Below are 57671 nucleotides of genomic sequence, written 5' to 3'. Positions count from 1 at the left end.
AAGGCCGGCACATCGATGCGGTTGTACAAGGTCTGGATGCGAGTGGACGGCCATTTCGGCAGGCAGCGCCGCATGTCGTCGCGCACGGCATCGGAGACACCGAGCAGGCTCAGACGCTTGCGGAAAATATGCGCGAACAGCTTGCGCGTGCCGCGTTTGTAATCGTCAAACGCGTGGTGCACGCCAATCACCGGCAGCGACGTGCCGAGCAAGGCGATGTAGATCGGCTTGAAGCGATGGGCGATGCAAAAACTGAAATTGCGTGAAGCGGCGATCTTGCGCAGATCACCGATGGCGCCCAGCTTCAGGCCACGAATGGCCTTGGAGCTGTATTCCATGAACAACACTTCATCGGAAGCACACGCTGCAGCCACCTCGCTATCGGCGGCCCCGGTCAGAAAGACCGTGGTCACCCGATAACCGGTGCCCGCGAACAGGCTGGCGTACTGCCGTGCGCAGTCGAGGAACGGCCCGTCATAGCCGTGACAGAACTGCAGCACATGGCGTTCAGCCGAGCGAGTCATAAGCGTTTGCGCCCTCTTTGACCACCAGAATGTCTTCCATGATCAGGTACTGCAGATCGGAGCCGAAGAACATGTTCAGGGCGTCGGTCGGCGAGCAGATCATCGGTTCACCACGACGGTTCAGCGAAGTGTTCAGCGACACGCCGTTGCCGGTGAGGTTTTCCAGCGCCTTCATCATGTCGTAGTAGCGCGGGTTGTATTCGCGCTTGAGGACCTGGGCACGGGAAGTGCCGTCTTCGTGGACGACTTCCGGCACGCGGGTCTTCCACTCTTCCGCCACTTCGAAAGTGAAGGTCATGAACGGCGCCGGGTGATCGATCTTGATCATCTGCGGTGCAACGGTGTCGAGCATCGACGGGCAGAAAGGCCTCCAGCGCTCGCGGAACTTGATCTGGTGGTTGATCCGGTCAGCCACACCGGCCACGCTCGGGCAACCGATGATCGAACGACCACCGAGCGCACGCGGACCGAATTCCATGCGGCCCTGGAACCAGGCCACCGGGTTACCATCGACCATGATTTTGGCGATCTGCTCCGGCATGTTGTCGAGCTTGCGCCAGGTCGGCTTGTTCTCGTGACGGGCGCACGCGGCGATCACGTCTTCGTTGCTGTACGACGGGCCGAGGTAGACGTGTTCCATCTTCTCGACCGGCACGCCACGGGCGTGAGACACATAGGCCGCTGCGCCCACCGCGGTGCCGGCATCGCCGGACGCCGGTTGCACGAACAGTTCCTTGATGTCATCGCGGGCGATGATTTTCTGGTTCAGCTTGACGTTCAACGCGCAGCCACCGGCGAAGGCCAGCTTGCCGGTTTCCTTGAGCACGTCGCCCAGGTAGTAGTCGATCATCTGCAACGCCAGTTTCTCGAACAGCGCTTGCATGCTCGCGGCGTAGTGGATGTACGGCTCGTCGGCGATGTCGCCCTCACGCTTCGGACCCAGCCACTCGATCAGCTTCGGCGAGAAGTAGAAGCCTTTACCCTTCTCTTTGTAGCGACGCAGGCCGATCACGTTGGCGTAGTCGGTGTTGATCACCAGCTCGCCGTTCTCGAACGAGGCCAGGCGCGAGAAGTCATATTTGCTGGCGTCGCCGTACGGCGCCATGCCCATGACCTTGAACTCACCGTCGAGCATCTCGAAACCGAGGAACTCGGTGATCGCGCCGTACAGGCCGCCGAGGGAGTCCGGATCGAAGAATTCCTTGATCTTGTGGATCTTGCCGTTTTCGCCATAACCGAAGAAGGTCGTGGCGTACTCGCCCTTGCCGTCGATGCCGAGGATCGCGGTTTTCTCTTTGAAACCCGAGCAGTGGTAGGCGCTGGAGGCGTGAGCGAGGTGGTGCTCGACCGGCTCGATCTTGATCTTCTTCGGATCAAAACCCAGCTGCTCCAGGCACCAGACGATCTTGTTGCGATAGCGCTTGTAGCGACGGTTGCCCATCAGGATCGCATCGAGGGCGCGATCCGGTGCGTACCAGTAACGCTTGGCATAGTGCCAGCGGGCCTTGCCGAACAGGCTGATCGGGGCGAACGGAATCGCCACCACGTCAACGTCGGACGGCTTGATACCGGCCTGTTCCAGGCAGAACTTCGCCGATTCGTAGGGCATGCGGTTCTTTGCATGCTTATCGCGGACGAAGCGCTCTTCTTCAGCCGCCGCCACCAGCTTGCCGTCGATGTACAAGGCGGCTGAAGGGTCATGGCTAAGGGCGCCGGACAGGCCAAGAATCGTCAATGCCACAGGGTCTAGCCTCTTTAGTCTGCATTCAGGCGCGATGCGCCTTGAAAATTGATGTGCCCTCGCACCGGGCGAGAGACAGCTAAAGGGCGGGATTATAGCGTAAAAGCGCCGACAAGCCTCTAGCGGAACTGGCCGGCCTTTGCGTTGACACTCCCGAGCCTCTCAACATAGACTTCCGTGCAAATGGGCTGGGGGATCCCGGTCGGCGCTAATGCCTCGGTGAGATCACCGGGGCTTTTCGCTTTCTGGGGGAGGGAAAACCTTCAACCCCCAATTCTCGAAACCTTTCCCAACTTTATTCCGCCCACCGCTGCAATAGAACTTGCGCCTGAGCACATCAAACGCGCGATTTTCCTGACCCACCCTCAAAACACTCATGCCGATGGGCCTTGCAACAAGATCAGCCAGCTGCAATCCGGTGGAATTGACTTGTTTTGTGGCGAAGACGATGTCAAACGGCAGTTGAACCCCCAATCGGTTAGACCCGCCACAAACCCTGCGAAACTCCAGCTCAAGCTCGTTATCCTCCCGCTTGCCTCGCCGCTCGAAAATCACATGTGTCAACGCCTTATGTTGAAGCTTTTCCTGCAAAAACTCATGCAGCGTTTCCAGACAGAAGCCGAGAGCCAAGTGGTAGGGGTTGTCCGCAGATGCCTGCTTTGCGCGCAGCAAGGCCTTGTCGATAACGCAACTGATCAGGACAAAATTGATGGCCTCGATAATGCCGGTCAATTCGTCGAGAAAGGCATGCTTGTGCACTCTCGAAGTGAACAGGCTGGAGAACGCTCCTTTTTCTTTTCGAATCTCCAGCTCATGCAGCACGATCAGATCGTGCCCCATATGGTTGAACTTGAATTTCTGGACAGTCGGAATGACCTTTTCGCAGTAATGCCTTTTGTGAAAGACGCAAAAAGCAAGCACGAATATCGGGTAATAGGGATCCAGCTTCTGCATCCCTTGATCACCGCTTTCATCAACATAGACGATGTAGTCGCTGTATCTCCCGGACGGATACAAGAGCGCTGCCGCTTCAACAATTGCTTGCGACTCGCTCTGGTTTTCAAACAGAGAAAATTGCAAAAAAAGTTACCCGCGATCTGTTCGCCAATAGATGCCGATATTGCCATCCACGACCTGTTGATAAATCGTATACGGCAACACCACCGTATCCAGCACCCCGGACAACGGCAGGTCCAGCAGCACAAATGGCAGCAGCACACCGGTAGGGTCAGGCGGGGCATTCAGTACGCAGAAATCGAACGCCAGCCCGCTGTAGATCCGTGGAATCGATTGGCAGTAGGTTTTCTGTTTGCGCATGTCGCGGGCGACGTCAGCGTCCATTTGCAGAACCGAGGCGGCGGTGCCGCAGCCGGATAAAAGCCATGCGCAGGTGCTGAGTGTTAAAGCGTTTTTGATGGTCAAGTCTTGCCCTCCGAAGTGGTCAGGGCAAGCTAGCATCGGGGCTGGAGCGGGCACAGTTCATGGCTTCTGGAGAAGCTGTAGGACAAGTCAGTGGTGTTTGTCCGCTATTGCTCAACGGGAGTTTTCTGGGGCTTTAAAGCCCTGTTGCGAGCAGGCTCACTCCTACAGGGGAATGCTATCCCATGTGGGAGTGAGCTTGCTGGCGAAGGCGGCTCAGGCCGCGCTGGAGATGTCCTTGGGCAATCGCTGATCGATCACCTGATACAGCGCGCTGCTCTCGGGCCAGTTGCGCATGAACCGTGCCCGATCCCGCGCATAAGCCGCTGCGAAACTTCCGACAGAGCTGTGCTGACACATCGAATCCAGATCGATCAACGCCCAGCGATCTTCCTGCCAGAACAGGTTATGCCCCTTGAAATCGCCATGGCTGATGCGCTCGGCGATCAACCGTGCGAACAGTCGATCCAGCGCCTGCAACTCGGATTCCGGCGCCGCACCGCTTTCAACATACGGCGCAAAGTGTTCGATGATGTCCGGCCCCGACAGGAACTCAGTCACCAGATAGGCGCGGCTGCGCAGCCACAAAAAACGCTTTTCCAGCACCGCCAGCGGTTTCGGCGTGGCGATGCCGAGGAACGCCAGGCGATTGCCTTCACGCCACGAATGCCACGCGCGGCTCGGGCGCCAGAAGCGCTTGAGCCAGTGCGCAAAGCCTTTGATGTTGTAGCGCTTGATCACCAACGTACGCCCGGCCACTTCGACCTTGCCGACGCTCGCCGCGCCGCCGGTCTTGTACAGATGGCCCTGATCGAGCAATGCATCGGCCCGATCCAGCACCGGGAGCATCGCCGCTTCTTCCTCGCGACGGATCGCCCGCAGACCGAACGCACCGCGCTGCACACTGAACAACGTGCACTCGCGGCCCACCTTGATCAGATAATCCTTCAGGCGCCAGGCGCGGACCTTGGCGATCTGCTTCTGCAAGGCTTCCAGCGGCAACGCGTGCTCGCTGTTGCTCAGCAGGTAATACACCAGCAATTCTTCGGTGAACGGCTCCAGTGACTTGGGCAACTGGGCGAAAAACACCCCGAGGTTTTCCAGCACTTTCTGCCGCGACAGCGGCTGGCCAGCGGTCTCGGCACAAATCCCGGCACCATCGATCAGGTACAGCTGACCGCCTTGGCGCAGCAGGTTGTCGAGGTGCAGATCTTCCTGCCACAGGCCTTTGCCATGCAGTTGACCGATAGCGCCCAGCGCCTCGGCGAGTACCGCCGATTGCTCGTCCGCCAGTGCCGGCAGCGATTCGACTTTCTGCCAGGCATCACCGAGGCTTTCGGCACCTTCGAGGAACTCGAACAGCAGCCAGCCGCCCTCGCCATCCTTCAGGCCATCAGCCAACAACAGCGGCGTGGTCAGACCTTGTTCGGCGAGCAACTTGACGCCCGCCAGTTCGCGCTGAAAATGCCGCGCAGCCTTGCTGCCCACCAGCAATTTGGCCAGCACCGGCCGGCCGCGCCACACCCCTGCACCGACATAGCGCTGCCCCGGCAACACCCGCAGCAGACTGAGCAACTGCAGATCCGCAGGACCGGCCGCATCAGCGAGGCTGATCGTCAGCGGCAGACTCGGCGTACGTCCGGCGTTTTTCAGTTCGGACAACTGCATCAACGGGTCTCCTTGCGACTGCGCCGTGCAGTCAGGCGCGTCACCCAGCTGTCGACCAGCGAACTGTCGACTGGCTGATCGAGATAGGCCGCGAGCAACTCGCGCAATTGCGCTTCGCTCCATTCCGGGGCGCGACGCAGTAGCGGCTCCAGATCCTTGACCCGGTCGCGCATGCCGAACAGCAAGGGCCGGGTCTTTTCCAGGTCGATCAGTTGCGCCCGATAGGCGTCGCCATCAGCCTGCAAAAAGATGTGTTTTGGATAAAAGCAGCCGTGCACCTGACGCACGCCGTGCAGCTGGCGCGCCAGTTGTCCACAGGCCTGGAGAATGGCCGATTGCTGCGCGGCGGTCAGGTCGGACCAGCGTTGCAACAGCGAATCAAGGTCGTCCCAGCCGTCGAGGGCACGGGTCAGCAGGATCGCCTGGACTTCGCCCTTGACCTTGCGCTCACCGAAGAACGCAGCCTGTAGCGCCGGAATCCCCAGCTTGTTGTAGCGGCTAATGTTACGAAACTCGCGGGCGAAACTCGGCTCGCCGAACGGCGCGTGCAGGGTGCGGGTCAGGTAGTTGCTCTGGCGCTTGAGGTAGTAGGCCTGCCCTTCCAGCTCCAGGCGAAACACGCTGCTCCAGCCACCGCCATCGGTGTTCGGTTCGTCCACGGCTTCGAGCTGTTTGGCCCAGAGCGCGTCGAAAGTGCCGAGGCCATGACGCTCAAGCAGCGCCCGGTCTTCAGCGGCCAGGAAATCAGTCATTCGCGTCCCTCGAAAAATCTCACCACATGGCGAATCCGTTTCTTGTCGGCGGCATTCAGCCGATCACGTCCGCGGTATTGCAGGTAGAAGCGCAGGCGCTGGGTGTTCGACAGGTGATACTTGGCCACCTTGTCGAGACAGGCCAGATCCTTGGTGATCCGGTATTTGAGCCAGAAGCCGCGCCAGAAATCGCCGTTCGGGCAGTCGATCAGAAACAGCTGCGCCTGATCGTCGATCAGCAGGTTGCGCCATTTCAGATCGTTATGGGTAAAGCGGTGGTCGTGCATGGTTCGGGTGTAGCCGGCCAGTTGCCGGCTGATGCCATCGACCCACAGACGATCCTTGAGTTTCGGATCGTTGCGTTCGGCCAGCGCCGACAGGTCTTCGGTGCGCGGCAGCTCGCGGGTGATCATGGCGCCACGGGCATAGGCCGCGCCACGTCGCTCCAGACCCCAGGCCACCACTTCGGCGGTGGGAATGCCCCATTTGGCGAAGCGTTTGAGGTTCTGCCACTCCATCTTCACCCGTGGCTTACCCAGGTAACGGCGCAAGCCTTTACCGGCGCCGACGTAGCGTTTGACGTAGTAATTCACGCCGTTGCGCTGCACGCGAATGACTTCGGACAGCGGATCACGGGTCAGACGTTCGCCCTGCAGGGCAAACACCGCTTCGAGGCTGCCGAAATCTTCGGCCAGTTCGCTGTATTGCGGTTCAAGCGTCCAACCCGCCATCAGAGCGCATCCCCGTAACGCTGTTTGCGCGCATAGAGCTTGTTGGCCTTGCCCTCGAGCCAGCTCAGCAACGGCGCTTCTTCGGCGAGGATCTGCCGTAGCGGCTGCTGGAAGTAGCCTTTGAGGAAACGCAGCTTGTCGCGTCGGGTCAGGCCGATGTCCAGTGCCGAGAAATACAGCGCGGCCAGATCCTTGTTGCGCCAGCGTTGAGTGATCCGAGGACGGGTCTGGGCGCGGTGCAGGTCGATCACCGAGAGTTTGAAATCGTCCGGGGTGATCGGCTTGTCGGTGTGCAGCAGAAAGTGGCAGATGTAGCAGTCGCGGTGGTTGACCCCGGCGCGGTGCATCATGCCGGTCATGCGCGCCACTTCAGCGATCAGCGCGCGCTTGAGTTTCGGCTGCGGCGGGTTCTTGACCCAATCGATGCTGAAGTCTTCGAGGCTGATGGTCGGCGCCAGCTCTTCGGTGACGATGAACGAATGCTGATCCGCCGGGTTGCTGCCCTTCTCGCCATAAGCCACGGCGGTCATGGTCGGCACACCGACTTCCTGCAGACGCTGGATTGCCTTCCACTCCTGACCTGCGCCAAGCACCGGCAGCTTGGCGGTCAGCAGGTTCTTGAAAATCTCGCCCCAGCCGATGCCCCGGTGGATCTTGACGAAAAATCCGTTGCCGTCGACTTCCGTGCGCAGAGTCCGTCGAGCTTCCAGCTCGCGGTAGACCTCGCCCTGCAAGCCTTCGACTTCGGCGAACGGGTCGCGCCCGGCCCAAAGGCTCTTGAACGGTTCAGCCAGCATCAACTTCATTTAAGCGTGCTCCGCCAGAATCACATCGGCCGCGTGCTGCGGCATGCTGTAGAGGTCGGCCGTCTCGGCAAAGGCCAGACCATTGCGGCTCCAGGCCGCGCGTGCAGCGTCGTCATTCAACATGTCAGTCAGGTACTGCGTCAGTTGCGCCTGATCGAACGGCTCGTCCAGCACTCGCCCGGCGTCCGCCTCGGCGATGTAATGGGCGTAACCGCAGACCGCGCTGACCAGCACCGGCAACCCGGCGACCAGCGCTTCGAGCAATACGGTGCCGGTGTTTTCGTTGTACGCCGGGTGGATCAACAGGTCGGCGCCAAGCAGGAAGCGCGGGATATCGCTGCGACCCTTGAGGAAGGTCACGTTGTCGCCCAGGCCCAAAGTCGTACTCTGCATCTGGAACAATTTGGGGTCATCCTGGCCGATTACAAACAGCCGGGTGCGTTTCTTCAGCTCGGCGGGCAATGCGGCCAGTGCCTTGAGGCTGCGATCGACGCCCTTGGTCTTGAACCCGGAACCGATCTGCACCAGCAGCAGTTCATCGTCCTTGAGGCTGAATTCGGCGCGGAAACCGGCGCGAATCTGGTCGGCATCCACCGGCCGGCGACGATCCTGGGCGATACCCGGCGGCAGCAGGTGGAAGCGCTCCAGCGGCGTGTCGTAGTGTTTGATGAACAGCGGCTGCTGCACTTCGGAAATCATCAGCACTTCGGTTTTCGCGTCTTTGGCGAACACCGCGCGCTCGTACTCGGCGAAGTGGCGGTAGCGGCCCCAGCGGCGGTACAGCGAATGGCGCAGGTTCTGCGCCTTGTCTTCGAAGCAGCCATCGGCGGCGTAGTAGACGTCCAGCCCCGGCATCTTGTTGAAGCCGATCAGGCGGTCCACCGGACGCTTTGCCAGATCCGCCTCCATCCACGCGCTGAGCTTCTCGTTGCGCCGATGGTTGAAGAACGCCTTGACCGGCGCCACCAGCACTTCGAAACCGGGCGGCACGTCGCCTTCCCAGATCAGCGTATAGACACGGATCTGATGGCCGCGCTTCTGGCATTCGAGGGCGATGCGCATGAAGTCGCGCTGCAAGCCACCGAACGGGAAATATTTGTACAGAACAAAAGCCAATTGCATCAGCGCAGCTCCTCAGCCATTAACAACGTGCTCAGTCGGCTGGCGACACGCTCGGGATTCAGACGCGTGAAGCACAGGGGCTGCTCGCGTTTCAGGTCAAACTGACGGGCATCCTGCGCGGTCGGTTGGTAAGTGCATTTCTTTTGCAGGCAAGGGGCGCAGGGGAAATCACTGGCCATGTGAATCTGCACCTTGCCGTAGGCGCCGGTCAGGCCCGGGTTGGTCGGGCCGAACAGGGAAATCGTCGGCACATCCAGCGCGGCTGCGAGGTGACCGAGACCGGTGTCCACCGCGACGCAAGCCTGGGCGCCGGCCAGCACTTTGCCGACCCCGGCCAGATTCAGCCTCGGTAGCACTTCGGCGTGCTTGAAACCGGCGGCAATCCGTTCGGCACGGGCCTTCTCCAGCGGGTTGCCCCACGGCAGCTTGACCCCGACACCCAGATAGCCGACGCGTTCGGTCAGCTCGCGCCAGTAGGCTTCCGGCCAGTGCTTGGTGTCCCACGTGGTGCCGTGCAGGAACACCACGAACGCGCTCTTGCGCGGCAATTCCACCAGACGCTCGACGTTGAGGCCGTAGTCGCCCAACCCTTTGGGCAGGTCATAACCAAGGGCGATGGCGAACAGCTGACGCACCCGTTCGACCGCATGCTGCCCACGGGCCACCGCCAGTTTGCGGTCATAGAAACGTGCAGCGATCGGCTCACGCGCCGAGCCTTTGTCGAGGCCGGCCACCGGGGCCTTGACGTAGCGCGTCAGCCAGGCGCTTTTCAGCAGGCCCTGAGCGTCGATCACCAGATCGTATTTGCTGGCACGCACGCTTTGCTTGAAGCGCTTCCACTCGCCACTCTTGATGGTCTGCCAGAGGTTCTTGCGCCAGCGACGGATCGCCACGGGAATCACCTTGCCGACGGCCGGGTGCCAGGTCGGGATCTCGGCGAAGCCTTCTTCCACCACCCAGTCGAACTTGATCCCGGGGATGGCCCGGGCCGCGTCGGTCAGCGCCGGCAACGCGTGAATCACGTCGCCCAGCGATGAAGTCTTGATCAGCAATACCCGCAACTTAATGAACCTCGACCACGGAGCCCTGCAGTTTCTGCAAGGCATCGTTGACCGCGTCCGGCATCAACTGGCGCAGGCAGTTGTAATGGCCGAACCGGCAGGTACGGTCAAAGCACGGACTGCAATCGAGACCCAACCGAACAATTTCGACGTGCTCGGCCAGCGGCGGGGTGAAGCCCGGCGACGTCGAGCCGTAGACCGCCACCAACGGGCGGTTCAGCGCCGCAGCGACATGCATCAGGCCGGAATCGTTGGACACCACCGAGTCGGCACAGGACAGCAGGTCGATGGCCTCGGCCAGCGAGGTACCGCCGCTGAGGTTGACTGATTCCTCACGCAGGCCGGGAATCAGCCGCGCGCGAATGTCTTCGCCTACCGCGTGGTCGTTTTTCGAGCCGAACAGCCACACCTGCCAGCCTTCGCGAATCCGCGCTTCGGCGACCTTGGCGTAGTGCTCGGACGGCCAGCGCTTGGATTCGCCGAACTCGGCGCCGGGGCACAGGGCCAACACCGGACGGTCCAGAGTCAGGCCGAACTTGGCCAGCGCCGCTTCGCGGGTCACCGGATCGATTTGCAGGCTCGGACGCGGATAAGGCTTTGGCAGCTCGGCGATCGGCTCGTAAGCCAGGGCCATGAAGCGCTCGATCATCAGCGGATAACGTTCTTTATCCAGCGTGCGCACGTCATTGAGCAGGCCGTAGCGGAATTCGCCACGCCAGCCGGTGCGTTGCTTGATGCCGGCGAAGAATGGCACCAGCGCCGACTTCAGCGAATTCGGCAGCAGGATCGCCTGATCGTACTGGCCGGCCAGGGACTTGCCGATTCGCCGGCGAGTGGCCAATTCCAGCGCGCCATGGCCGAGCGGGAAGCTCAAGGCCTTGCGCACTTCGGGCATGCGTTCAAGGATCGGCCGGCTCCACTCGGGGGCCAGCACGTCGATTTCGCATTGCGGGTGGCGCTGCTTGAGACACTGAAACAGTGTCTGCGCCATCACCATGTCACCGACCCAACTGGGCCCAACGATCAGAATATTCATGTGGTTTCCATAAACGAACCGGGGAGGCATTTACGCCTCCCCGCCTCGAGAATTCTACAAACACTGTAGATCTGCTGTGGAAGCGCGCTTGCTCGCGAAAGGGTCTTCACATCCAACATTATTGTCGTCTGATACTCCGCTATCGCGAGCAGGCTCGCTCCCACAGGGTTTTGCATCCGGCCCTTAATCTGCAATCAACGCAAATCCAATGTGGGAGCGGGCTTGCTCGCGAAGGGGCCGTCACATCCTGCATCGAAGGTGACTGACACTGCGCATTCGCGAGCAAGCTCGCTCCCACAAGGTAATCGGTGCTTCAAATATCCGGTTTCAGCTTAGCCCCAACTCTTTCCAGATCCGCAATACCTGCCGGCGCTCCTCGACAAACTGGTCGCCTGCAATCACCCCGGCGTCCTTCTGCAAGGCCTGTCGGTGGGCGGCGGAGCGGTAGGCTTTATAGGCCTCGCGCAACAGGCTGGCATCTTCGGCAGGCATCAGCCCTTCGTGTTCCAGCTCTTCCAGAATGCGGATGTTATCGGTCCAGCGCAGCAATGGCGGGTGGCTTTGCGACCACGCCAGGGCCGCGTATTGCACCATAAATTCAATATCGACGATACCTCCGGCGTCCTGCTTGAGGTCGAACGGCGCCGTGGCCTCGAAGGCATTTGCCGCGGTACCGGCCGCCGTGCTCTTGCTGCCGAGGTTATCGCGCATCTTGGCGCGCATCTCGCTGACTTCCTGTTGCAGCTTCGCCAGATCCCGCGCCTTGCCCAAAACCTGCGCGCGGACTTTCTCGAAGGCCTGGCCGACATCCTGACTGCCGACCAGCACCCGCGCCCGCACCAGGGCCTGATGCTCCCAGGTCCAGGCTTCATTTTCCTGATAGCGCTCAAACGCCCCGAGCGAGCTGACCAACAGCCCCGACGCGCCGGACGGGCGCAAACGCATGTCCACTTCATACAGCTGGCCGGAGTTGGTCTGCGCCGTCAGCAAGTGAATGATCCGCTGCCCCAGCCGGGTGAAGAACTGCGCGCCATCGATGGGCTTCGGCCCGTCGGTTTCCGCCTGCGGATCGCCGTCATGGATGAACACCAAGTCCAGGTCCGAACCATGCCCCAGTTCCAGCCCGCCGACTTTGCCATAACCGACAATGATGAAGCCGGGATCGCACAAACTGCCGTCAGTGCGCAGCGGCGTGCCGTATTTGGCCACCGTCTGACGCCAGGCCAGCGCCAGCACTTGCTCGAGAATCGCTTCGGCGAGCCAGGTCAGGTAATCACTGACTTTCATCAGCGGCAGGCTGCCGGCGATTTCCGAGGCAGCGACGCGCAAACGGTGAGCCAGTTTGAAGTGGCGCAGCGCTTCCATCTGCTGTTCGAGGTCGTCTTCGGGGATCCGCGTCAGGCGCTCGCGCAATTCGGCGGCCAGTTCCGGCGCCAGTGGCGGCTTGAACAGCCGGCCTTCGTTGAGCAATTCATCGAGCAGCAGCGGGAAACGGGTGATCTGCTCGGCGATCCACGGACTGGCCGCACACAGCGTCAGCAAACGCCGCAGGGCGCCGGGGTTTTCCGTCAGCAACACTAAATAAGCCGAACGTCGCGCCACGGCTTCGACCAGTGGCAGCACCCGCTCCAGCACCAGATCCGGGTTGTCATGCTCCACCGCCTGGGCCAGCAGACGCGGGATAAACGCATCAAGACGCTCGCGACCCAGCCGCTGCATCGCGCGCAATTGCGGACTGCCACGCAGGCTCGCCAGCGCTTTCAGGGCCTTGGTCGCATCGGCGAAGCCGCCCTCTTCGAGCTGCCGGCAAGCGGCCTCTTCATCCTGCGCCTCTTCCCACAGCGGCAACCACTCACCGCCGACCACCACTTCGCAGTCGGCGCCCTCTTCTTCATCGGGATCGGCGATCACCTGCGCGAAGTGCCAGGCCACGCGACCGCGCCAGAACATCAGTTTTTCGTGGAAAGCTGCCCAATCGGCAAAACCGAGCATGAACGCGATACGCGCCTGATCCTGAGCGCCGTCCGGCAACATCTGGGTCTGGCGGTCGGCAATCGCCTGGATCGCGTGCTCGGTGTAGCGCAGGAATTCATAGCCTTCGCGCAGCTCGCTGATCACCGCCGGTGGCAGGTAGCCCTGCCCTTCCAGCGTGCTCAGCACCTTTAATAGAGGACGCTGTTGCAGGCTGAGGTCGCGCCCGCCGTGGATCAACTGGAAGGCCTGGGCGATGAACTCGACCTCGCGGATCCCGCCAGAGCCGAGCTTGATGTTGTCGGCCATGCCCTTGCGCCGCACTTCCTGCTGGATCAGCTGCTTCATGGTGCGCAGCGCTTCGATCGCCGAGAAATCCAGATAACGCCGGTAGACGAACGGCCGCAGCATATCGAGCAACTGCGCGCCAGCCGCTTGATCGCCAGCCACCACCCGCGCCTTGATCATCGCGTAGCGTTCCCAGTCGCGGCCCTGATCCTGGTAATACTGTTCCAGCGCATTGAAGCTCAGCACCAGCGCGCCGGATGAACCGTACGGACGCAGGCGCATGTCGACGCGGAACACGAAGCCGTCGACGGTCATCGGATCGAGGGCCTTGATCAGGCGCTGACCGAGACGAATGAAGAATTCCTGATTATCCAGCGCGCGTTTCACGCCGACGGTTTCGCCGCCCTCGGGGTAGGCGAAGATCAGGTCGATGTCCGACGACAGGTTCAGCTCGACCGCGCCGAGCTTGCCCATGCCGAGGATGACCATCTGCTGCGGCAAGCCGCTGCGCCGGCCGGTCGGCGTACCGAACTGCTGGCAATGGCGGCTGTACAGCCATTGGTAGGCTTGGTCGATGGTGGCGTCGGCCATGTCCGACAGGTCGCGACAGGTCTGTACCAGATCAGCCTGGCGGTTCAGGTCACGCCAGATGATCCGCACTTGATGGCGGGCGCGCTGGCGGCGCAGGACGCGCCCGAGTTCGTCTTCGCTTTGCGCGGTGTTCACGGCGGCGGCAATCTGCGCGCACAATTCACCCGGTGCGAACGGCCGATCAAGTTCGCCGGACTGCACCAGTGACAACAACATCAAAGGGTCACGAACGCTCTGTTCAATGACGAAATCGCTGGCGGCACTGACGCGGGCGAATTGCGCCCAGCGTTCCGGGGTCCAGTTGGAGAAGCCGTGATCGTCTTCCAGCGCGGCGACGGCCGTACGGAACGACTGCTCGGATCGAGTGACCAACGGCAGGAGAATGGCGGGGAGTTCAGCGAGCACGGGCAGGGTCATGGTCTATCCTTGATCGGCGTGTAAATGGCCGCTTGTAGTGTTTGATGAAAACCCGCTACGCGAAGGACTGTCGAACAAAAGTTAGAAATAGCTGAAATTTCTTCTTCTTTGGCATCCAGCATCAAACTTTCACCTTTTCCGGATGGTAATCGACCAACCTTAACGATTATTCTCACAACGCAGTCGGAGGCCACAAGCCTTTCCTCTGTAGTTTTACTACTCGTCTATACAGGCGAAAGGCTGAAATGCTCAAAGATTTGTAGTAAAACTACACGCCGCCGGAACAACCTGTCGGCAATCCAAGAATTTTAAATCGTCTGCCCACAAGGCCAGTCGCAAACTCAGGCAACCGATTCTGGAAGCCTTTCCGCCCTGGAGCAAGCCATGCAAGACCTCGATCCCGTCGAAACCCAGGAATGGCTGGACGCCCTGGAATCGGTTCTCGACAAAGAAGGCGAAGACCGTGCTCACTATCTGATGACCCGTATGGGTGAACTGGCGACCCGCAGCGGTTCGCAGCTCCCTTACGCCATCACCACGCCTTACCGCAACACCATCCCGGTAACCCACGAAGCACGCATGCCTGGCGACCTGTTCATGGAACGCCGCATTCGCTCGCTGGTGCGCTGGAACGCAATGGCCATGGTAATGCGTACGAACCTGAAAGATTCTGACCTGGGTGGTCACATCTCCAGCTTCGCTTCCAGTGCGACCCTGTATGACATCGGCTTCAACTATTTCTTCCAGGCCCCGACCGACGAACACGGCGGCGACCTGATCTACTTCCAGGGCCACACCTCGCCAGGCGTTTACGCCCGTGCGTTCATGGAAGGTCGCATCACCGAAGACCAGATGAACAACTTCCGCCAGGAAGTCGACGGTCAGGGCCTGTCGTCCTACCCGCACCCTTGGCTGATGCCTGACTTCTGGCAGTTCCCGACCGTATCCATGGGTCTGGGTCCGATCCAGGCGATCTACCAGGCACGCTTCATGAAGTACCTGGAACACCGCGGCTTCATCCAGCCGGGCAAACAGAAAGTCTGGTGCTTCCTGGGCGACGGCGAGTGCGACGAGCCGGAATCCCTCGGTGCGATCTCCCTGGCCGGCCGCGAGAAGCTGGACAACCTGATCTTCGTCATCAACTGCAACCTGCAGCGCCTCGACGGCCCGGTTCGCGGCAACGGCAAGATCATCCAGGAACTCGAAGGCGTGTTCCGCGGTGCTCAGTGGAACGTGACCAAAGTCATCTGGGGCCGTTTCTGGGACCCACTGCTGGCCAAGGACGTCGACGGCATCCTGCAACGTCGCATGGACGAAGTCATCGACGGCGAGTACCAGAACTACAAAGCCAAAGACGGCGCGTTCGTTCGCGAGCACTTCTTCAACACGCCTGAACTCAAGGCGATGGTTGCCGATCTGTCCGACGACGAGATCTGGAAACTCAACCGCGGCGGCCACGACCCGTACAAGGTCTATGCGGCGTACCACGAAGCGGTCAACCACAAAGAACAACCAACCGTCATCCTGGCCAAGACCATCAAGGGTTATGGCACCGGTGCCGGCGAAGCGAAAAACACTGCGCACAACACCAAGAAAGTCGACGTCGACAGCCTGAAGTTGTTCCGCGACCGCTTCGACATCCCGGTCAAGGACGAAGAGCTGGAGAACCTGCCGTTCTTCAAGCCAGAGCCAAACAGCGCCGAAGCCCGCTACCTGAGCGAGCGCCGTGCTGCACTGGGCGGTTTCGTACCGCAGCGCCGCGCGCAGAGCTTCAGCGTACCGACCCCGGACCTGGACACCCTGAAAGCCATCCTCGATGGTTCGGGCGACCGTGAAATTTCCACCACCATGGCCTTCGTGCGGATCCTCGCGCAACTGGTCAAGGACAAGGAAATCGGCCCGCGCATCGTGCCGATCATCCCGGACGAAGCCCGTACCTTCGGTATGGAAGGCATGTTCCGTCAGTTGGGCATCTACTCCTCCGTCGGCCAGCTCTACGAGCCAGTCGATAAAGACCAGGTGATGTTCTACAAGGAAGACCAGAAAGGTCAGATCCTTGAAGAAGGCATCAACGAAGCAGGCGCCATGAGTTCCTTCATCGCTGCCGGTACTTCGTACTCCAGCCACAACCAGCCGATGCTGCCGTTCTACATCTTCTACTCGATGTTCGGCTTCCAGCGTATCGGTGACCTGGCCTGGGCCGCTGGCGACAGCCGTACCCGTGGCTTCCTGATCGGCGGCACCGCCGGCCGTACCACCCTGAACGGTGAAGGCCTGCAGCACGAAGACGGTCACAGCCACCTGCTGGCCGCGACCATCCCGAACTGCCGCACCTACGATCCGACCTACGGCTACGAGCTGGCGGTGATCATTCAGGACGGCATGAAGAAGATGACCGAAGAGCAACAGGACATCTTCTACTACATCACCGTGATGAACGAGTCGTACCAGCAGCCAGCCATGCCGGCCGGTGCCGAAGAAGGCATCAAGAAAGGCATGTACCTGCTCGAAGAAGACACCCGCGATGCGGCGCATCACGTACAACTGATGGGCTCCGGCACCATCCTGCGTGAAGTGCGTGAAGCGGCGAAGATCCTGCGTGAAGAGTTCAACATCGGCGCCGACGTATGGAGCGTCACCAGCTTCAACGAACTGCGTCGCGACGGCCTGGCCGTTGAGCGCAGCAACCGTCTGAAGCCTGGCCAGAAGCCTAAGCAGAGCTACGTTGAAGAGTGCCTGAGCGGCCGTAAGGGTCCGGTCATCGCTTCTACCGACTACATGAAGCTGTTCGCCGAGCAGATCCGTCAGTGGGTACCGTCCAAGGAATTCAAAGTCCTGGGCACCGACGGTTTCGGCCGCAGCGACAGCCGCAAGAAACTGCGTCATTTCTTCGAAGTCGACCGTCATTTCGTGGTGTTGGCAGCCCTGGAAGCACTGGCTGACCGTGGTGATATCGAACCTAAAGTGGTGGCCGAGGCCATCGTCAAGTTCGGCATCGACCCGGAAAAACGCAACCCACTGGACTGCTGAGGAGACATTTTGTGAGCGAACTCATTCGCGTACCTGACATCGGCAGCGGTGAAGGTGAAGTAATTGAACTGTTTGTGAAGGTCGGCGACCGTATCGAAGCCGACCAGAGCATCCTGACCCTGGAATCGGACAAGGCCAGCATGGAAGTGCCGGCCCCGAAAGCCGGCGTCATCAAGAGCCTGAAAGTCAAGCTGGGCGACCGTCTGAAAGAAGGCGACGAGCTGCTTGAGCTGGAAGTCGAGGGCGCCGCGCAAGCGGCCCCTGCACCTGCTGCTGCACCGGCTGCAAAAGCTGAAGCCAAACCGGCTGCCGCTCCTGCTGCTGCGGCGCCAGCCGCTGCCCCTGCTGCCGCTTCGGTGCAGCAAGTGCACGTGCCGGACATCGGTTCGTCGGGCAAGGCGCAGATCATCGAGATCCAGGTCAAGGTCGGCGACACCGTCGAGGCTGATCAATCTTTGATCACCCTGGAATCCGACAAGGCCAGCATGGAAATCCCGTCGCCTGCCGCGGGCGTGGTCAAGGCCATCAGCGTCAAACTCAACGACGAAGTCGGCACCGGCGACCTGATTCTGGATCTGGAAGTGGCGGGTGCTGCGGCCCCTGCTGCGGCCGCTCCGGCTCAGGCCGCTGCGCCAGCCGCTGCTGCTGCGCCTGCTCCGGCTGCCGCCCCGGCTGCTCCGGTTGCCGACAGCGTTCAGGACATCCACGTTCCGGACATTGGTTCGGCCGGCAAGGCCAAGATCATCGAAGTCCTGGTCAAGGCTGGTGACAGCGTTGAAGCCGACCAGTCGCTGATCACCCTCGAATCCGACAAGGCAAGCATGGAAATCCCATCGCCTGCCGCTGGCGTGGTGGAAAGCATTTCCATCAAGCTGGACGACGAAGTCGGCACCGGCGACCTGATCCTCAAGCTGAAAGTCAAAGGCGCAGCCCCTGCTGCTGCCCCGGCTCCAGCTGCCGCCGCTGCGCCAAGCGCTCCGGCACCGGCCGCTGCTGCTCCGGCTGCCGCTGCACCTGCTGCTGCCGCTCCGGTTGCTGCTCCGGCCAAGCCTGGTGCCAAAGTTCACGCCGGCCCGGCCGTGCGTCAACTGGCCCGCGAGTTCGGCGTCGAGCTGAGCGCCGTTGGCGCCAGCGGTCCGCACGGTCGCATCCTCAAGGAAGACGTGCAGGTTTACGTCAAGGCGATGATGCAGAAGGCCAAGGAAGCACCGGCCGCTGCTGGCGGCGCAACCGGTGGCGCGGGCATCCCGCCGATCCCGGTCGTGGACTTCAGCCGCTTCGGTGAAATCGAAGAAGTGCCGATGACCCGCCTGATGCAGGTCGGCGCTGCCAACCTGCACCGCAGCTGGCTGAACGTGCCGCACGTGACGCAATTCGACTCGGCGGATATCACCGAGCTGGAAGCCTTCCGCGTTGCGCAAAAAGCCGTCGCCGAGAAGGCCGGCGTCAAGCTGACCATCCTGCCGCTGCTGCTCAAGACCTGCGCGCACCTGCTCAAGGAGCTGCCGGACTTCAACAGTTCGCTGGCGCCAAGCGGCAAGGCGATCATTCGCAAGAAGTACGTCAACATCGGTTTCGCGGTCGACACTCCAGATGGCCTGCTGGTACCGGTCATCAAGAACGTCGACCAGAAGAGCCTGCTGCAACTGGCTGCAGAAGCTGCTTCGCTGGCTGAAAAAGCCCGCACCAAGAAGCTCTCTTCGGACGAGATGCAAGGCGCCTGCTTCACCATTTCCAGCCTCGGCCACATTGGCGGCACCGGCTTCACGCCGATCGTCAACGCGCCGGAAGTGGCGATCCTCGGTGTTTCCAAGGCAACCATCCAGCCAGTCTGGGACGGCAAAGCCTTCCAGCCGAAACTGATGCTGCCACTGTCGCTGTCCTACGATCACCGTGTGATCAACGGCGCCGCCGCTGCACGCTTCACCCAGCGTCTGGGCAGCCTGCTGGGCGACATCCGCACCATCCTGCTGTAAAGCGTTCGGCCCTCCGGCAACGGAGGGCCGATTGCGTCCCACGTTTTCGAGCGCCACACGCTCGTACCTCAACCCCGTCAGTTTGACGGGGCTTTTTTTGCCCGAAGAAAAGTCACAACGCTTTTATTCCTACAACTTCGGTCTACTTAAGCCACGAGTCCAGTCCACTTCGCGCCGATATTTTTTATCCGCCGACAACTAACCTTGGCGGCACAAGTTAAACGAATAACTTGCTAAACACTGACCGTTATTCAAGTATCAATTCGAACGGATTCGAACATGTTAAAACCAACTGTCGGCCCGATTATTGGCCATACAACAACTAATCACGCACGCATCTTCATGCGCGGCGACTTGCAAAACAACGCCACCACATTTGCCGGCCTGCGTTATCGAAAGCGCGACAGCAATCAATGGTCAAATAGCCTTTTTTCCCGTTTAAGTGCTTTGCGCGATTTTTGCCAGGTCTTTTCATTGAATGACCTGGAGAGCCATTGCGAATACGAATACCAGACGGGCTGGTTCAGCCCCATGAGCCCGGTGCATACCGTCGAAAGCATCGCCGAATTGCCTTTGCAATGGCCGCGCGAGATCTACCGCTTTAGCACCCGTGCCAGCGACGCCGCGCAGCCACGCGCTTATATCATCGGCTCCTGTCGCTACTTGCGCATGACCGCCGGCATTGCTTCCCTGCCCCAAATTGGCGACCGTATATTCGCCTCGATCAATCAGTTGATCGAAGGCGCCGAGCCGCCGATCAGCGCCACCCTGATGACCGGAGACCAGATCTATGTCGACGACCTCAACCTGATTGCCCCGGATCGCGAATACAAGGACATCCTCGATAAATATCGCGCGGCGTTCTCGCAACCGAATATTCAGCGGCTGATGTCCGGCACTTCGACTTACATGATCCTCGACGATCACGAAATTGAAGACAACTGGCCGGCGAACGCCAGCAAGTCCGATCATGAGTTATATCGCAATGCAATGGCGGCGTATGAGTTGTATCAAGCCAGTCATAGTCCGGCGCATGAACTAACAGTTGATGGCGAGATTGATCATTCAAAACTGGCGCATTACTGGTATCAGTTCAGCGATGGCGATATTGAATGGTTTGTCACTGATAGCCGCACTCGGCGCAACCTGGCTGCTGATGATCGACGCATCCTGGACAGCGAGCAGGAACAGGCCCTGGTCGCCTGGCTGAGCAACAGCAAGGCACGGGTCAAATTCGTGGTCACCAGCGTGATGTTCTATCCGGATCGCAAACTGCACGGCGACGATGCCTGGAAAGCCTTCCCGGAGCAGCGCCTGCGCCTGCTGGAAACCATCCGCACCCGACAGATCAGGAATGTCGTATTCGTCTCAGGCGATGTGCACGGCTCGCTGACCTCGCGCCTGACCCACAGCGAAGACCCGGAATTCGAAGTCCACACCATCGTTTCCTCGCCGCTGTGCAACAGCAAGCTGTTGCCCTACGCCAAGGCGTCGACGTTCATCCTCGATCAACCGCTGGCGCGCACGGCCGCGGGCGATTATCGGCATGAATTGACCAGCGCGGTGGTCAGTGAGGACAACTTCGCCCATGTGGTGGTCGAGGCTGATCAGATTCTGGTCAATTACCATGATCGGGATGGCAAGAAGCTGCAATCGATCAGCATTAAATTGCGTTGAATTCTGAAAAGATCGCAGCCTGCGGCAGCTCCTGCAGGACTTCGTATTTCCTGTAGGAGTTGCCGCAAGCTGCGATCTTTTGCTCTTTTCAACCACCCACTGGAGAAATGCCCCGAGCGGCCGACACATTCTTATAGCACTTGGCCTTCATCTCTCTTGTCAGTCGGTGCCGCAATGATGCAACCTTGCCGCAGGCAACAGTAAAGAGGGCGCGAGCCCGGCGCGTTCAGCATATTTCCAAGCGAGTTCCTTCATGAAGAGCCAACCCGATGCCGCCAGCCGTATGGCGGCCGAGGTAGTGACGCAGTTGCCTGTGCCCTCGCGGCTCGGCATGCTGCGTTTCGAGCGCTTGAATGAAGCCAGTTGGGCGATGCTGTTTCTCGATCCCAATTGCGAACGCCAGTTCGGCCAGCCGGCCGTCGAGCTCTGTGCACTGGTCGGTTCACCGTATGCCAGCCTGATGGAGCCTGAAGCGCGCTATCAGTTGCACGATGCGATCCAGCAGCAACTGCGCGACAGCCCGCATTATCTGGTGCGCTACACCCTGCACACCGCTGCGGGCGTGCTGAGCATTCTCGAACTGGGCGAAGCCTATAAACAGCACAACCGGCATCTGTTGCGTGGCTACCTGCTGGCAGTCGATGACGTGTTCGACGAAGCGCCAACGCTGCCGTCCGTTGACCTCGAAACCCAGAACTCGCGCCTGCAGATCGCCCTCGAACTCAACCAACGTGCCCAGCAGGAGCAACTGCAGCACCTTGATCGGGTGCGCGCCCAGCAGGATCTGATTCTGCTGCTCGCCCGCCAGCGCTACAGCAGCCACAACTCGCTGCAGGAAGCCGCCGAACTGATCACCCGCTGCGCCTGCGATATCTATGAAATCGACTGCGCCAGCCTGTGGAACCTCGAAGGCAATCTGCTGGTGCCGATTTCGGCGTATCACCGCGCGACGCAGGAATACATCCTGCCGGAGGTGATCGACATCAGCGGTTTCCCCGACTACATGGAAGCGCTGCACGGCAGCCGCGCCATCGACGCGCATAATGCGATGCGCGACCCGCGCACCCGTGAGATGGCCGAAGCCCTGCGCCCGCGTGACGTCAACGCCATGCTCGACGCCAGCATCCGGGTCGACGGCCAGGTGGTCGGCGTGCTCTGCCTGGAGCAGACCGGCGTCACCCGCGCTTGGCAGTCCGACGAAATCGCCTTTGCCGGTGAGCTGGCCGACCAGTTCGCCCAGGTCATCAACAACCACAACCGCCGCACCGCCACCAGCGCCCTGCACCTGTTCCAGCGTGCGGTCGAGCAAAGTGCCAACGCCTTTCTGCTGGTCAATTGCGACGGCGTGGTCGAGTACGTCAACCCGAGCTTCACCGCGATCACCCAGTACTCCACCGAGGAAGTCCACGGCCAGCGCCTGTCGGAACTGCCGGCTCTGGAGAACCTCAGCGAATTGCTGTTCGACGCGCCCTCGGCGCTGGCCAAGAGCAACAGCTGGCAGGGCGAATTCAAGAGCCGGCGCAAAAACCTCGAACCGTACTGGGGCCAGTTGTCGATCTCCAAGGTGTACGGCGACAACCGTGAGCTGACGCACTACATCGGCATCTACGAAGACATCACCCAGACCAAACTGGCGCAGCAGCGCATCGAGCGTCTGGCCTACACCGACAACTTGACCAACCTTGGCAACCGCCCGGCGTTTATCCGCAATCTGGACGAACGCTTCGCCCGCGATAGCGACACACCGATCAGCCTGCTGCTGGTGGACATCGACAACTTCAAGCGGATCAACGACAGCCTCGGTCACCAGACCGGTGACAAACTGCTGATCAGCCTCGCCCGGCGCCTGCGCAACAGCCTGAGCCCGAGTGGCAGCCTCGCGCGCTTCGCCAGTAACGAATTTGCGGTGCTGCTCGACGACACCGACCTCGCCACCGGCCAGCAGATCGCCAACCAGTTGCTGGCGACCCTCGACAAACCGATGTTCGTCGACAACCAGCTGATCAGCGTCACCGGCTCCGTGGGCCTGGCCTGCGCGCCTCTGCACGGCCGCGACCCGCAAACCCTGATGCGCAACGCCGGCCTCGCGCTGCACAAGGCCAAGGCCAACGGCAAACATCAGGTCCAGGTGTTCACCGAAGCGTTGAATGCCGAGGCCAGTTACAAGCTGTTCGTCGAGAACAACCTGCGCCGCGCCCTGACCCAGAACGAGCTGGACGTGTTCTACCAGCCCAAGCTGTGCCTGCGCAGCGGTCGCCTGCTGGGCATGGAAGCGCTGTTGCGCTGGAACCACCCGGAGCGCGGCATGATCCGCCCGGACCAGTTCATCAGCGTTGCCGAAGAGACCGGCCTGATCATTCCGATCGGCAAGTGGATCGCGCGTCAGGCCTGCCGCATGAGCAAGGCCCTGACCGCCGCCGGTCTGGGCAATCTGCAAGTGGCGATCAATCTCTCGCCGAAGCAGTTCTCCGACCCGGATCTGGTCGCCTCAATCGCCAATATCCTCAAGGAAGAAGCCCTGCCGGCCAATCTGCTCGAACTGGAGCTGACCGAAGGTCTGCTGCTGGAAGCCACCGAAGACACCCACTTGCAACTCGACCAGCTCAAGCGCCTGGGCTTGACCCTGGCCATGGACGATTTCGGCACCGGTTACTCGTCGCTCAGCTACCTGAAGAAATTCCCGATCGACATCATCAAGATCGATCGCAGCTTCATCCACGAAATCCCCGACAACCAGGACGACATGGAAATCACCTCCGCCGTGATCGCCATGGCCCACAACCTGAAGCTCAAAGTCGTGGCCGAAGGCATCGAGACCGCCGAACAACTGGCGTTCCTGCGTCGCCACCGCTGCGACGTCGGCCAGGGCTACCTGTTCGACCGGCCGATCCCCGGCGCCGAGCTGATTCAGGCGCTCAAGCGCTACCCGCGCGGCCCACTCTGCCTCTAGCCCCCACCGATGTCCCTGTCGATGAACTCCCCTTGTGGGAGCGGGCTTGCTCGCGAATGCGGTTTGTCAGGCAATGTTGATGTCGACTGACACACCGCATTCGCGAGCAAGCCCGCTCCCACATTTGAATAGTGCGAAATCCGGCATCATTCGGCACACTGACGGTCTGACTTTTTACATCCCATCCTGACTGAGAGGAACGATCATGGTTCTGCGCTCGGAAATTCTGGTGAACAAAAACGTGCTACCGACCAAAGATCAAGCTCTGCCCGGCCGCGAAACCGCGATGACCCTGCCTGAAAAGCATTTCGTCTTCGAAGAAACTCCGCTGCTCGGCCCGTTTTTCCAGGACGTCGACTTTGCGATCTTCGGTCTGGGTTGCTTCTGGGGGGCGGAGCGCCGCTTCTGGCAGCGCGAAGGCGTGGTCAGCACCGTGGTCGGCTACGCCGGCGGCTACACGCCGAACCCGACCTACGAAGAAGTCTGCTCGGGCCTGACCGGCCACGCCGAAGTAGTGCTGGTGGTGTATGACAAAGCCAAGGTCAGCTACGAAGAGCTGCTGGCGATGTTCTGGGAGCTGCACAACCCGACGCAGGGCATGCGACAGGGCAACGACATCGGCACCCAGTACCGTTCGGTGATCTACGCGACCACGCCTGAACAACTGGACGCTGCGCTGAAGAGCAAAGCGCTGTATCAGGCTGAACTGTCGAAGGCGGGTCTGGGAGAAATCAGCACCGAAATCGAGCAGGCGCCGACCGTGTACTTCGCCGAGGCGTATCACCAGCAATATCTGGCGAAGAACCCTGAGGGCTATTGCGGGATTGGCGGCACCGGCGTGTGCATGCCACCGAGCCTGGCGGGTAACTAAACCCCAAAGCATCGCGGGCAAGCCCGCTCCCACAGGTTTAGCGCCGACTTCAAAATGGCGCAGTACTTTGTGGGAGCGGGCTTGCCCGCGAAGGCGTCCGTTCAGACACCGCTAAAACAGTTGATCAGCTTTCAGCAATCAACCAATCCATCTGCCACCCACCCTGAGTCTGCCCAAGCTTCTTGGACAACCACGGCAGCAGCTCACGCAATTCTTCCTCCAGCCCCCACGGCGGATTGGCAATCGCCATCCCCGAGCCGTTGAGGCTGTTCGGCGTATCCAGCGGATGCACCAGCAGTTCCACGCGCAGCAACTTCGGCGCACCGGTACCAGCCAGATCCTGATAGAAACGTCGCAGCGCACGCTGGTCCTTTACCGGGTACCAGATCGCCGCCACGGTTTGGCGCATCCGGCCAATCGCTTCTTTCAGCGACGCCGCACACTTTTGCATCTCGTCGAGCTGCTCGAACGGCGGATCGATCAACATCACCGCACGCTTCTCCTGCACCGGCAGCATCGCCCGCGCCACATGCCAGCCCTCGCCCAGATGCACTTTCACCCGACGGTCACCGGCCATGTTCTCTTTGAGCTGCACGCCGTCTTCCGGGTGTTTCTCGTTGAGCATCACCCGATCCTGCGGCCGGGTCAGACGCCGCGCCAACTCCGGCGAACCCGGGTAGTAGCGCAACTGGCCATCCGGGTTCATCTCGTGCAGCACCTTCATGTAGTCGGCGGTCAGCGCCGGCAGATCCGGCTGATCCCACAAACGCGCAATGCCTTCCAGGTACTCGCCGGTACGGTTGGCCTGATCACCCTGCAAGTCATACAAACCGATACCGGCGTGCGTGTCGAGATAGGCAAACGGCTGCTCCTTGCGCGACATCAGCGCGATGAGGCGGGTCAAGGTCAGGTGTTTGAACACATCGGCGTGATTGCCGGCATGGAAGGCGTGACGATAATTCATGGCTGCTCCTGCGAAGGGCGCAAAGTTTACCTTTTACCGGGCGGCAAGTCAGGGGTTGGCGGCCGAGCGGACCTCAACAGCAAAGATCGCAGCCTTCGGCAGCTCCTACACGGGATTGGCGTTCCCCCCTGTAGGAGCTGCCGAAGGCTGCGATCTTTTGCCCTTGCCTTTGTGGCGAGGGGATTCATCCCCGATGGGCTGCGCAGCGGCCCCAAGACCTCAATCCCCCATTTCGTCTGACACCGCGACAACCGGGTTGCGGCTGCTACGCAGCCGAGCGGGAGCAAGCTCCCTCGCCACAAAAACGCTCTCAGGCTTAAAGGGACAGGTTGCCGAGGCGTTTGCCAATCACATCCAGCACATCACAGCCGTCACGCAGCGGAATGGCGCAGAGCATGGCGAAGTCGCTGAGGATGATCGAGTCGCATTCGACCGAGCCGCGCATGCACATGTTTTCCAGCACTTGAATCACGGCGCGGATGCGGTGGTTGGCGGCGTCCATGAGGATGTCGAGGGGGACTTGGGTGTCGATGAACAGAGTGGGCATGTCGCTGCAATTGCCGGTCAGGGCCATGAAGCGATTATCGGGATGGGGGATGATTTTTTCGTAGGGTGGGTCGGGTTTAAGCATCGTCATGTTTTCTACCATGGATGTGAAAATGAACTGCCTCGCTCCTTCCTACGGGATCGGGTGGCAGCTGTGCACGGGAGTAGGAACCGACCCATGGAATTCGGCCACGCCAAAGCGTGCCCCGCACACAGCCGCCGCTAAAGATATTGCTGGCACAAGTTACATGTCGCAATTAAATCAACAGCGCTGATGCACCATAGGTAACGGGTTCCTACACCCTGTCACCACTCTCGCGGTGACAACGAAAAGACTATCCCCGCAACCCACCGCCCACCAGTTCATGAAATCCGCCGCAACTCGCGGGAAATTTCCGAAGCCTTCGCCCGGAAATTTCACTCCGCTTCGTCCTGCAAATATGCCAATAACGCCGATTGCGACGATTCTTCCGACGCCGAAACCTGAAAAAACTGCTGAACCTTGCAGCGCAACACAGCCTGCGGAAACGCCTCGTACAGCGCCGGATGCTCCTCGCTCAGCCACTGCAGCGCATTCCCGATCCGGACTGAATTCCCTGCTGAAGCCAGCACTGACTCAGGCACTTTCCACCAGGGAAACACCCGCCCTGAAACCTGCGCCCTGCCCCCGATATCCACGGCCTGTCCATTGATCAAGCCGCGCGAGATCACCGGCATCAACTGCGCAGATTGCACTTCATCGGACTGCAGGATCGGCAACAAAAACCGCCCATCCCAGAAGCGAAAAAACACCGCTGCGCCGTCCGGCATCAGCACTTGAGTCAGGCTGCGAAAGTGCTCAACTACCACCTCCAGGCTCGCCGAGGACACCGCCAACCACCCCCAGTCGCGAGACTCGGTACTCGCCACCCAGTCGAGAAACTCACTGTCCGCCGCGACAATTCCCACGAAGGGCATCACCGCATCCCACTCGGCGTAGATCGTCTCTGCCCAGATCGGGCTCGGTGCAACCAGCGGAGGCCTGGCGTCGCTGGCGCTACTGAAGATCGCGAACAGTTGCTCCGCAGGTTTCAGCGGTTCACGCGCCAACCACTCTGCAGGTGTGAGGCACTCAAGCTGCACAGACACCGTCCTTGCAACGCTCGCACTCTTCGCAGAATGGTGCATCACCTTTAAAGCTCATGATTTGCGCAGCAGTGAGCATGGCCGCTGGTGCTGCTGCGAGTTTTACCGGCAACCCCGGCACACTCGGCGCCGCGCTCATCGCCGCCATTGGCGCCCCACCCACGACAATCGGCACGCTACTGAAAATCCCGCCGGGGCCGATGTTGATCCATTGCCCGCCGGCCTGAATCGTCGCGCTCGCGCCACCGTCGATCACCACTTGTTGCCCGGCACTGACGTGAATTTGTGCGCTCGCACTGGTTGCCTGACTACTCACCCGAATATGCCGATCACCAATAACCGTGAGGTGATCGTCCTGTTTCACTTCGGTCTGGCGCTGGCCGTGGGTGATGCGCTGCTCGTCAGCCTTGAGTTCATGGCTGGCAAGGCCAGTGACGACAATGCTGCGCTGGTTGTCGACCTGCACCTGCTGGTCGTGCAGGACATGCTGCGTCCAGTTGCGCTGGGCGCGCAGGTAGATTTCTTCGGCGCCCTTTTTGTCCTCGATGCGCAGCTCGTTGTAACCGCCACCACCGGGGCTGCTCTGGCTGCGGAAGATGCTGCGGGTCTGGTCGGCGGGCAGGTCCAGCGGCAGCGGAGTTGCGGCGTTTGGCAGGCAACCCATCACCAACGGTTTGTCGGCATCAGCGTCGATGAAACCGACCAGCACTTCCATGCCGACCCGCGGGATCAGCACGCTGCCGTAATGATCATGCGCCCAACCCGTGGCAACGCGCAGCCAGCAACTGGAATGCTCGTTGAGCTCGCCGTCACGATCCCAGGCCAGTTGCACCTTGACCCGGCCGTACTCGTCGCAATGGATTTCCGTGTCTTGCGGCCCGGTGACCACGGCCGGTTGATAACCGGGCATGCGCGGTTTTTCCGGCCCCAACGCCGGACGAAAGAACACCTCCCACGGCGTGGCAAGAAAGGTATTACGGTAACCCTGGAATGTTTCCCCATCGCTGGTCACCGATTCCTCCAGCACTTGCGGCTGTCGGCCATGATGCTCGATGGCGGTGAGCAGCCACAGGTCATTCCAGTCCTGGCGCGGATGCTCGCTCAGTTGCAGGAAATGTCCGCAAACCAGTGCGGATACGTCGCTGATGCCCTCAGCCTGACGGTAGTCGGCGACATGCCTTTCCAGCGTACGTTGCGCCAGTTGCCTGCCGGTTTCTCGATCGTTGAATTGGCCGGGAAAGTGATAGTCCTCGAGCACAGGGCGCTGCTCACTGTCGCTGCGGCTGTGCAGTTGCAGTCGCGGCTTTTCGAAGTTGTAGTCGCGCCGGGTGACCACGCTGGTGCGAGTCTCCACCCGGACGTTGAAGCGCTTGATGGCCGGCGCCGTCGACGCCATGCCGCTACCCGGCAGATACAGCGTCGGTTCGGCCAGGCGCGGAAACACCGTTTGATCGTCGCCGAACACCAGCACATGCCCCTCCGGGCTGTGCTGAAAGTGGTAATGAATACCCACATCGGCACACAGGCGCTGGATGAACGCCAGATCGCTCTCGGCGTATTGCACGCAATATTCCCGCACCGGGTAATCGCTGCCGAGGCGGAACTCGAAGGCATCGCGCAGGATTGCGTGATCCTTGAGGATCTGCGCGACGATCTGCGGAACCGTCTGATGCTGAAAAATCCGCTGGTTGATGCGGTGACCGAGGTAGGTCAGACGCGACACCAGGCTCAGGTGGTAGCGCGTCAGACGTTTCCCGGAATCGCCCTGCCCGACCTGATAAATCTGACCATGGACACCGGAACCTTCCGCATCGAAGCTCAGAAACGCCTGACGGTGCAGCAGGCTTTCGAGGTCCAGATCCGGACGCTCACTGACCAGTTCCAGCTCGAAACGAAAGGGTTGGCTGATGGCTTCCTTGCCCGTGAACTCAAGGACTTTGAGATCAACTTGGGCGCCTTCGAGGGTCAACGTGAAACGCGGTTGATTGGCAGGCGCGAACATCCGATGTCTCTCTGCAGATTGAGGGCGGGCGATTCTGCATGAGGGGCAAGGGGTGTTGGGTGGGTGACGGGAAAATCAGATTTGCCCTACTTTTCCTGTCGAAAAAACCTTCGAAAATCGGCGCATGCGACTACAGACAACCCTCTCAAACTCACCACCGATCCCCTGTGGGAGCGGGCTTGCTCGCGAATGCGGTGGGTCAAATGAAATCAATGTCGACTGGCACGACCCTTTCGCGAGCAAGCCCGCTCCCACAGGGGATCTATGCTGATTCAGGGATATTGCAGGCATAAAAAAACGGCCCGCCTCCTGTAGGAAGCGGGCCGTTTTCTGGTGAGCCGAAGCTCAATGCATCACTTGTTCAGGTGGAAATCTTTTTCCGCCGCTTCAAAGCGCTGCACCATGCCTTTGGTTGGCTCGCCCATTTTGCTGACGATGTAAATCGCCAGGCTGGCGAAGATGAAACCCGGGATGATTTCGTACAGACCCAGCAGTTCGAAATGCTTCCAGACCACTACGGTGATCGCGCCGACCAGGATGCCGGCCAGTGCGCCGTTGCGGGTCATGTCCTTCCAGATCACCGAGATCAGCACCACCGGACCGAACGCGGCACCGAAACCGGCCCAGGCGTAGGACACCAGGCCCAGTACGCGGTTTTCCGGGTTGGCGGCCATGGCGATAGCGATCAGCGCCACCAGCAACACCATCGCGCGACCGACCCACACCAGTTCCACCTGGGAAGCGGATTTGCGCAGGAAGGTTTTGTAGAAGTCCTCGGTCAGAGCGCTCGAGCAAACCAGCAGCTGGCAGCTCAGGGTGCTCATCACAGCGGCGAGAATCGCCGACAGCAGGACACCGGCAACCCACGGGTTGAAAAGAATTTTTGCCAGCTCGATGAACACCCGCTCGTGGTTCTCGGTGACTGGACCGGCCACTTCCGGGTGCGCCGAGAAGTAGGCGATACCGAAGAAACCCACGGCGACGGTGCCGCCCAGGCACAGGATCATCCAGGTCATGGAGATGCGACGGGCGTTGGCAATCGACTTCACCGAGTCAGCGGCCATGAAACGCGCGAGGATGTGCGGCTGACCGAAGTAACCCAGACCCCAGCCCATCAGCGAGATGATGCCGATGAAGGTGGTGCCCTTGAGCATGTCGAAGTTGCTTGGGTCCTGAGCTTCGATGGCGAGGAACGTGGTATCGACACCACCGGTGGCCAGCAGCACGATGATCGGCGTCAGCAGCAGGGCGAAGATCATGAGCGTGGCTTGTACGGTGTCAGTCCAGCTCACCGCGAGGAAACCGCCGACGAAGGTGTAGGCAATCGTCGCCGCAGCACCGGCCCACAGCGCCGTCTCGTAGGACATGCCGAAGGTGCTTTCGAACAGACGGGCGCCAGCCACGATGCCGGAAGCGCAGTAAATGGTGAAGAACACCAGAATCACCACCGCCGAGATGATGCGCAGCAGGCCGCTTTTGTCTTCGAAACGGCTGGAGAAGTAGTCCGGCAGGGTCAGGGCATCACCGTTATGCTCGGTCTGCACACGCAGACGGCCGGCGACGAACAGCCAGTTCAGGTAGGCGCCGACGATCAAGCCGATGGCGATCCAGCTTTCGGACAGACCGGACATGTAGATGGCGCCCGGCAGGCCCATCAACAACCAGCCGCTCATGTCGGAAGCACCGGCAGACAGAGCCGTCACGACGCTGCCCAGGCTGCGGCCGCCAAGAATGTAGTCAGAGAGGTTATTGGTGGAGCGATAGGCCATGAAGCCGATCAGCACCATTGCTGCGATGTAGATCACGAACGTGATCAGTGTTGGATTGCTTACGCTCATTAAGTTACGCCCTGGCTTTGTTTTTATGTTGCAGCGGTGATTGATCGTCCACAAACGACCACGTTTGGCAGACGAAACGGGATCCCGCGCATTTAGGACTGATGTTTCCCCAGGAAAGCCACCAGCCGATGCACCGGGTTATCCCGGTTGCACCTTGGGCGCGAATGCTATGCAACAAAGTAAAAAAGGTGCAACCAGTTTCTGGCGATTAAGTTGCACCTAGTCGGATATACCGATAAATACGCCGTTTTTGCTCCCTTTTAGCGCAGTCGAGTCTCTCTGCTAGAAGTAAAAGCACCAAGCAGGAGCGGCACTTCAGTACCAGAAAATAATTCCTGACGAAGCGTTTATTTTTCCGACAAAAAAAGGGTTGCACCCGGTTGCACCTCTTCCGGCGCACGGCTAATCTTGCCGCCAGCTGATGCCACGCAACTGTGGCAACCATGAGGATAAAAATATGGCTACCACCACCCTTGGGGTCAAACTCGATGACCCGACCCGCGAGCGCCTGAAGGCTGCCGCGACCTCGATTGATCGCACACCGCACTGGCTGATCAAGCAGGCAATTTTCAATTACCTGGAAAAACTCGAGGGTGGTGCAACCCTGACCGAGCTGAACGGTTTGACCGCCAAGGACAGCGATGACGCTGGCGAAGTGCAGACCGATCACGCCCACCAGTGCTTCCTCGAATTCGCTGAAAGCATCCTGCCGCAATCGGTACTGCGCGCATCGATCACCGCTGCTTACCGTCGCCCTGAGCCGGAAGTGGTGCCGATGCTGATCGAGCAGGCGCGCCTGCCGGCACCGATGGCCGAAGCCACCAACAAACTCGCTGCGACCATCGCGGAAAAACTGCGTAACCAGAAAAGTGCCGGCGGTCGTGCAGGCATTGTTCAGGGCCTGCTGCAGGAATTTTCCCTGTCGTCCCAGGAAGGCGTGGCCCTGATGTGCCTGGCCGAAGCACTGCTGCGTATCCCGGACAAAGGCACTCGCGATGCGCTGATCCGCGACAAGATCAGCACCGGCAACTGGCAGCCGCACCTGGGCAACAGCCCGTCGCTGTTCGTCAACGCCGCCACCTGGGGTCTGCTGCTGACAGGCAAACTGGTGTCGACCCACAACGAAGCCGGGCTGACTTCGTCGCTGAGCCGGATCATCGGCAAGAGCGGCGAGCCGATGATCCGCAAGGGCGTCGACATGGCCATGCGTCTGATGGGCGAGCAGTTCGTCACCGGCGAAACCATCGCCGAAGCGCTGGCCAACGCGAGCAAGTTCGAAGCCAAGGGCTTCCGCTATTCCTACGACATGCTCGGTGAAGCGGCACTCACCGAACACGACGCGCAGAAGTACCTGGCGTCGTACGAACAAGCCATTCACTCGATCGGCAAAGCCTCCCACGGCCGTGGGATTTATGAAGGCCCGGGCATTTCCATCAAGCTCTCGGCGCTGCACCCGCGTTACAGCCGTGCGCAGTACGAGCGGGTGATGGACGAGCTGTACCCGCGCCTGCTGTCGCTGACCCTGCTGGCCAAGCAATACGACATCGGCCTGAACATCGACGCCGAAGAAGCCGACCGCCTGGAGCTGTCGCTGGATCTGCTCGAGCGCCTGTGCTTCGAACCGCAACTGACCGGCTGGAACGGCATCGGCTTCGTGATTCAGGCTTACCAGAAGCGTTGCCCATACGTGATCGACTACGTGATCGATCTGGCCCGTCGCAGCCGTCATCGCCTGATGATCCGCCTGGTGAAAGGCGCGTACTGGGACAGCGAAATCAAGCGCGCCCAGGTCGAAGGCCTGGAAGGCTATCCGGTCTACACCCGCAAGGTGTACACCGACGTGTCCTACATCGCCTGCGCCCGCAAACTGCTGTCGGTGCCGGAAGTCATCTACCCGCAGTTCGCCACGCACAACGCCCACACCCTGTCGGCCATTTACCACATTGCCGGTCAGAACTATTACCCGGGCCAGTACGAATTCCAGTGCCTGCACGGCATGGGCGAACCGCTTTACGAGCAGGTTGTCGGCAAAGTGTCCGAAGGCAAGCTGAACCGTCCGTGCCGCGTGTACGCACCGGTCGGTACCCACGAAACCCTGCTGGCGTACCTCGTGCGTCGTCTGCTGGAAAACGGCGCCAACACTTCGTTCGTCAACCGCATTGCCGACCAGTCGATTTCGATTCAGGAACTGGTGGCCGATCCGGTGGCCCAGATCGAGCAGATGGCGACCGTGGAAGGTGGTTTCGGCCTGCCGCACCCGCGCATCCCGCTGCCGCGTGACCTCTACGGCGCCGAGCGCGCCAACTCCGCCGGCATCGACATGGCCAACGAACATCGTCTGGCCTCGCTGTCCTGCGCCCTGCTCGCCACTGCGCACAACAACTGGAAAGCCGCACCGATGCTCGGTTGCGCTTCCAGCAACGAAGCCCCGGCGCCAGTGCTGAACCCGGCGGATCACCGCGATGTGGTCGGTCACGTGCAGGAAGCCACCGTCGAAGACGTCGACAACGCGATCCAGTGCGCCCTGAATGCTGCGCCAATCTGGCAGGCTACTCCGCCAGCCGAGCGCGCGGCGATTCTGGAGCGTGCCGCCGACCTGATGGAAGGCGAGATCCAGCCACTGATGGGCCTGCTGGCCCGTGAAGCCGGCAAGACCTTCGCCAACGCCATTGCCGAAGTGCGCGAAGCGGTCGACTTCCTGCGTTACTACGCGGTGCAGGCGCGCAACGATTTCAGCAATGACGCCCACCGCCCACTGGGCCCGGTGGTGTGCATCAGCCCGTGGAACTTCCCGCTGGCCATCTTCAGCGGTCAGGTCGCTGCCGCGCTGGCCGCCGGTAACCCGGTACTGGCCAAACCGGCTGAACAGACTCCGTTGGTTGCCGCGCAAGCCGTGCGCTTGCTGCTGGAAGCCGGGATTCCCGAAGGCGTGCTGCAACTGCTGCCGGGTCGCGGTGAAACCGTCGGCGCCGGTCTGGTCGGTGATGAGCGCGTCAAAGGCGTGATGTTCACCGGTTCCACCGAAGTGGCGCGTCTGCTGCAACGCAATATCGCGGGTCGCCTCGACAGCCAGGGCCGCCCGATTCCATTGATCGCCGAAACCGGCGGGCAGAACGCGATGATCGTCGACTCCTCGGCGCTGACCGAACAAGTGGTGATCGACGTGGTGTCCTCGGCCTTCGACAGTGCCGGTCAGCGTTGCTCGGCCCTGCGCGTGCTGTGCCTGCAGGAAGATTCCGCCGACCGTGTCATCGAAATGCTCAAAGGCGCGATGGCTGAAAGCCGTCTCGGCAACCCTGAGCGTCTGTCCGTGGACATTGGCCCGGTGATCGACGCCGAAGCCAAGGCCGGCATCGACAAGCACATCCAGGGCATGCGCGATAAAGGTCGCAGCGTGTACCAGGTGGCTATCGCCGACAGCGAAGAAGTCAAACGCGGCACCTTCGTCATGCCGACCCTGATCGAATTGGAAAGCTTCGATGAACTGCAACGCGAGATCTTCGGCCCGGTGCTGCACGTGGTGCGCTACAAGCGCAAGGACATCGACCAGTTGATCGGCCAGATCAATGCCTCCGGTTATGGCCTGACCCTCGGCGTACACACCCGCATCGACGAGACCATCGCCAAGGTGATCGACAACGTCAACGCCGGTAACGTCTACGTCAACCGCAACATCGTCGGTGCCGTGGTCGGCGTGCAGCCATTCGGCGGCGAAGGCCTGTCGGGTACTGGCCCGAAAGCCGGTGGTCCGCTGTACCTGTACCGCCTGCTGTCGACCCGTCCTACTGACGCGATCGAACAATCCTTCGCTCGCGGTGATGCAGCCGTCGCCCCGGACGTGCGTCTGCGTGATGCCATGAGCAAACCGCTGAACGCCTTCAAGGCCTGGGCCGAGAGCAACCAGTACGCCGAACTGAGCACCCTGTGCGTGCAGTACGCCGCGCAATCGCAAAGCGGCATCACCCGCGTGCTGGCCGGCCCGACCGGCGAGAAGAACAGCTACGCGATCCTGCCGCGTGAACACGTGCTGTGCCTGGCCGACGTCGAAGGCGATCTGCTGACTCAACTGGCGGCGGTCTTGGCGGTCGGCGGTTCGGCGGTATGGCCGGAATCCGACATCAGCAAGGCCTTGTTCGCACGCCTACCGAAGGACGTTCAGGCGCGGATCAAACGGGTTGCCGACTGGCACAAGGATGAAGTGGTGTTTGATGCCGTGCTGCATCACGGCCATTCCGACCAGTTGCGTGGTGTCTGCCAGCAGATTGCCAAGCGTGCCGGTGCGATCGTTGGCGTTCAGGGCTTGTCCCAGGGCGAGACCAACATCGCGCTGGAGCGTCTGGTGATCGAGCGGGCGTTGAGCGTCAACACCGCGGCGGCGGGGGGTAATGCGAGCTTGATGACCATCGGTTAAACCCGATAAGTCAGGCAACCGCGATGGTTGCCTGACAATCAAATCCCAATGTGGGAGCGGGCTTGCTCGCGAAGGCGTTGTGTCAGTCGACATCTCCAGTGACTGATCCACCGCATTCGCGAGCAAGCCCGCTCCCACAGTTGTTTTGGGGTGTTTGTTAAGTCGGTGCTCGGCCCTGACATCACCGCCATCAATCATCGTATTCAGCCTTTATCAGCAAGCCTAGACTCGGCCCAATCCCAATGTTCAGGTAGGCCGCCATGTCCGAGACGCTGCTCAGTTCCCGTAATCTGGCTTTCGAGCTGTACGAAGTCCTCGATGCCGAGGGCCTGACCCGGCGTGAGCGCTTCGCCGAACACAACCGCGAGACCTTCGACGCGGCCATCGGCACCGCGCGCAGCATCGCCGAGAAATACTTCGCACCGCACAACCGCAAGGGCGACGAGAACGAGCCGCGTTATGAGAACGGTCAGGCGATGCTGATTCCCGAAGTCAAACCGGCGGTGGACGCGTTCCTCGAGGCGGGCTTCCTCAATGCCGCGCGCAGCTTCGAAGCCGGCGGCATGCAACTGCCGACGCTGCTGTCGCAAGCCTGCTTTGCGCACTTTCAAGCGGCGAACGCGGCGACCACTTCCTACCCGTTCCTGACCATGGGCGCGGCCAATCTGATCGAAAGCTTTGGCAGCGCCGAGCAGAAACAGCGCTTCCTGCAACCGATGATCGACGGGCGCTTCTTCGGCACCATGGCCCTGACCGAACCGCACGCCGGTTCCTCGCTGTCGGATATTCGTACCCGCGCCGAGCCGGCGTCTGACGGCACTTATCGGCTCAAGGGCAACAAGATCTTCATTTCCGGCGGCGATCACCCGCTGTCGGAAAACATCGTGCACATGGTCCTGGCCAAGCTGCCGGACGCGCCGCCGGGGGTGAAGGGTATTTCGCTGTTCATCGTGCCGAAATTTCTGGTCAACGATGACGGCAGCCTCGGCGAGCGCAACGATGTGCTGCTGGCCGGGCTGTTCCACAAGATGGGCTGGCGCGGCACCACTTCCACCGCGCTGAACTTCGGCGATAACGGCGAATGCGTCGGCTATCTGGTGGGCAAGCCGCACCATGGTTTGAGCTACATGTTCCAGATGATGAACGAGGCGCGGATTGGCGTCGGTATGGGCGCGGTGATGCTCGGCTACGCCGGTTACCTGTACTCGCTGGAATACGCCCGCGAACGCCCGCAAGGGCGGGTGCCAGACAGCAAGGATCCGAGCACCGCACCGGTAGCGATCATTCAGCACGCAGACGTAAGACGCATGCTGTTGACGCAAAAATCCTACGTCGAAGGGGCCTTTGACCTCGGTCTGTACGCGGCGCGGCTGTTCGATGACACCACCACGCTGGAAACCGAAGGCGAGCGCAAACAGGCCCACGAGCTGCTGGACTTGCTGACGCCGATCGTCAAATCCTGGCCGTCGGAGTTCTGCCTGAAGGCCAACGAATTGGCGATCCAGATTCTCGGCGGTCACGGTTACACCCGCGAATACCCGGGTGGAACAGTACTACCGCGACAACCGCCTGAACCCGATCCATGAAGGCACCCACGGCATTCAGTCGCTGGACTTGCTCGGGCGCAAACTGGCGCAGAACGGCGGCGCTGGGCTCAAGCAACTGATCCGCCTGATCGCCAACACTGCCGAGCGCGCGACCGCGTACGAATCGTTGACCGCACTGCGTGAGCCACTGGAGCAATTGGTGGCTCGCCTGCAAACAGTCACCATCGGCCTGCTGACCGATCTGGCGCAGGGCAAGGTCAACAGCAGCCTGGCGAATTCGGCGCTGTACCTGAAGGTGTTCGGGCACACGGTGATTGGCTGGGCGCTGGCTGGAGCAGGCGATTCGGGCTGAGGAAGGCTTGGCCAAAGGCAATGCGGCGGATGCTGACTTCTATAAGGGCAAGCTACAGGCGGCGCGGTATTTCCTGACGTGGGAAGTGCCGGGCTGTCACCATGAGCTGGCGTTGCTGGAGGCGCGGGATGATACGTGCCTGGCGATGCAGGATGGGTGGTTCTGAGAGCCAACCCTCACCCCAGCCCTCTCCCGGAGGGAGAGGGGGCCGAACAGGGTATGCTTGAATACTCCATCGACCTGAAAGAGGTCTACCGAATCCATAATCGACTGGCGTTTTCAGGTCGATGTATAGCGAGAGACGGCTCGGTCAGTCCCCTCTCCCTCCGGGAGAGGGCTAGGGTGAGGGGCTTTCAGACTCAGCACTCAGCTCAACTTGAACCCACCCATCTGCCTTGCCAGATCATCCGCCAACCGCTGCAACATCTGACAATCCTCGCGACACGCCCTCACCTCTCCGGCCGTGGCCCGGGCCAGATCGGAAATTCCCTGCACGTTGCGGTTGATCTCTTCAGTCACCGCCGATTGCTCTTCGGTCGCCGTCGCAACCTGATGGTTCATGTCGCTGATGCGCTCGACCTGCCCGGTAATCGCGGTCAACGACGCGCCAGTACGCTGGCTCGACTCAACCCCGGTGCCGGTCGCCGCCTGCCCGGTGCGCATCGAAGACACGGCATTCTCGGCGCCTTGTTTGAGGCTGCCGATCATTTGCTGGATTTCGTCGGTAGACGCCTGAGTCCTGCGCGCCAAGGTGCGCACTTCATCCGCCACCACGGCAAACCCGCGCCCCATATCTCCGGCGCGCGCCGCTTCAATCGCCGCGTTGAGCGCCAGCAGGTTGGTCTGCTCGGACACGCCGCGAATCACCGCCAGTACCGAATCGATCGACGCCACCTGATGCGCCAGCTCACCCACCGCGCCCGCCGCCACACCAATCTCATCGGACATGCTTTCGATATGACGGATCGAGCCACCGACCACTTCCCGCGCCTGCAGCGCTTCATCGCGAGCAGTTTGTGAAGCCAGCGCGGCGTTGCCGGCGTTCTGCGCAATTTCCTGCACGGTCAGGCCCATCTCATGCACCGCCGTGGCGACCATGTCGGTCATTTCCTGCTGGCGCCCGGAGCGTTCGGCGGTGTTTTCCACCACTTTCGCCACTTGGCCGACTGCTGTGCGCAGACGCTCGCTGGTGGTCAGGACTTCGCCGATCAGCCCGCGCTGGCTGTCGAGAAAACGGTTGAAGCCGCGCGCGAGATCGCCCAGCTCATCGGCGCGGCTGGAATCTAACCGATGGGTCAAATCTCCACCGCCGCTACCGATCGCTACCAGCGCGGCTGTTACCTGACGAATCGGTCGCACCAGCCCTTGGGCCAGCCACACCACCAGCGCCAGGCACACCAGTGCCACCGCCAGACCGATGCCGCCGCTCATCCACATCGCCTTGCGGGCCTCGGCGTAGATCTGCGCCTGCGGCACTTCGGCCACCAGCGTCCAGCCCAGATCGCGCAGCGGCAGGCTGAAGGCGAGGAAGTCTTCGCCATCGCGCTGGAAGGAGCTGTTGGTGGCGACTTTTTGACCCATGACCGATTGTGCAGCCGACGCGCCAATCTGCTCCGTGAGGGTGCGCTTGCCGCTGAACTGCGCCTCGGGATGGACCTGGATCAAACCGTCGGAACGCACGAGATAGACCTTTCCGCGCTCGCCAAAGCTGAAGTTGTGGATCAACTCCGACAGCTCTTTCATGCTTAGGCCGAGTCCCGCGACGCCGACCACTTTGCCGGCCTGCTCGACCTTCAAGTCAATGAACAGTGCCAATTCTCCGGTGGCGCCATCGTTGTCGATGTTCAGGGTGCGCGGCTGGTTGCTGTCGAGAAAGGCATAGAACCAGGCATCGGCCGGTTTGGCCCGGCTGAGGGTGCGATCCAGGCCTTTTTCGGTGATGTAGTGGTTGGAGTCGGTGCCGATGATCAACGCGGTGAAAGCTTTATGTTCGGCGCGGATGCCTTCCAGATACTGCGCGAAGGCCGCCGTTTTGCTGCTGTCTTCACCCGAGGCCAGCCAATCGCGCACCATGCTGTTGCTGGCGATGTCTTTGGCGGCAGTCAGGGGTTGGACGAGGATGCGTTCGATGTCGTTGCGCGTCGCTTCGATGCTCGACGGCAGCGCTTGTTCGACCAGATAGCTCTGGGCGAGGCGGTTGACCACCAGGGTATATATGCCAACCACAATCAGGATGCTGACCAGCAGGGCGGTGCCCATGCTGAGAATCAGCTGCCATTGAATACTGCGTCGCCACAACTGCATGGAGCACCCCCAAAGAATAAGTGGCCGAAACAATGCAACAGCCGTGCCGATTGTATACAACCCGATCGACAATCTATTCTTTGGTTGTGCGCAACCCTATCAGCCCTGACTGATGGTCTTGGCGATGGTGTCGACCGTGGCGCTGACTTGCTCTTGGTAACGGTCGAGTTCTTCCTGGTGCTGCTTCTTCATTTCGATCTGCTGCGAGCACAGGTTCATCGCTGCCAGCACCAGCAAGCGGTCACCGATCAGCGTCGGGTATTTGCGTTTGGTGTCGGCCAGGGCGGCCTTGAGCATCAGTGCGGCGTCCAGCAGGGTCTGTTCTTCCCCGGCCGGTGCCTTGATCGAATAGTCCTCCCCGAGAATGGAGATGACTTTTACCCCTGCGGTGCCGTGGTTCATGCGCTGACAGGGCCTGCGTTGACGCGATCAACCAGAGCCTGGATGCGCGCTGCGGTGGCGCCGTGCTTCTCTTCCTGTTCCATCAGGCTCAGTTGCAGGCTTTCGTTTTCATCCTTGGCCTGGGCCAGTTCCGTGGACAGGGTCTGGTTGGTTTGCGTGAGGGTCTGGTTCTGTTGCACCAGGTCGCTGACGAGCTGTTCCAATTGGCTGAGGGATGCTTCCAACATTTTGATCTTCCAGGCGTTTTTCAAAGGGCGCGTACGATAAAGAAAAGTCACTGCGGATGCCAGGGTTATACCGGCGCAAGGCCTTGATTTTCCTGGCGGCCGACCGTTCTCGCGAGTTTAAAAGACTGTGATCTGCCGATCTGGTTCCTGCACTTCGTCGCTCAGGCCCATATGCGACAAATACGCACAGTGCCTCAAGACTTTAGTCGTATGACCGATAAGTCATCCATACAGCAGTCTCAGCCCGCATGGATGCGGCCCTTTTTGGTATCCGCACCATGTCCCTTCGCAATATGAATATCGCCCCCCGGGCGTTCACCGGCTTCGCCCTGATCGGCGGCCTGATGCTGATTCTAGGCGTGTTCGCCCTGAACCAGATGAGCAAAATCCGCGGCGCTGCCGAGGACATCACCAACAGCAGCGTGCCGAGCATCAAGAACCTCGACGAGTTCACCCAACTGACCTTGCGCCTGCGGGTGCTGTCCTACCGCTTGCTGGTCAATCGCGAGCCGGACGTACAGCAGAAGACCATGGAACTGCTGGACACCCGCAACCAGCAGATCCGCGCTGCCCAATCGGCCTATGAGCCGTTGATCAGCGGCCCGCAGGAACGCGCGGCCTACGATCAATATGTGCAGTTGCTCGGCCAGTACCGTCAGATCGAAGACCGGATGAAGAGCCTGTCGCGCAACAATCAGGTGGACGAGTTGCGCAACCTGCTCAACACCGAGTTGCTGAACAACTCCGAAGCGATGAACACCGTGCTCAACCGCCTGATGCAGATCAACGGCGAGCAGATCAGCCAGACCAATCAAGAGGCGGTCGACCAGTATTCCTCGGCGTTCAATCTGGTGGTCACCCTGCTGGTCGTGGCGACCGGCCTGACCTTCCTGTTCGCCTGGCTGCTGACCATCAGCATCACCAAGCCGATTTCCAAAGCGCTGGACGCGGCGGAAACCATCGCCGAAGGTAACTTGACCCAACCGATCCACGTCGACGGCACCGACGAAGCCGGGCGTCTGCTGGCTGCCATGGCCAAGATGCAATCGAGGTTGCGCGACACCTTGCAGCGCATTTCCGGCTCGGCCACCCAACTGGCTTCCGCCGCTGAAGAACTGAACAGCGTCACCGACGAAAGCGCCCGCGGCCTGACCCAGCAGAACAACGAAATCGAACAGGCCGCCACCGCGGTCAACGAGATGACCAGCGCCGTGGAAGAAGTCGCGCGCAATGCGGTGAGCACTTCGGAAGCCTCGAAGAACGCCACCACTTCGGCCGGCGACGGCCGTGACCTGGTACAGGAAACCGTCAGCGCCATCGAACGCATGAGCGCCGACGTACAGAGCACCGCGACCCTGATCGGCGATCTGGCGAATGAATCCCGTGACATCGGCAAGGTGCTGGACGTGATTCGTGGCCTGGCGGATCAGACCAACCTGTTGGCCCTGAACGCGGCGATTGAAGCGGCCCGTGCCGGTGAAGCCGGTCGCGGTTTTGCTGTGGTGGCGGACGAGGTTCGTGCCTTGGCCCATCGCACCCAGCAGTCGACCAGCGAAATCGAACGCATGATCGGCAGCATCCAGAGCGGCACCGAACACGCCGTGGATTCGATGCGCAACAGCACCGAGCGCGCCGAATCGACGCTGAACATCGCGCGGGGTGCCGGGATGTCGCTGGACACCATCAATACCGCGATCGTCGAGATCAACGAGCGCAATCTGGTGATCGCCAGCGCCGCTGAAGAACAGGCACAAGTGGCCCGCGAAGTGGATCGCAACCTGGTGAACATCCGCGACCTGTCGGTGCAATCGGCTACCGGCGCGAATCAGACCAGTGCGGCGAGCAACGAGCTGTCGCGCCTGGCGCTGGATCTGAACAATATGGTTGGGCGGTTCAGCCTGTAAATTTTCAGATCAAGGTCAAAAGCCCCTCACCCCAGCCCTCTCCCAGAGGGAGAGGGGGAAAGGGAGCACATTGGGGGCTTTGCAGATTTTGAGTTCGGCTCGATATTGCAGGTCGGTGTAACTTGAACAAACCCCGCGGTCGGTCCCCTCTCCCTCCGGGAGAGGGCTAGGGTGAGGGTAGCGATCCCCAGCCGAACCCATACCTCAAATCCCATAGCGTAAAAAGCTTTTTGACAGCATCACATTTCAACAGGTTAGAATCGCTGGCACGCAGACTGCATGGTCAGTTTGTGCCCGTCTTTACGCTTCTGGAGTACTGCCTTTGAATGCGACGACCATCAACAGCCTGTTCTTGATCGGCGCGTTGCTGGTAGGTGCGAGCATTCTTGTCAGCTCACTTTCCTCCCGTCTCGGCATCCCGATTCTGGTCATCATCCTCGCGGTCGGCATGGCCGCCGGGGTCGATGGCGGCGGGATCATTTTCGATAACTACCCGACGGCCTATCTGGTCGGCAACCTCGCACTGGCGGTGATCCTCCTCGACGGCGGCTTGCGCACGCGGGTCTCGAGTTTCCGCGTGGCCCTGTGGCCGGCGCTGTCGCTGGCGACGGTCGGGGTGTTGATCACCACCGGGCTGACCGGTATGGCCGCGGCATGGCTGTTCGACCTGAACCTGATCCAGGGCCTGCTGATCGGCGCCATCGTCGGCTCCACGGACGCCGCCGCAGTGTTCTCGCTGCTCGGCGGCAAGGGCCTCAACGAACGGGTGACCGCCAGCCTGGAAATCGAATCCGGCAGCAACGACCCGATGGCGGTGTTTCTCACCGTGACCCTGATCGACATGCTCGCCAGCGGCCAGACCGGCCTGCACTGGAGCCTGTTGACCCACCTGATCCGCGAATTCGGTATCGGTGGCGTGATCGGTCTGGGCGGTGGCTGGCTGATGCTGCAACTGGTCAACCGGATCAACCTCGCTACCGGCCTGTACCCGATTCTGGTGATCGCCGGCGGCCTGGTGGTGTTCGCCCTGACCAACGCCCTGCACGGCAGCGGCTTCCTCGCGGTGTACCTGTGCGGTCTGGTGATCGGTAACCGCCCGGTGCGCAGCCGTCACGGCATTCTGCACATGCTCGATGGCATGGCGTGGCTGGCGCAGATCGGCATGTTCCTGGTGCTGGGGCTGCTGGTCACTCCGCACGATCTGCTGCCGATCGCCCTGCCGGCGCTGGGTCTGGCGCTATGGATGATTCTGTTCGCCCGGCCGCTGTCGGTGCTGGTCGGCCTGCTGCCGTTCAAGGCGTTCCACGGCCGCGAGAAAGCGTTTATTTCCTGGGTCGGGTTGCGCGGCGCGGTACCGATCATTCTCGCGGTGTTCCCGCTGATGGCCGGGTTGCCGAATGCGCAGCTGTACTTCAACCTCGCGTTCTTCATTGTGCTGGTGTCGCTGCTGGTGCAGGGCACGAGCCTGCCGTGGGTGGCCAAACTGTTGAAGGTGACGGTCCCGCCGGAGCCGGCGCCGATTTCCCGTTCGGCACTGGAAGTGCACATCACCAGCGAGTGGGAGCTGTTCGTTTACAAGCTCGGCGCCGAGAAATGGTGCATCGGTTCGCCCCTGCGCGAGCTGAAAATGCCCGAAGGCACACGTATCGCCGCCCTGTTTCGTGGCCAGCAACTGCTCCATCCGTCGGGTAGTACGGTGCTGGAAGTCGATGATTTGCTGTGTGTTATCGGCCATGAACACAACTTGCCAGCGCTCGGAAAACTGTTCAGCCAGGCGCCGCAACGCGGCCTCGATCTGCGCTTCTTCGGCGACTTCGTGCTCGAAGGAGACGCCCAGCTTAAAGCGGTTGCCGCGCTGTATGGCCTACCGGCCGAGGGCATCGATCCGGACATGACCCTGGGCGCGTTCATTGCCCATAAGGTCGGGGGGGCGCCGATCGTTGGCGACCAGGTGGAGTGGAACAACACTCACTGGACGGTCGCGGTCATGGACGGGAACAAGATCGGCAAAGTGGGCGTCAGATTCCCCGAAGGAAGTCGCCCGGGCCCCGGTCTCTTCCTCTAAACTGCGTCCACTCTCACTTGTTTGACCGGTCTCTATGCCTACCCTGCGCTCTTTCTTTTTCGCGGCCCTGCTGGGCCTGAGTCTTTCCGTCGGCCCGCTCTACGCCGCCGAACCGCCGTCCAGCGAAGCCGTGCAGGCCAGCCTCGACAAACTGGCCGACAGCAAACTGCCGGATGCCGACAAAAAGAGCCTGCAGACGGTCCTGCAAACCACGCTCAATCAACTCAACAGCCGGCGTGATTACGACCAGAAGCTGATCGACCTCAAGCAGCAACTGGCCTCCGCCCCTCGGCAGACCATCGAGAACACCCGCGAACTGACGCGCCTCAAGGCCACGCCAGTGGTGCCGGTGGCGCAGCGCTTCACCAAAGAGTCGATCCAGCAGCTGGAGCAGATCCTCACCGATCGCTCGACCCAGCAAAGCGACCTGCAAAAGGCCCTGGCCGATGCCAACAGCCTGATCATCACCGCCCAGACTCGCCCCGAGCGTGCACAGGCAGAAATCTCTGCCAGCCAGACGCGCATCCAGCAGATCAACAACATCCTCAAGTCCGGCAAGGATGCGGGCAAGACCGTCAGCGCCGAGCAGCGCGACCAGTTGAACGCCGAGCTCGCCGCGTTGAACTCACTGATTCCGCTGCGCCGCCAGGAACTGGCGGGCAACAGCCAGCTGCAGGATCTGGGCAACAGTCAGCACGACCTGCTCTCGGAGAAATCCGACCGTCTCGATCGCGAGATCCAGGAACTGCAGACCCTGATCAACCAGAAGCGTCTGGCGCAATCTCAGGAAACCGTGACCCAGCAGTCGATCGAGGCGCAGAAGGCCGGCGGCAGCAGCCTGCTCGCCACCGAAAGTGCGGCCAACCTCAAGCTCTCCGATTACCTGCTCAAAAGCACCGACCGCCTCAACGAAGTCACTCAACAGAACCTGCAGACCAAACAGCAACTCGACAGCCTGACCCAGAGCGACTCGGCTCTCGACGAGCAGATCAACGTGCTCAAGGGCAGTCTGCTGCTGTCGAAGATTCTCTATAAGCAGAAACAGGCGCTGCCCCGGCTCAAGGTCGACCGCGATCTGGCGGACCAGATTGCCGACATTCGCCTGTATCAGTTCGAAGTCAGCCAGCAGCGCGAACTGCTGAGCAATCCGGCGACCTACGTCGACAACCTGCTTTCCACCCAGCCGCCGGAACAAGTCACCCCGCAATTGCGCAAGAGCCTGATGGAACTGGCCAACACCCGCGCCGACCTGCTGGAGCGTCTGAACCGCGAACTGAGCGCGGTGCTCAACGAATCGATCACCCTGCAACTCAACCAGAAACAACTGCTGAGCACCGCGCAGAGCCTGCGTGCGACTCTCGACGAGCAGATGTTCTGGATCCCCAGCAACAAGCCGCTGGACGCGGAATGGATTCGCGGCGTGCCAGAGCGGCTCAAGCGCCAGATCGACACCCTGCCGCTGGCCTCAAGCCTGAGCGAGCTGACCGACGGCCTGACCCAGCGCCCGCTGTTATTCCTGCCGCTGGCCTTGCTGATCGGCGCTCTGCTGTGGCGGCGCAAGGCGCTGTATGCGCGACTGAACAAGGTTCACCAGGACATCGGGCACTTCAAGCGTGACAGCCAGTGGCATACGCCCCAGGCGATTCTGATCAACATTCTGCTGGCGATGCCGGTGGCGCTGGGTCTGGGTCTGTGCGGTCTGGCCCTGCAGATCGACGCCCGCGGTCAGAATGCCAACATGGGCGCGGCGTTGCTGCAAATGGGTCAGGCGTGGCTGGTGTTCTACACCGCTTACCGGATTCTCTCGCCGGGCGGCGTGGCGGAGTTGCACTTCCGCTGGGACAAACCGCAGGTCGAGTTCCTTCAGGGCTGGATCCGTCGCCTCGGGCTGGTGGTGATGGCGCTGGTGACCGTGGTGGCGGTGGCCGAATTGCAACCGGCAGCGCTGGCTGACGACGTGCTCGGCATGCCGGTGGTATTGACCTGCTACGCCCTGATGGCGTGGCTGCTCAGCCGTCTGCTGATCAGCAGTCCGGCCCACGAAAACACCTCATTGTTCCGCAGGGCCGTGGGCGTGATGTTCACCCTGCTGCCAATCGCCCTGTTCGTCGCGGTGTGCTTCGGCTACTACTACACCGCGCTGAAACTCAGCGACCGGTTGATCAACACCCTGTACCTGCTGATGTTCTGGCTGGTGATCGAGGCTACCTTCGTCCGTGGTCTGGCGGTCGCCGCACGCCGCTTGGCCTATCAGCGCGCCCTGGCCAAACGTCAGGCGGCGAAAGAGGCCGGCGACGGCGAAGCGGTGATCGAAGAGCCGACCCTGGACATCGAAAAAGTCAACGAACAATCCCTGCGCCTGATCCGTCTGGCACTGCTCGGCGGCTTCATCGCCGCGCTGTACTGGGTCTGGGCTGACCTGATTTCGGTGTTCTCGTACCTCGACAACATCACCCTCTACGAATACACCAGCGGCACTGGCGCGAACATGAGCATGGTGCCGATCAGCATCGGCGACATGCTCGGCGCGCTGATCATCATCGGCATCACCTTCGCCCTCGCCCGCAACCTGCCGGGTCTGCTCGAAGTGTTCGTGCTGTCGAAACTCAATCTGGCGCAGGGCAGCGCCTATGCGACCACGACGCTGCTGTCTTACGTGATCGCCGGTGTCGGTTTTGTCTCGACCCTGTCGACCCTCGGCGTCAGCTGGGACAAGTTGCAATGGCTGGTGGCGGCGCTGTCGGTCGGCCTCGGTTTCGGTATGCAGGAGATCTTCGCCAACTTCATCTCCGGCATCATGATCCTGTTCGAGCGTCCGGTGCGGATCGGCGACACCATCACCATCGGCAACCTGTCGGGCACGGTGAGCAAGATCCGCATCCGCGCCACGACCATCACCGACTTCGACCGCAAGGACATCATTGTCCCGAACAAGACGTTCATCACCGGGCAACTGATCAACTGGTCGCTGACCGACACCATCACCCGCGTCACCCTGAAACTCGGCGTGGACTACGGCTCCGACCTGGATCTGGTCAAGGAACTGTTGCTCAAGGCCGCCCGGGAAAACCCGCGCGTGCTCAAAGAGCCCGAGCCGCACGTGTACTTCCTCAACTTCGGCGAAAGCACCCTCGACCACGAATTGCGCATGCATGTGCGCGACCTCGGTGACCGCAACCCGGTGATCGACGAAGTGAACCGCTTCATCAACCGCGAGTTCAAGAAGCAGCACATCAACATCTCGTTCCGCCAGATGGAGGTGTACCTGAAGAACCTCCACGGTCAGGAATACAAGTTGGTGCCCATCGAGGACGAGAACAAAACCATCGTTCCGATCGACGCCGAGCAAAAGCCGCTGCAAGAGCCGCCGCCGGCCAAACTCGACTAACCGGTCTGATCCCAGCAGAATGCTCGGACATTCTGCTGGAGCCGGCCCTTGAAAGCCCTCGACGAACTGACCTTCGACAATCGCTTCGCCCGCCTCGGCGATTCGTTCTCCGCCCATGTGCTGCCCGAGCCGATCGACAACCCGCGTCTGGTCGTCGCCAGCCCGGCGGCCCTGGCCTTGCTCGATCTTGATCCGGCAACCGCTGAGACTCAGGAATTCGCTGAACTGTTCGGCGGCCACAAGTTGTGGGCCGATGCCGAACCACGGGCGATGGTCTATTCCGGGCATCAGTTCGGCGGCTACACGCCACAACTGGGTGATGGTCGCGGGCTGTTGCTCGGCGAGGTGTGTAACCAGGCCGGCGAACACTGGGACCTGCATCTGAAGGGCGCCGGGCAGACGCCGTTTTCGCGCATGGGCGATGGCCGCGCGGTGTTGCGTTCGTCGATCCGCGAATTCCTAGCCTCCGAAGCGCTGCACGCGCTGAACATCCCGTCTTCGCGCGTGGCCTGCGTGATTGGCTCCGACACTCCGGTGTGGCGCGAGAAGCAGGAGCGCGCGGCGATGGTGTTGCGTCTGGCGCCGAGCCATGTGCGCTTCGGCCACTTCGAATACTTCTACTACACCAAGCGTCCCGAGCAGCAGAAACAGCTCGGAGAACACGTACTGGCGATGCACTATCCCGAGTGCCTGGAGCAACCGGAACCGTATCTGGCGATGTTCCGCGAGATCGTCGAGCGCAATGCCGAACTGATCGCCAAGTGGCAGGCCTACGGCTTCTGTCACGGGGTGATGAACACCGACAACATGTCGATCCTCGGCATCACCTTCGACTTCGGCCCGTTCGCCTTCCTCGACGACTTTGACGCCAACTTCATCTGCAACCACTCGGATGATCAGGGCCGCTACTCGTTCAGCAACCAGGTGCCGATCGGCCAGTGGAACCTCAGCGCTCTAGCCCAGGCCCTGACGCCGTTCATCAGCGTCGAAGCCCTGCGCGAAACCCTCGGTTTGTACCTGCCGTTGTTCCAGGCGCACTACCTCGACCTGATGCGCCGCCGCCTCGGTTTCACCAGCGCCGAGGATGACGACCAGAAACTGCTCGAAGACCTGTTGCAACTGATGCAGAACAGCGGCGTCGATTACACGCTGTTCTTCCGCCATCTCGGCGAAGAGTCCGCAGAGCAGGCTGTCGCCCGCTTGCGCGATGACTTCGTCGACATCAAAGGCTTCGATGCCTGGGCCGAGCGTTACGTGGCGCGCGTTGCCCGCGATGGCGACAGCGATCAGCAGCAACGCCGGGCGCGGATGCACGCGGTCAATCCGCTGTACATCCTGCGCAACTACTTGGCGCAGAAGGCTATCGATGCCGCCGAGCAAGGCGACTACTCAGAAGTGCGCCGGCTGCATGCGGTGCTGAGCACGCCGTTCGACGAGCAGCCGGGGATGGAAGGTTATGCCGAGCGGCCGCCGGAGTGGGGCAAGCATCTGGAGATCAGTTGTTCGTCTTGAGGCTCCGGATTCAACCTTGATAAACGCCTCGTACGACTCCAGATCAGTCGTACGAGATATCAACTTAAACCGAGCCCGTCATGACCACTCCACTCCTCATCCCCTGCCCCGCCTGCAACGGCCTCAACCGCATCCCCGCCGAACGCCTGGGCGATCAGCCGAAATGCGGGCGCTGCAAGTCCGCGGTGCTGTTGAGCAAGCCGTTCGAACTCGAGCAAGGCGACTACGCCAGCCAGATCAAAGGAGATCTGCCGTTGTTGGTGGATGTGTGGGCGGACTGGTGTGGGCCGTGCAAGTCCTTTGCGCCGGTATTCGAGCAGGCGGCCGCGCAGTTGGCGGGCAAGTGCCGCTTGGCCAAGCTCGACAGCGAGGCCAATCAGCAGTTGTCAGCGCAGTTGGGGATTCGCTCGATTCCGAGTTTGATTCTGTTCAAGAACGGTCGGGAAGTGGCGCGCCAGAGCGGGGCGTTTCCGTTGCCACAGTTGATGGCGTGGCTGCGTAGCCAGGGCATCTGACCCAACACAAATTCAATTGTAGGAGTGAGCCTGCTCGCGATGGCGTCTTTTCAGGCAACTCAGATGCTCGCAGACAGGACGCCATCGCGAGCAGGCTCACTCCTACAGGTGATCTGAGTAGCTCAGGGATCAATGGTCTTCGAGCAGGTTGTGCAGTTCGACGAACTGCTGCGTCAGCTTGTGCCGCGGGTCGAGGTGGATCAGCGGGGTGCTGGCCTGGTGCGACTCGCGCATGCGCACCGAGCTGCTCAAGTACACCGGCAGCACCGGCAAACCTTCAGCGATCAACTCATCAAGCATCTGCTGCGGCAGGCTGGCCCGGGCCTGGAACTGGTTGACCACGATGCCTTCGACTTCCAGACCTTCGTTGTGGTCCTCCTTCAACTCTCCGATCTCCGCCAGCAGGCCGTACAGCGCCTGCCGCGAGAAGCTGTCGCAATCGAAGGGAATCAGCACACGATCGGCGGCAATCAATGCCGACACTGCATAAAAATTCAGCGCCGGCGGCGTGTCGAGGTAGATCCGGTCGTAATCTTCCGACAACTCGTCCAGCAACTTACGCAGCTTGTTGATCTTGTGTTTGGCCTCAAGCTTGGGCTGCAGGTCGGCCAGCTCAGCGGTAGCGGTGATGATGTGCAGGTTGTCGAACGGGGTTTCGTAGATGTCGGCCTGGTTTTTCTTCGAGAACGGCCCAGATGACAAGGTTTGCTTGAAGAAATCGGCAATGCCCATCGGTATGTCATCGCCGGTGAGCCCCGTCAGGTACTGAGTGGAGTTGGCCTGGGCATCGAGGTCGACCAACAGCGTGCGATAGCCCTCGCTGGCACTCACCGCTGCCAGATTGCAGGCAATGCTGGATTTGCCCACGCCACCTTTCTGATTGAACACCACGCGCCGCATGACAAAACCTCCGTGTATCAAAGAATGACCGAGTGTAGTTGCCTGTGCGTGCGCTTCGCTACCTTCAACGAAGCGGACTACAGAGTCAGGCGCAAAAATCAGCGGGCACGGCGGGTAAAAACCTCCCGAGTGCGCTGATATGCCCGACAGACAAATCCCGCACGATCCGGATAATGGCCAAATGACATTTTTTCCACGAACCACTCGGTACATTTCGTTGCGTAAAACGTAACCAACATTTGCTACACACTCGTCGCACCGGGATAATGCGCGCCACCCGGCGCCATGCGCCACCTCAGGTCAGCCGCGGCCCTGGCGACTCAAAGCGTCATAAAAGCCCGCAGGGGCGGGATGAACATCCGTGATCAACTTCAACATCGCCCAATGGCGCGCGTGGGCCCCGGGGCTCGACAGCGTGGACGCGTGGCAGGCCTGGAGCCGACAACCGGTCGTACTCCCGAGCAGCGATGCCGCGCCCGATGTGTCGTTTCTGCCAGCCATGCAGCGCCGACGCCTCAGCCGTCTGGCGCGGATGGCGTTCAGTGTCGGCTGGCCGCTGGCCGATGGACGGGAAAACCTGCCGCTGGTGTTTGTTTCACGACACGGCGAAACCCCGCGCACCTTCGAGATCCTCAGTGATCTGGCCAAGGACGAGCCGTTGTCGCCGACCCAGTTCAGCCTGTCGGTGCACAACGCGATCATTGGTCTGTGGTCGATCATGCGCGGTGAAAACAGCGAAATGACTGCACTGGCGGCCGCAGGCGATGGCCTGGAACACGGCATCATCGAAGCCTCCGCCCTGCTCGCTGAAGGCGCTCCCGCGGTTCTGCTGATCATCACCGAAGAACAGCCGCCCGAGGCCTATTTGCAGTGGGTCGACGACGTACCGTTCCCTTATGCGCTGGGTCTGCTGCTCACCCCCGGTACCGACTGGCGGCTGACCCTGAACAGCGGCCAGGAAACAGTGTCCAAAGCGCACTGGCCACACGCGCTGAATCTGTTGCGCGCCCTGCTCGGTCAGCAAACCCATTGCCAACATGCCTGGAAAAATCGTGTATGGACCTGGCAACGCAACCCGTGACCGAGAAGAACCGCGACGCCTATTACTGGCGCTTGCTGGCCACCGCCGCCAGTTTCACCCTGTTCGGGCTCGGCGGGCTGTGCCTGCGCTTGCTGGTATTTCCGCTGCTCGGCTGTTTGCCGGGTGACGCGCTCAGGCATCGTCAACGCGCACGGCAAACCGTCAGTCGGCTGTTCTGGTTTTTCGTGCGGTTCATGGCCCGCACCGGTGTGCTGACTTATGACATTCAAGGGGCCGAACGCCTCGGGCGTCCAGGGCAGATGATCATCGCCAACCACCCGTCGCTGATCGACGTGGTGTTCCTGATCGGCCTGGTGCGCCAGGCCAATTGCGTGGTGAAGAAAAGCCTGTGGGAAAACCCCTTCACCCGCGGCCCGCTGCGCAGTACCGAATACATCAGCAACGACGGCAGCATGGACATGCTCGACGCTGCCGCCGAGTCCCTGCAAAACGGCCAGACCCTGATCATTTTCCCCGAGGGCACGCGCACTCAACCTGGTCAGGCGCCAGCCTTTCATCGGGGGGCTGCAGCGATTGCCCTGCGCGGTGCGAAAATCCTTACGCCAGTGGTCATCAAGGTCAATCCGACCACCCTGACCAAGGCCGAACCCTGGTATCGCATCCCCCACCGCCGCGTGCACTTCAGTTTTCGTGTCGGGGCCGATATAGATCCACAGACTTTCGCCACGCAAGGCCCGGCACCGCAGGCCTCGCGCAAGCTCAATGATTATTTGCACTCTTACTACATTAAGGAGCTCGCCGAAGATGAGCGATCTGCACCGTGAAATAAAACTGCTGATCATCGACGCCCTGGGCCTCGAAGACATCAGCGTCGACGACATCGGCGACGAGCAGACGCTGTTCGGCGAAGGCCTGGGCCTGGATTCGGTCGACGCACTGGAACTGGGTCTGGCGATCCAGAAAAAGTACGGTATCAAGATCGACGCCGACGCCAAAGACACCCGTAACCACTTCACCAATGTGGCGAGCCTTGCGGCGTTCGTCACGGCAAAACAGGCAGCTTGAGACCGGACCATGCAAACTCGTGACGACATTTTCAACACCCTGCGCGATGCCTTGGTCGAGCTGTTCGAACTGGATCCGGCGCGGATCAGCCTGGAGTCCAACCTGTATCAGGATCTGGAGATCGACAGCATCGACGCGGTCGACCTGATCGATCACATCAAACGCCAGACCGGCAAGAAAATCGCCGCCGAAGAATTCAAATCGGTGCGCACCGTCGGTGACGTGGTCGAGGCGGTCTACCGTCTGGTTCAACCGGCCGCATGAGCCGATTGATCGGCCTCGGCCTGCCTGCTGCTGGCGGGGCTGCTGTACCCCTTTGCGGTGTATTTCGGCATGGAGCACTTCGCCCCGTGGCAGTTCGGACTGCTGCTGGGCGGGCTGTGGCTGGCGCGCGCGCTGACCGGCGAGCGCAAACCCGGCAGCCGCTGGATGGCCTGGCCTGCGTAGCGATCGTGTTCTGCCTGCTGCTGGCGCTGTTCGACAGTCCGCTGTTGCTGCGCTGGTATCCGGTGCTGATCAGCGGCTTCATGCTGGTGCTGTTCAGCCTGAGCCTGAAATACGGGCCGCCGATGGTCGAGCGTCTGGCGCGATTGCGCGAGCCGCAATTGCCGCCCGAAGCGATCCGCTACACCCGCCAGGTCACGGTGGCCTGGAGCGTGTTTTTCTTCTGCAACGGTTTGTGCGCCGCGCTCCTGACCCTGTGGGCGCCGCTGCATTGGTGGATGTTGTACACCGGCCTGATCTCCTACGGATTGATCGGCCTGATGTTTGCCATTGAATGGCTGATACGACAACGGGTAAGAGGCCGTAAATGAACTGGATAAAACTTGAGCAACTGTTGCTCAAGGCCCCGCCGGAGCGCGCAATCAGCGCCGCCCCGGCGCTCGACCACACGCAACTGCGCGAGCAGGCGCTGAGCGTTGCCGCCGGCCTGCAGGCACGCGGCGTGCAGCGCATGGCGGTGCATCTGGAAGATGCCGCCGACCTCGCCATCGCCCTGCTCGGCGCCTGGCGCGCGGGCGTCGCCGTCCTGCTGCCCTCCGACCTGCAAGCGCAGACCCGCCAACGCTGGTCGAGTGAGGTCGATCTGTGGTTGAGCGATCACCCCGATGATGCTCACTTGAGCGATCTGCTGCAGCCGGCCCTGCCCGGTGCTGAACTCGACCTCGAGCAGTGCCGCCTGAGCCTGTGCACCTCCGGCTCCAGCGGCGAGCCCAAGCGTATCGACAAGACCCTGCGCCAACTGGCCAACGAGGTCGAAGCACTGGAGCAACTGTGGGGCGCGGATCTGGGAGAGGCCTGGATCATCGGCAGCGTCGCCACCCAGCACATCTACGGTTTGTTGTTCCGGGTGCTGTGGCCGCTGTGCGCCGGACGCCCGTTCGTGCGCAGGCAACTGGCGTTCCCGGAAGACCTGCAGCGCGCCAGCCGCGAACACCCGGCCTTCGCCTGGGTCGGCAGCCCGGCACTGCTCAAACGCATGGGCGACAACCTCGACTGGCCGGCCCTGAGCGCCGTGCGCCGGGTGTTTTCCTCCGGCGGCGCTTTACCCGCAGACGCGGCACAGAGCCTGCAGCAACGCCTGCAACAGTGGCCGACCGAAATCCTCGGCAGCTCGGAAACCGGTGGCATCGCCTGGCGTCAGGGCGCCAGCCTGTGGCAGCCCTTCGTCGGGGTTGAGCTAAGCCAGGACAGCGACGGCGCCCTGCTGATCGCTTCTCCCTATCTGCCGGCCGGGCATGTCGAACATACCGCCGATGCCGTGCGCATCGCCGCCGACGGACGTTTCGAACTGCTCGGGCGGCTGGACCGCATCGTCAAACTCGAAGAGAAGCGCATCTCCCTGCCGATGCTCGAACAGGCACTGGTCGCCCACGACTGGGTCGCCGAAGCACGGCTGGGCGTGGTTCAGGAAAACCGTGCGGTGCTGGGTGCCTTGCTGGTACTCAGCGACGCCGGCCTGTTTGCCTTGCGCGAACACGGTCGTCGCAGCCTGACCGAAGCCCTGCGCAAACACCTGAGCCAGCATTGCGAGGCGCTGGCCTTGCCCCGGCGCTGGCGTCTGGTGCGGCAACTGCCGCTGAACAGCCAGGGCAAGCTGCCGCAGGCCGACATCGAAGCCCTGCTGCTGGCGCCACGGCCGAAAGCTCCGGAAGTGCTGGAGCAGGTCGAAACCGACGGCGAGTGGAGCCTGCAATTGAGTGTTCCGCCGGACCTGGCCTACTTCAGCGGCCACTTCCCCAAGAGGCCCCGGTGCTGCCCGGTGTGGTACAGGTCGAATGGGCGCTGAACCTTGGCCGACAACTGCTGAACCTGGCCGGCAAATTTGCCGGCATGGAAGTGCTGAAATTCCAGCAACTGGTGCGCCCCGGCGATGAAATCCAGCTGCACCTGCGTTTCGATCCCGAGCGCGGCAAACTGTATTTCGCCTACCGTAACGACACCGCGACCTGCTCCAGCGGACGAATCCTGCTAGGAGCCGCCGATGCATAACCCTTGCGCCGTGATTCCGGTCTACAACCATGAAACCGCGATCGGCACCGTGGTCGACGCGCTGCTCGCCCAAGGGCTGCCGTGCATTCTGGTGGACGACGCCAGCACCCCGTCCTGCGCGCGAGTGCTGGATGCGCTGGCCGAACGCGAAAGCGTGCATCTGGTGCGCCTGACCCTCAATCAGGGCAAGGGCGGCGCGGTGATGACCGGCCTGCGCGAAGCTGCTCGTCTGGGCTTCACCCATGCCCTGCAAGTTGACGCCGACGGCCAGCACGACCTGCACGACGTCGCCCGTTTCGTCGAGGAATCCCGCGCCCACCCGGAGGCGATGATCTGCGGTTATCCGCTGTTCGACGAGAGCGTGCCCAATGGCCGTTTGTATGCGCGTTATCTGACCCACGTGATGGTCTGGATCAACACGCTGTCGTTGCAGATCCGCGATTCGATGTGCGGCTTTCGCGTCTATCCGCTGGCCCCGACGCTGGCGGTGATCGACTCGGCGCGGGTCGGCAAGCGTATGGATTTCGACTCCGACATCCTCGTGCGCCTGGCGTGGCGCAACCAGCCGATGCGCTGGCTGCAGACCAGCGTGCATTACCCGCTGGACGGCGTCTCGCACTTCCGTCTGTTCCATGACAACGCGCTGATTTCCAGCATGCATACCCGGTTGTTCTTCGGCATGCTGCTGCGCCTGCCCGTCATCCTCTGGCGCCGGTGGCGCACATGAGCGTCGAGACCGACAAGAAGCACTGGGCCGACCGCGAAGAACGCGGCAGCTTCCTGCTGATGAAATTCACCGCGTTCGCCGCCAAGGTGCTTGGCCGGCGTCTGCTCAGTCCGCTGCTGTACGGCATCGTCCTGTACTTCTTCCTGTTCGGCCGTACCGCGCGCAACAGTGCCTGGCAATACCAGCAACGGTTGGCCGACTGGAGCAACCGCGGCGAATTGCGACCGAGTTACTGGCGGGTGTTCCGCCAGTTCATGGCGTTCGCCGATTCACTGCTCGACAAGCTCGACGTGTGGAACGGCAAGCTGCGCATCGAGCAGATCGAAATCATCGACCCGGCATTGCTGCGCAATCAGTTGCGCGGCAGTCGCGGGCAACTGCTGGTCGGCGCGCACCTGGGCAACCTCGAGGTGTGCCGGGCGCTGGCGGAGATTGGCGAAAAGGTCACCATGAACGTATTGGTGCACACCAAGCACGCCGAGCAGTTCAATCGCTTGCTGGGCGAGGCCGGGGCGACCAATCTGCGCCTGATTCAGGTCAGCGAACTGGACCCGGTAATCATGCTGCAACTGCACGAACGCCTGGAGCGCGGCGAGTGGCTGGCGATTGCTGGCGACCGCGTGCCGTTGCACGGCGGGCGCAGCGTCAGCGTGGATTTTCTCGGCCACCCGGCAGCGTTTCCGCAAGGTCCGTGGCTGCTGGCCGGTTTGCTCAAGTGTCCGGTCAATCTGCTGATGTGCCTGAAACAACCGGACGGCCATTATCGCCTGACCCTCGAGCCGTTCGCCGACAGCGTGACCTGGACGCGCCGCGAGCGCGAGCAGGTCATTCATCAGTGGGCCACCCGCTACGCGCAGCGCCTGAGTCACTATTGCCTCGAAGCCCCGCACCAATGGTTCAACTTTTACCCTTTCTGGAAGACCGATGACGACGCCAACCCATGAGCCGGTAACCTTCGGCGAACGCCCTTTGCACATCGAAGACGTGCTGGCCCTGGCCAACCGTCAGGCGCCCGTGCAGTTGCAGAGCGACGCCGCTTACCGCGAGCGCATCGCCAAAGGCGCACGGTTCCTCGACTCGCTGCTGGACAAGGAAGGCGTGATCTACGGCGTGACCACCGGTTACGGCGATTCCTGCGTGGTCGCGGTGCCGCTGCATCACGTCGAGGCACTGCCGCGTCATCTCTACACCTTCCACGGTTGCGGACTCGGCAAACTGCTCGACGCGCAAGCCACCCGCGCCGTGCTGGCGGCGCGTTTGCAGTCGCTGTGCCACGGCGTGTCCGGGGTGCGCATCGAACTGTTGGAGCGCCTGCACGCCTTCCTTGAACACGACGTCCTGCCGCTGATCCCCGAGGAAGGTTCGGTCGGGGCCAGCGGCGATCTGACGCCGCTGTCCTATGTTGCCGCCACCCTGTCCGGCGAGCGCGAAGTGCTGTTCCGTGGCGAACGCCGGCAAGCGGCCGACGTGCATCGCGAACTGGGCTGGACGCCATTGGTGCTCCGTCCGAAAGAAGCGCTGGCCTTGATGAACGGCACGGCGGTGATGACCGGTCTTGCGTGCCTGGCTTTCGCCCGCGCCGACTATCTGCTGCAACTGGCCACGCGCATCACCGCGCTCAACGTGGTCGCGCTGCAAGGCAATCCGGAACACTTCGACGAGCGTCTGTTCGCCGCCAAGCCGCATCCGGGGCAGATGCAAGTCGCCGCGT

Annotated in this window: 40 protein-coding genes and 4 pseudogenes (2 of these 44 running past the window's edge); 22 read left to right on the top strand and 22 right to left on the bottom strand. The window is 61.3% G+C overall.

The window, feature by feature from the left end; all coding sequences use genetic code 11:
- The 13 genes from E3Z29_RS05020 to E3Z29_RS29570 all read right to left on the bottom strand — a co-directional run.
- Nucleotides 1–524 carry the 5' portion of a glycosyltransferase gene (locus E3Z29_RS05020; RefSeq protein WP_027611372.1) on the bottom strand. It extends 607 nt beyond the left edge of the window, so 524 of the gene's 1131 nt are visible here — the first part of the coding sequence; it begins with the start codon at nucleotides 522–524; its stop codon lies beyond the left edge, outside the window.
- Nucleotides 508–2265, bottom strand: a complete 1758-nt coding sequence (locus E3Z29_RS05015) for a carbamoyltransferase (protein WP_007967355.1) — start codon at nucleotides 2263–2265, stop codon at nucleotides 508–510. The genes E3Z29_RS05020 and E3Z29_RS05015 overlap by 17 nt, the downstream gene beginning before the upstream one ends.
- Nucleotides 2266–2490: 225 nt before the next feature.
- Nucleotides 2491–3345 (bottom strand): DUF3800 domain-containing protein, encoded by an 855-nt coding sequence (locus tag E3Z29_RS05010; RefSeq protein ID WP_134785281.1) that lies wholly within the window; start codon nucleotides 3343–3345, stop codon nucleotides 2491–2493.
- Between the two features lie 6 nt (nucleotides 3346–3351).
- Complete coding sequence (locus E3Z29_RS05005; RefSeq protein ID WP_134785280.1) at nucleotides 3352–3687, bottom strand: YceK/YidQ family lipoprotein; 336 nt, start codon at nucleotides 3685–3687, stop codon at nucleotides 3352–3354.
- A gap of 213 nt (nucleotides 3688–3900) precedes the next feature.
- Nucleotides 3901–5352, bottom strand: a complete 1452-nt coding sequence (locus tag E3Z29_RS05000) for a lipopolysaccharide kinase InaA family protein (protein ID WP_134785279.1) — start codon at nucleotides 5350–5352, stop codon at nucleotides 3901–3903.
- Complete coding sequence (locus tag E3Z29_RS04995; RefSeq protein WP_134785278.1) at nucleotides 5352–6104, bottom strand: lipopolysaccharide kinase InaA family protein; 753 nt, start codon at nucleotides 6102–6104, stop codon at nucleotides 5352–5354. The genes E3Z29_RS05000 and E3Z29_RS04995 overlap by 1 nt, the downstream gene beginning before the upstream one ends.
- Nucleotides 6101–6835 carry a lipopolysaccharide kinase InaA family protein gene (locus E3Z29_RS04990; RefSeq protein ID WP_097087069.1) on the bottom strand — a complete coding sequence of 245 codons (735 nt, stop codon included), beginning with the start codon at nucleotides 6833–6835 and terminating at the stop codon, nucleotides 6101–6103. Before E3Z29_RS04990 ends, E3Z29_RS04995 begins: the two co-directional genes overlap by 4 nt.
- Entirely contained in the window at nucleotides 6835–7641 is an 807-nt protein-coding gene (gene rfaP, locus E3Z29_RS04985) for a lipopolysaccharide core heptose(I) kinase RfaP (RefSeq protein ID WP_098966890.1), read from the bottom strand. Before rfaP ends, E3Z29_RS04990 begins: the two co-directional genes overlap by 1 nt.
- Nucleotides 7642–8763 carry a glycosyltransferase family 4 protein gene (locus E3Z29_RS04980; RefSeq protein WP_134785277.1) on the bottom strand — a complete coding sequence of 374 codons (1122 nt, stop codon included), beginning with the start codon at nucleotides 8761–8763 and terminating at the stop codon, nucleotides 7642–7644.
- Nucleotides 8763–9824 carry a lipopolysaccharide heptosyltransferase I gene (waaC, locus tag E3Z29_RS04975; RefSeq protein ID WP_134785276.1) on the bottom strand — a complete coding sequence of 354 codons (1062 nt, stop codon included), beginning with the start codon at nucleotides 9822–9824 and terminating at the stop codon, nucleotides 8763–8765. Before waaC ends, E3Z29_RS04980 begins: the two co-directional genes overlap by 1 nt.
- Nucleotide 9825: 1 nt before the next feature.
- Nucleotides 9826–10860: a lipopolysaccharide heptosyltransferase II gene (gene waaF / locus E3Z29_RS04970; protein ID WP_134785275.1), complete on the bottom strand. Its 1035-nt coding sequence runs from the start codon at nucleotides 10858–10860 to the stop codon at nucleotides 9826–9828.
- Between the two features lie 327 nt (nucleotides 10861–11187).
- Entirely contained in the window at nucleotides 11188–14127 is a 2940-nt protein-coding gene (glnE, locus tag E3Z29_RS04960; RefSeq protein ID WP_134785273.1) for a bifunctional [glutamate--ammonia ligase]-adenylyl-L-tyrosine phosphorylase/[glutamate--ammonia-ligase] adenylyltransferase, read from the bottom strand.
- Nucleotides 14124–14249: a hypothetical protein gene (locus tag E3Z29_RS29570; RefSeq protein WP_256198919.1), complete on the bottom strand. Its 126-nt coding sequence runs from the start codon at nucleotides 14247–14249 to the stop codon at nucleotides 14124–14126. Before E3Z29_RS29570 ends, glnE begins: the two co-directional genes overlap by 4 nt.
- A gap of 262 nt (nucleotides 14250–14511) precedes the next feature.
- Between E3Z29_RS29570 and aceE the strand changes: the two genes are divergently transcribed.
- The 5 genes from aceE to msrA all read left to right on the top strand — a co-directional run bounded on the left by aceE (nucleotide 14512) and on the right by msrA (nucleotide 24631).
- Complete coding sequence (gene aceE, locus E3Z29_RS04955) at nucleotides 14512–17157, top strand: pyruvate dehydrogenase (acetyl-transferring), homodimeric type (protein WP_003220999.1); 2646 nt, start codon at nucleotides 14512–14514, stop codon at nucleotides 17155–17157.
- Nucleotides 17158–17168: 11 nt separating this feature from the next.
- Nucleotides 17169–19133, top strand: coding sequence for a dihydrolipoyllysine-residue acetyltransferase (gene aceF, locus E3Z29_RS04950; RefSeq protein ID WP_134785272.1), 1965 nt, complete (start codon nucleotides 17169–17171; stop codon nucleotides 19131–19133).
- A gap of 279 nt (nucleotides 19134–19412) precedes the next feature.
- On the top strand, nucleotides 19413–20810 hold the full coding sequence (locus E3Z29_RS04945; RefSeq protein ID WP_098966880.1) for an alkaline phosphatase D family protein: 1398 nt from the start codon (nucleotides 19413–19415) through the stop codon (nucleotides 20808–20810).
- 253 nt (nucleotides 20811–21063) lie between these two features.
- Nucleotides 21064–23760: a bifunctional diguanylate cyclase/phosphodiesterase gene (locus E3Z29_RS04940; RefSeq protein ID WP_097087058.1), complete on the top strand. Its 2697-nt coding sequence runs from the start codon at nucleotides 21064–21066 to the stop codon at nucleotides 23758–23760.
- 205 nt (nucleotides 23761–23965) lie between these two features.
- On the top strand, nucleotides 23966–24631 hold the full coding sequence (gene msrA, locus E3Z29_RS04935) for a peptide-methionine (S)-S-oxide reductase MsrA (protein ID WP_134785271.1): 666 nt from the start codon (nucleotides 23966–23968) through the stop codon (nucleotides 24629–24631).
- A gap of 124 nt (nucleotides 24632–24755) precedes the next feature.
- On the opposite strand, the gene E3Z29_RS04930 is transcribed toward msrA, so the two are convergent.
- From E3Z29_RS04930 to putP, 5 genes are all read right to left on the bottom strand, one after another.
- Nucleotides 24756–25595: a 23S rRNA (adenine(2030)-N(6))-methyltransferase RlmJ gene (locus E3Z29_RS04930; protein ID WP_003220988.1), complete on the bottom strand. Its 840-nt coding sequence runs from the start codon at nucleotides 25593–25595 to the stop codon at nucleotides 24756–24758.
- 316 nt (nucleotides 25596–25911) lie between these two features.
- Nucleotides 25912–26232, bottom strand: coding sequence for a hypothetical protein (locus E3Z29_RS04925; RefSeq protein WP_097087106.1), 321 nt, complete (start codon nucleotides 26230–26232; stop codon nucleotides 25912–25914).
- A 326-nt stretch (nucleotides 26233–26558) separates the two neighbouring features.
- Nucleotides 26559–27263: a DUF4123 domain-containing protein gene (locus tag E3Z29_RS04920; protein WP_098966876.1), complete on the bottom strand. Its 705-nt coding sequence runs from the start codon at nucleotides 27261–27263 to the stop codon at nucleotides 26559–26561.
- Nucleotides 27253–29268 carry a type VI secretion system tip protein VgrG gene (locus E3Z29_RS04915; protein WP_134785270.1) on the bottom strand — a complete coding sequence of 672 codons (2016 nt, stop codon included), beginning with the start codon at nucleotides 29266–29268 and terminating at the stop codon, nucleotides 27253–27255. Before E3Z29_RS04915 ends, E3Z29_RS04920 begins: the two co-directional genes overlap by 11 nt.
- A 353-nt stretch (nucleotides 29269–29621) precedes the next feature.
- On the bottom strand, nucleotides 29622–31106 hold the full coding sequence (putP, locus tag E3Z29_RS04905; RefSeq protein ID WP_103368701.1) for a sodium/proline symporter PutP: 1485 nt from the start codon (nucleotides 31104–31106) through the stop codon (nucleotides 29622–29624).
- A gap of 457 nt (nucleotides 31107–31563) precedes the next feature.
- On the opposite strand from putP, the gene putA reads away from it, so the two are divergent.
- Entirely contained in the window at nucleotides 31564–35517 is a 3954-nt protein-coding gene (gene putA, locus E3Z29_RS04900; protein ID WP_134785268.1) for a trifunctional transcriptional regulator/proline dehydrogenase/L-glutamate gamma-semialdehyde dehydrogenase, read from the top strand.
- 260 nt (nucleotides 35518–35777) lie between these two features.
- Nucleotides 35778–37582: pseudogene (locus E3Z29_RS04890) on the top strand (acyl-CoA dehydrogenase).
- A gap of 200 nt (nucleotides 37583–37782) precedes the next feature.
- Here the strand turns inward: E3Z29_RS04890 and E3Z29_RS04885 are convergent.
- From E3Z29_RS04885 to E3Z29_RS04875, 3 genes are all read right to left on the bottom strand, one after another.
- Nucleotides 37783–39720: a methyl-accepting chemotaxis protein gene (locus E3Z29_RS04885; protein WP_134785267.1), complete on the bottom strand. Its 1938-nt coding sequence runs from the start codon at nucleotides 39718–39720 to the stop codon at nucleotides 37783–37785.
- Between the two features lie 99 nt (nucleotides 39721–39819).
- On the bottom strand, nucleotides 39820–40122 hold the full coding sequence (locus tag E3Z29_RS04880; protein WP_134785266.1) for a cell division protein ZapA: 303 nt from the start codon (nucleotides 40120–40122) through the stop codon (nucleotides 39820–39822).
- The gene (locus tag E3Z29_RS04875) at nucleotides 40119–40349 is read right to left on the bottom strand and encodes a hypothetical protein (RefSeq protein WP_003220969.1); all 231 of its coding nucleotides are present in this window, start codon (nucleotides 40347–40349) and stop codon (nucleotides 40119–40121) included. The genes E3Z29_RS04880 and E3Z29_RS04875 overlap by 4 nt, the downstream gene beginning before the upstream one ends.
- A 248-nt stretch (nucleotides 40350–40597) precedes the next feature.
- Between E3Z29_RS04875 and E3Z29_RS29885 the strand changes: the two are divergent.
- The 6 genes and pseudogenes from E3Z29_RS29885 to trxC all read left to right on the top strand — a co-directional run.
- Nucleotides 40598–41350 (top strand): annotated as a pseudogene (locus E3Z29_RS29885) (MCP four helix bundle domain-containing protein); the annotation flags it as partial.
- A gap of 30 nt (nucleotides 41351–41380) precedes the next feature.
- The gene (locus tag E3Z29_RS29880) at nucleotides 41381–42253 is read left to right on the top strand and encodes a methyl-accepting chemotaxis protein (protein WP_372241218.1); all 873 of its coding nucleotides are present in this window, start codon (nucleotides 41381–41383) and stop codon (nucleotides 42251–42253) included.
- Between the two features lie 322 nt (nucleotides 42254–42575).
- A complete protein-coding gene (locus E3Z29_RS04865) occupies nucleotides 42576–44318 on the top strand; it encodes a potassium/proton antiporter (protein WP_096794715.1) in 1743 nt (580 codons plus the stop codon).
- 34 nt (nucleotides 44319–44352) lie between these two features.
- The gene (gene mscK / locus E3Z29_RS04860) at nucleotides 44353–47706 is read left to right on the top strand and encodes a mechanosensitive channel MscK (RefSeq protein WP_134785264.1); all 3354 of its coding nucleotides are present in this window, start codon (nucleotides 44353–44355) and stop codon (nucleotides 47704–47706) included.
- A 48-nt stretch (nucleotides 47707–47754) separates the two neighbouring features.
- Nucleotides 47755–49218 (top strand): protein adenylyltransferase SelO, encoded by a 1464-nt coding sequence (selO, locus tag E3Z29_RS04855; RefSeq protein ID WP_134785263.1) that lies wholly within the window; start codon nucleotides 47755–47757, stop codon nucleotides 49216–49218.
- 80 nt (nucleotides 49219–49298) lie between these two features.
- The gene (gene trxC / locus E3Z29_RS04850) at nucleotides 49299–49733 is read left to right on the top strand and encodes a thioredoxin TrxC (protein ID WP_098966862.1); all 435 of its coding nucleotides are present in this window, start codon (nucleotides 49299–49301) and stop codon (nucleotides 49731–49733) included.
- A gap of 129 nt (nucleotides 49734–49862) precedes the next feature.
- On the opposite strand, the gene E3Z29_RS04840 is transcribed toward trxC, so the two are convergent.
- Complete coding sequence (locus E3Z29_RS04840; RefSeq protein ID WP_098966861.1) at nucleotides 49863–50633, bottom strand: ParA family protein; 771 nt, start codon at nucleotides 50631–50633, stop codon at nucleotides 49863–49865.
- A 361-nt stretch (nucleotides 50634–50994) separates the two neighbouring features.
- On the opposite strand from E3Z29_RS04840, the gene E3Z29_RS04835 reads away from it, so the two are divergent.
- The 9 genes and pseudogenes from E3Z29_RS04835 to hutH all read left to right on the top strand — a co-directional run.
- Complete coding sequence (locus tag E3Z29_RS04835) at nucleotides 50995–51714, top strand: beta-ketoacyl synthase chain length factor (protein WP_098966860.1); 720 nt, start codon at nucleotides 50995–50997, stop codon at nucleotides 51712–51714.
- The gene (locus E3Z29_RS04830) at nucleotides 51690–52499 is read left to right on the top strand and encodes a 1-acyl-sn-glycerol-3-phosphate acyltransferase (protein WP_027611343.1); all 810 of its coding nucleotides are present in this window, start codon (nucleotides 51690–51692) and stop codon (nucleotides 52497–52499) included. Before E3Z29_RS04835 ends, E3Z29_RS04830 begins: the two co-directional genes overlap by 25 nt.
- Nucleotides 52480–52740 (top strand): phosphopantetheine-binding protein, encoded by a 261-nt coding sequence (locus tag E3Z29_RS04825; protein ID WP_007967290.1) that lies wholly within the window; start codon nucleotides 52480–52482, stop codon nucleotides 52738–52740. The genes E3Z29_RS04830 and E3Z29_RS04825 overlap by 20 nt, the downstream gene beginning before the upstream one ends.
- A 9-nt stretch (nucleotides 52741–52749) precedes the next feature.
- Nucleotides 52750–53004: an acyl carrier protein gene (locus E3Z29_RS04820; protein ID WP_003220947.1), complete on the top strand. Its 255-nt coding sequence runs from the start codon at nucleotides 52750–52752 to the stop codon at nucleotides 53002–53004.
- Nucleotides 53001–53555: pseudogene (locus E3Z29_RS04815) on the top strand (hypothetical protein). Before E3Z29_RS04820 ends, E3Z29_RS04815 begins: the two are co-directional and overlap by 4 nt.
- A pseudogene (locus tag E3Z29_RS04810) lies at nucleotides 53552–55233 on the top strand (AMP-binding protein). Before E3Z29_RS04815 ends, E3Z29_RS04810 begins: the two co-directional pseudogenes overlap by 4 nt.
- Nucleotides 55226–55960, top strand: a complete 735-nt coding sequence (locus E3Z29_RS04805) for a glycosyltransferase family 2 protein (protein WP_134785262.1) — start codon at nucleotides 55226–55228, stop codon at nucleotides 55958–55960. Before E3Z29_RS04810 ends, E3Z29_RS04805 begins: the two are co-directional and overlap by 8 nt.
- The gene (locus E3Z29_RS04800) at nucleotides 55957–56904 is read left to right on the top strand and encodes a glycosyl transferase (RefSeq protein ID WP_134785261.1); all 948 of its coding nucleotides are present in this window, start codon (nucleotides 55957–55959) and stop codon (nucleotides 56902–56904) included. The genes E3Z29_RS04805 and E3Z29_RS04800 overlap by 4 nt, the downstream gene beginning before the upstream one ends.
- Nucleotides 56885–57671, top strand: partial view of a histidine ammonia-lyase gene (gene hutH / locus E3Z29_RS04795; RefSeq protein ID WP_134785260.1) — the 5' portion only. The gene runs 758 nt beyond the window's last position; the window shows 787 of its 1545 coding nt (coding positions 1–787); it begins with the start codon at nucleotides 56885–56887; its stop codon lies off the right edge, out of view. The genes E3Z29_RS04800 and hutH overlap by 20 nt, the downstream gene beginning before the upstream one ends.

The sequence above is a fragment of the Pseudomonas sp. S150 genome, from assembly GCF_004526365.1.
Lineage (GTDB): Bacteria > Pseudomonadota > Gammaproteobacteria > Pseudomonadales > Pseudomonadaceae > Aquipseudomonas > Aquipseudomonas putida_A.
The sequence above is the reverse complement of the archived record's forward strand: the minus strand, read 5'-3'. Positions and strand labels throughout refer to the sequence as shown.

Excerpts from the sequence above, each read along its gene's own strand:
- E3Z29_RS05000 (WP_134785279.1), bottom strand. The coding sequence starts at position 5,352 with ATGCAGTTGTCCGAACTGAAAAACGCCGGACGTACGCCGAGTCTGCCG.
- E3Z29_RS04995 (WP_134785278.1), bottom strand. The coding sequence starts at position 6,104 with ATGACTGATTTCCTGGCCGCTGAAGACCGGGCGCTGCTTGAGCGTCAT.
- E3Z29_RS04990 (WP_097087069.1), bottom strand. The coding sequence starts at position 6,835 with ATGGCGGGTTGGACGCTTGAACCGCAATACAGCGAACTGGCCGAAGAT.
- rfaP (WP_098966890.1), bottom strand. The coding sequence starts at position 7,641 with ATGAAGTTGATGCTGGCTGAACCGTTCAAGAGCCTTTGGGCCGGGCGC.
- E3Z29_RS04980 (WP_134785277.1), bottom strand. The coding sequence starts at position 8,763 with ATGCAATTGGCTTTTGTTCTGTACAAATATTTCCCGTTCGGTGGCTTG.
- waaF (WP_134785275.1), bottom strand. The coding sequence starts at position 10,860 with ATGAATATTCTGATCGTTGGGCCCAGTTGGGTCGGTGACATGGTGATG.
- glnE (WP_134785273.1), bottom strand. The coding sequence starts at position 14,127 with ATGACCCTGCCCGTGCTCGCTGAACTCCCCGCCATTCTCCTGCCGTTG.
- E3Z29_RS29570 (WP_256198919.1), bottom strand. The coding sequence starts at position 14,249 with ATGCTGGATGCCAAAGAAGAAGAAATTTCAGCTATTTCTAACTTTTGT.
- aceE (WP_003220999.1), top strand. The coding sequence starts at position 14,512 with ATGCAAGACCTCGATCCCGTCGAAACCCAGGAATGGCTGGACGCCCTG.
- E3Z29_RS04945 (WP_098966880.1), top strand. The coding sequence starts at position 19,413 with ATGTTAAAACCAACTGTCGGCCCGATTATTGGCCATACAACAACTAAT.
- E3Z29_RS04940 (WP_097087058.1), top strand. The coding sequence starts at position 21,064 with ATGAAGAGCCAACCCGATGCCGCCAGCCGTATGGCGGCCGAGGTAGTG.
- msrA (WP_134785271.1), top strand. The coding sequence starts at position 23,966 with ATGGTTCTGCGCTCGGAAATTCTGGTGAACAAAAACGTGCTACCGACC.
- E3Z29_RS04930 (WP_003220988.1), bottom strand. The coding sequence starts at position 25,595 with ATGAATTATCGTCACGCCTTCCATGCCGGCAATCACGCCGATGTGTTC.
- E3Z29_RS04925 (WP_097087106.1), bottom strand. The coding sequence starts at position 26,232 with ATGACGATGCTTAAACCCGACCCACCCTACGAAAAAATCATCCCCCAT.
- E3Z29_RS04915 (WP_134785270.1), bottom strand. The coding sequence starts at position 29,268 with ATGTTCGCGCCTGCCAATCAACCGCGTTTCACGTTGACCCTCGAAGGC.
- putP (WP_103368701.1), bottom strand. The coding sequence starts at position 31,106 with ATGAGCGTAAGCAATCCAACACTGATCACGTTCGTGATCTACATCGCA.
- putA (WP_134785268.1), top strand. The coding sequence starts at position 31,564 with ATGGCTACCACCACCCTTGGGGTCAAACTCGATGACCCGACCCGCGAG.
- E3Z29_RS04885 (WP_134785267.1), bottom strand. The coding sequence starts at position 39,720 with ATGCAGTTGTGGCGACGCAGTATTCAATGGCAGCTGATTCTCAGCATG.
- E3Z29_RS04880 (WP_134785266.1), bottom strand. The coding sequence starts at position 40,122 with ATGAACCACGGCACCGCAGGGGTAAAAGTCATCTCCATTCTCGGGGAG.
- E3Z29_RS04875 (WP_003220969.1), bottom strand. The coding sequence starts at position 40,349 with ATGTTGGAAGCATCCCTCAGCCAATTGGAACAGCTCGTCAGCGACCTG.
- E3Z29_RS29880 (WP_372241218.1), top strand. The coding sequence starts at position 41,381 with ATGGCCAAGATGCAATCGAGGTTGCGCGACACCTTGCAGCGCATTTCC.
- mscK (WP_134785264.1), top strand. The coding sequence starts at position 44,353 with ATGCCTACCCTGCGCTCTTTCTTTTTCGCGGCCCTGCTGGGCCTGAGT.
- trxC (WP_098966862.1), top strand. The coding sequence starts at position 49,299 with ATGACCACTCCACTCCTCATCCCCTGCCCCGCCTGCAACGGCCTCAAC.
- E3Z29_RS04840 (WP_098966861.1), bottom strand. The coding sequence starts at position 50,633 with ATGCGGCGCGTGGTGTTCAATCAGAAAGGTGGCGTGGGCAAATCCAGC.
- E3Z29_RS04830 (WP_027611343.1), top strand. The coding sequence starts at position 51,690 with ATGGACCTGGCAACGCAACCCGTGACCGAGAAGAACCGCGACGCCTAT.
- E3Z29_RS04825 (WP_007967290.1), top strand. The coding sequence starts at position 52,480 with ATGAGCGATCTGCACCGTGAAATAAAACTGCTGATCATCGACGCCCTG.
- E3Z29_RS04820 (WP_003220947.1), top strand. The coding sequence starts at position 52,750 with ATGCAAACTCGTGACGACATTTTCAACACCCTGCGCGATGCCTTGGTC.
- E3Z29_RS04805 (WP_134785262.1), top strand. The coding sequence starts at position 55,226 with ATGCATAACCCTTGCGCCGTGATTCCGGTCTACAACCATGAAACCGCG.
- E3Z29_RS04800 (WP_134785261.1), top strand. The coding sequence starts at position 55,957 with ATGAGCGTCGAGACCGACAAGAAGCACTGGGCCGACCGCGAAGAACGC.